This window comes from Synergistaceae bacterium (assembly GCA_017540085.1).
Lineage (GTDB): Bacteria > Synergistota > Synergistia > Synergistales > Aminobacteriaceae > JAFUXM01.
In genome coordinates this window covers 1-53,036 of the sequence record JAFYBQ010000022.1, presented here as the reverse complement: position 1 = coordinate 53,036, position 53,036 = coordinate 1, and the positions used below count along the sequence as shown (strand labels likewise).

The 53,036-nt window shown below is 49.3% G+C and carries 53 protein-coding genes, 1 tRNA gene and 1 rRNA gene; 26 read left to right on the top strand and 29 right to left on the bottom strand.

The genetic code is table 11. The features are described 5' to 3' along the window. The first annotated feature begins 281 nt into the window (after positions 1 to 281). Complete coding sequence (locus tag IKQ95_04545) at positions 282 to 521, top strand: hypothetical protein (protein MBR4195962.1); 240 nt, start codon at positions 282 to 284, stop codon at positions 519 to 521. A 7-nt stretch (positions 522 to 528) separates the two neighbouring features. Here the strand turns inward: IKQ95_04545 and IKQ95_04540 are convergent, their stop codons facing one another. After that, on the bottom strand, positions 529 to 675 hold the full coding sequence (locus tag IKQ95_04540; GenBank protein ID MBR4195961.1) for a hypothetical protein: 147 nt from the start codon (positions 673 to 675) through the stop codon (positions 529 to 531). Positions 676 to 801: 126 nt separating this feature from the next. On the opposite strand from IKQ95_04540, the gene IKQ95_04535 reads away from it, so the two are divergent. Continuing rightward, positions 802 to 1,473 carry a hypothetical protein gene (locus IKQ95_04535; GenBank protein ID MBR4195960.1) on the top strand — a complete coding sequence of 224 codons (672 nt, stop codon included), beginning with the start codon at positions 802 to 804 and terminating at the stop codon, positions 1,471 to 1,473. Positions 1,474 to 1,522: 49 nt separating this feature from the next. On the opposite strand, the gene hydF is transcribed toward IKQ95_04535, so the two are convergent. The 10 genes from hydF to IKQ95_04485 form a co-directional block, all read right to left on the bottom strand. Further along, positions 1,523 to 2,842: a [FeFe] hydrogenase H-cluster maturation GTPase HydF gene (hydF, locus tag IKQ95_04530; protein ID MBR4195959.1), complete on the bottom strand. Its 1,320-nt coding sequence runs from the start codon at positions 2,840 to 2,842 to the stop codon at positions 1,523 to 1,525. After that, complete coding sequence (gene hydG, locus IKQ95_04525; GenBank protein MBR4195958.1) at positions 2,814 to 4,256, bottom strand: [FeFe] hydrogenase H-cluster radical SAM maturase HydG; 1,443 nt, start codon at positions 4,254 to 4,256, stop codon at positions 2,814 to 2,816. The genes hydF and hydG overlap by 29 nt, the downstream gene beginning before the upstream one ends. 144 nt (positions 4,257 to 4,400) lie before the next feature. After that, complete coding sequence (locus IKQ95_04520; protein MBR4195957.1) at positions 4,401 to 5,474, bottom strand: class I fructose-bisphosphate aldolase; 1,074 nt, start codon at positions 5,472 to 5,474, stop codon at positions 4,401 to 4,403. 57 nt (positions 5,475 to 5,531) lie between these two features. Next, entirely contained in the window at positions 5,532 to 6,182 is a 651-nt protein-coding gene (locus IKQ95_04515) for a hypothetical protein (GenBank protein MBR4195956.1), read from the bottom strand. Positions 6,183 to 6,370: 188 nt separating this feature from the next. Next, on the bottom strand, positions 6,371 to 6,874 hold the full coding sequence (locus IKQ95_04510) for a DUF308 domain-containing protein (protein MBR4195955.1): 504 nt from the start codon (positions 6,872 to 6,874) through the stop codon (positions 6,371 to 6,373). 2 nt (positions 6,875 to 6,876) lie between these two features. Further along, on the bottom strand, positions 6,877 to 7,485 hold the full coding sequence (locus tag IKQ95_04505; GenBank protein MBR4195954.1) for an HAD family phosphatase: 609 nt from the start codon (positions 7,483 to 7,485) through the stop codon (positions 6,877 to 6,879). Continuing rightward, positions 7,482 to 8,036: an isochorismatase family protein gene (locus IKQ95_04500; GenBank protein MBR4195953.1), complete on the bottom strand. Its 555-nt coding sequence runs from the start codon at positions 8,034 to 8,036 to the stop codon at positions 7,482 to 7,484. The genes IKQ95_04505 and IKQ95_04500 overlap by 4 nt, the downstream gene beginning before the upstream one ends. A gap of 41 nt (positions 8,037 to 8,077) precedes the next feature. Continuing rightward, positions 8,078 to 9,124: a nicotinate-nucleotide--dimethylbenzimidazole phosphoribosyltransferase gene (gene cobT, locus IKQ95_04495; protein ID MBR4195952.1), complete on the bottom strand. Its 1,047-nt coding sequence runs from the start codon at positions 9,122 to 9,124 to the stop codon at positions 8,078 to 8,080. Continuing rightward, on the bottom strand, positions 9,121 to 9,750 hold the full coding sequence (locus IKQ95_04490; GenBank protein ID MBR4195951.1) for a hypothetical protein: 630 nt from the start codon (positions 9,748 to 9,750) through the stop codon (positions 9,121 to 9,123). Before IKQ95_04490 ends, cobT begins: the two co-directional genes overlap by 4 nt. 96 nt (positions 9,751 to 9,846) lie before the next feature. Beyond that, positions 9,847 to 11,775: a hypothetical protein gene (locus IKQ95_04485; GenBank protein ID MBR4195950.1), complete on the bottom strand. Its 1,929-nt coding sequence runs from the start codon at positions 11,773 to 11,775 to the stop codon at positions 9,847 to 9,849. 177 nt (positions 11,776 to 11,952) lie between these two features. Between IKQ95_04485 and rsxC the strand changes: the two genes are divergently transcribed. The 8 genes from rsxC to IKQ95_04445 all read left to right on the top strand — a co-directional run bounded on the left by rsxC (position 11,953) and on the right by IKQ95_04445 (position 18,773). Beyond that, the gene (gene rsxC / locus IKQ95_04480; GenBank protein MBR4195949.1) at positions 11,953 to 13,311 is read left to right on the top strand and encodes an electron transport complex subunit RsxC; all 1,359 of its coding nucleotides are present in this window, start codon (positions 11,953 to 11,955) and stop codon (positions 13,309 to 13,311) included. Positions 13,312 to 13,313: 2 nt separating this feature from the next. After that, positions 13,314 to 14,276 (top strand): RnfABCDGE type electron transport complex subunit D, encoded by a 963-nt coding sequence (locus IKQ95_04475; GenBank protein ID MBR4195948.1) that lies wholly within the window; start codon positions 13,314 to 13,316, stop codon positions 14,274 to 14,276. Further along, a complete protein-coding gene (locus tag IKQ95_04470) occupies positions 14,276 to 14,890 on the top strand; it encodes an RnfABCDGE type electron transport complex subunit G (protein ID MBR4195947.1) in 615 nt (204 codons plus the stop codon). Before IKQ95_04475 ends, IKQ95_04470 begins: the two co-directional genes overlap by 1 nt. A gap of 2 nt (positions 14,891 to 14,892) precedes the next feature. Further along, positions 14,893 to 15,675, top strand: a complete 783-nt coding sequence (locus tag IKQ95_04465) for an electron transport complex subunit E (GenBank protein ID MBR4195946.1) — start codon at positions 14,893 to 14,895, stop codon at positions 15,673 to 15,675. 17 nt (positions 15,676 to 15,692) lie between these two features. Further along, a complete protein-coding gene (locus IKQ95_04460) occupies positions 15,693 to 16,280 on the top strand; it encodes an RnfABCDGE type electron transport complex subunit A (GenBank protein ID MBR4195945.1) in 588 nt (195 codons plus the stop codon). Positions 16,281 to 16,295: 15 nt separating this feature from the next. Beyond that, on the top strand, positions 16,296 to 17,129 hold the full coding sequence (locus tag IKQ95_04455) for an RnfABCDGE type electron transport complex subunit B (GenBank protein MBR4195944.1): 834 nt from the start codon (positions 16,296 to 16,298) through the stop codon (positions 17,127 to 17,129). A 114-nt stretch (positions 17,130 to 17,243) separates the two neighbouring features. Beyond that, complete coding sequence (locus tag IKQ95_04450; GenBank protein ID MBR4195943.1) at positions 17,244 to 17,558, top strand: hypothetical protein; 315 nt, start codon at positions 17,244 to 17,246, stop codon at positions 17,556 to 17,558. 108 nt (positions 17,559 to 17,666) lie between these two features. Continuing rightward, complete coding sequence (locus IKQ95_04445; GenBank protein MBR4195942.1) at positions 17,667 to 18,773, top strand: metallophosphoesterase; 1,107 nt, start codon at positions 17,667 to 17,669, stop codon at positions 18,771 to 18,773. A gap of 45 nt (positions 18,774 to 18,818) precedes the next feature. Here the strand turns inward: IKQ95_04445 and IKQ95_04440 are convergent, their stop codons facing one another. Together IKQ95_04440 and IKQ95_04435 are read right to left on the bottom strand one after the other, a co-directional pair. Beyond that, entirely contained in the window at positions 18,819 to 19,955 is a 1,137-nt protein-coding gene (locus IKQ95_04440; GenBank protein ID MBR4195941.1) for a DegT/DnrJ/EryC1/StrS family aminotransferase, read from the bottom strand. A gap of 40 nt (positions 19,956 to 19,995) precedes the next feature. Beyond that, on the bottom strand, positions 19,996 to 20,523 hold the full coding sequence (locus IKQ95_04435) for a hypothetical protein (protein ID MBR4195940.1): 528 nt from the start codon (positions 20,521 to 20,523) through the stop codon (positions 19,996 to 19,998). A 133-nt stretch (positions 20,524 to 20,656) separates the two neighbouring features. On the opposite strand from IKQ95_04435, the gene miaA reads away from it, so the two are divergent. From miaA to IKQ95_04420, 3 genes are all read left to right on the top strand, one after another. After that, positions 20,657 to 21,601 (top strand): tRNA (adenosine(37)-N6)-dimethylallyltransferase MiaA, encoded by a 945-nt coding sequence (miaA, locus tag IKQ95_04430; protein ID MBR4195939.1) that lies wholly within the window; start codon positions 20,657 to 20,659, stop codon positions 21,599 to 21,601. Beyond that, the gene (gene ispH / locus IKQ95_04425) at positions 21,601 to 22,467 is read left to right on the top strand and encodes a 4-hydroxy-3-methylbut-2-enyl diphosphate reductase (protein MBR4195938.1); all 867 of its coding nucleotides are present in this window, start codon (positions 21,601 to 21,603) and stop codon (positions 22,465 to 22,467) included. The genes miaA and ispH overlap by 1 nt, the downstream gene beginning before the upstream one ends. 151 nt (positions 22,468 to 22,618) lie before the next feature. Next, positions 22,619 to 24,139, top strand: a complete 1,521-nt coding sequence (locus tag IKQ95_04420; protein ID MBR4195937.1) for a S1 RNA-binding domain-containing protein — start codon at positions 22,619 to 22,621, stop codon at positions 24,137 to 24,139. Between the two features lie 66 nt (positions 24,140 to 24,205). Here IKQ95_04420 and IKQ95_04415 read toward each other — a convergent pair whose 3' ends face one another. From IKQ95_04415 to IKQ95_04405, 3 genes are read right to left on the bottom strand one after another with little or no spacing between them, the layout of a single operon-like run. Continuing rightward, entirely contained in the window at positions 24,206 to 25,516 is a 1,311-nt protein-coding gene (locus tag IKQ95_04415; protein MBR4195936.1) for a PAS domain S-box protein, read from the bottom strand. Beyond that, complete coding sequence (locus IKQ95_04410; GenBank protein ID MBR4195935.1) at positions 25,501 to 26,280, bottom strand: TIM barrel protein; 780 nt, start codon at positions 26,278 to 26,280, stop codon at positions 25,501 to 25,503. Before IKQ95_04410 ends, IKQ95_04415 begins: the two co-directional genes overlap by 16 nt. Further along, entirely contained in the window at positions 26,264 to 28,069 is a 1,806-nt protein-coding gene (locus IKQ95_04405; protein ID MBR4195934.1) for an ATP-binding protein, read from the bottom strand. Before IKQ95_04405 ends, IKQ95_04410 begins: the two co-directional genes overlap by 17 nt. A 75-nt stretch (positions 28,070 to 28,144) precedes the next feature. Between IKQ95_04405 and IKQ95_04400 the strand changes: the two genes are divergently transcribed. From IKQ95_04400 to IKQ95_04380, 5 genes are read left to right on the top strand one after another with little or no spacing between them, the layout of a single operon-like run. Next, the gene (locus tag IKQ95_04400) at positions 28,145 to 28,663 is read left to right on the top strand and encodes a nitroreductase family protein (protein MBR4195933.1); all 519 of its coding nucleotides are present in this window, start codon (positions 28,145 to 28,147) and stop codon (positions 28,661 to 28,663) included. A gap of 2 nt (positions 28,664 to 28,665) precedes the next feature. Further along, positions 28,666 to 29,208, top strand: coding sequence for an RNA 2',3'-cyclic phosphodiesterase (gene thpR, locus IKQ95_04395; GenBank protein MBR4195932.1), 543 nt, complete (start codon positions 28,666 to 28,668; stop codon positions 29,206 to 29,208). After that, complete coding sequence (locus IKQ95_04390) at positions 29,208 to 29,531, top strand: hypothetical protein (protein MBR4195931.1); 324 nt, start codon at positions 29,208 to 29,210, stop codon at positions 29,529 to 29,531. The genes thpR and IKQ95_04390 overlap by 1 nt, the downstream gene beginning before the upstream one ends. A gap of 3 nt (positions 29,532 to 29,534) precedes the next feature. Continuing rightward, positions 29,535 to 30,506, top strand: a complete 972-nt coding sequence (locus tag IKQ95_04385) for a pyridoxal phosphate-dependent class II aminotransferase (protein MBR4195930.1) — start codon at positions 29,535 to 29,537, stop codon at positions 30,504 to 30,506. Between the two features lie 3 nt (positions 30,507 to 30,509). Further along, positions 30,510 to 31,379 (top strand): cobyric acid synthase, encoded by an 870-nt coding sequence (locus tag IKQ95_04380; protein ID MBR4195929.1) that lies wholly within the window; start codon positions 30,510 to 30,512, stop codon positions 31,377 to 31,379. Here the strand turns inward: IKQ95_04380 and miaB are convergent. The 5 genes from miaB to IKQ95_04355 all read right to left on the bottom strand — a co-directional run bounded on the left by miaB (position 31,336) and on the right by IKQ95_04355 (position 36,475). Then, complete coding sequence (gene miaB / locus IKQ95_04375; protein MBR4195928.1) at positions 31,336 to 32,667, bottom strand: tRNA (N6-isopentenyl adenosine(37)-C2)-methylthiotransferase MiaB; 1,332 nt, start codon at positions 32,665 to 32,667, stop codon at positions 31,336 to 31,338. The genes IKQ95_04380 and miaB overlap by 44 nt on opposite strands. After that, positions 32,664 to 33,821: a glycosyltransferase gene (locus IKQ95_04370; protein ID MBR4195927.1), complete on the bottom strand. Its 1,158-nt coding sequence runs from the start codon at positions 33,819 to 33,821 to the stop codon at positions 32,664 to 32,666. Before IKQ95_04370 ends, miaB begins: the two co-directional genes overlap by 4 nt. Positions 33,822 to 33,824: 3 nt before the next feature. Next, a complete protein-coding gene (locus IKQ95_04365) occupies positions 33,825 to 35,120 on the bottom strand; it encodes an adenylosuccinate lyase (protein MBR4195926.1) in 1,296 nt (431 codons plus the stop codon). Positions 35,121 to 35,289: 169 nt separating this feature from the next. Further along, entirely contained in the window at positions 35,290 to 35,877 is a 588-nt protein-coding gene (locus IKQ95_04360) for a helix-turn-helix domain-containing protein (GenBank protein MBR4195925.1), read from the bottom strand. Continuing rightward, positions 35,855 to 36,475, bottom strand: coding sequence for an IS607 family transposase (locus IKQ95_04355; GenBank protein MBR4195924.1), 621 nt, complete (start codon positions 36,473 to 36,475; stop codon positions 35,855 to 35,857). Before IKQ95_04355 ends, IKQ95_04360 begins: the two co-directional genes overlap by 23 nt. Before the next feature lie 750 nt (positions 36,476 to 37,225). Between IKQ95_04355 and IKQ95_04350 the strand changes: the two genes are divergently transcribed. The 8 genes from IKQ95_04350 to IKQ95_04315 all read left to right on the top strand — a co-directional run bounded on the left by IKQ95_04350 (position 37,226) and on the right by IKQ95_04315 (position 44,364). Continuing rightward, positions 37,226 to 39,355: a YjbH domain-containing protein gene (locus tag IKQ95_04350; protein ID MBR4195923.1), complete on the top strand. Its 2,130-nt coding sequence runs from the start codon at positions 37,226 to 37,228 to the stop codon at positions 39,353 to 39,355. Positions 39,356 to 39,394: 39 nt separating this feature from the next. Then, entirely contained in the window at positions 39,395 to 41,707 is a 2,313-nt protein-coding gene (locus IKQ95_04345; protein ID MBR4195922.1) for an SLBB domain-containing protein, read from the top strand. Positions 41,708 to 41,722: 15 nt separating this feature from the next. Next, positions 41,723 to 41,992 (top strand): DUF4177 domain-containing protein, encoded by a 270-nt coding sequence (locus IKQ95_04340; GenBank protein MBR4195921.1) that lies wholly within the window; start codon positions 41,723 to 41,725, stop codon positions 41,990 to 41,992. A gap of 29 nt (positions 41,993 to 42,021) precedes the next feature. Then, a tRNA-Pro gene (locus IKQ95_04335) sits at positions 42,022 to 42,100 on the top strand. A gap of 165 nt (positions 42,101 to 42,265) precedes the next feature. Beyond that, positions 42,266 to 42,532 carry a 30S ribosomal protein S6 gene (gene rpsF, locus IKQ95_04330; protein MBR4195920.1) on the top strand — a complete coding sequence of 89 codons (267 nt, stop codon included), beginning with the start codon at positions 42,266 to 42,268 and terminating at the stop codon, positions 42,530 to 42,532. A 15-nt stretch (positions 42,533 to 42,547) separates the two neighbouring features. Further along, positions 42,548 to 43,084, top strand: coding sequence for a single-stranded DNA-binding protein (gene ssb / locus IKQ95_04325; protein ID MBR4195919.1), 537 nt, complete (start codon positions 42,548 to 42,550; stop codon positions 43,082 to 43,084). A 33-nt stretch (positions 43,085 to 43,117) separates the two neighbouring features. Further along, complete coding sequence (locus IKQ95_04320) at positions 43,118 to 43,417, top strand: 30S ribosomal protein S18 (protein ID MBR4195918.1); 300 nt, start codon at positions 43,118 to 43,120, stop codon at positions 43,415 to 43,417. Positions 43,418 to 43,422: 5 nt separating this feature from the next. Then, complete coding sequence (locus IKQ95_04315) at positions 43,423 to 44,364, top strand: DUF2232 domain-containing protein (protein ID MBR4195917.1); 942 nt, start codon at positions 43,423 to 43,425, stop codon at positions 44,362 to 44,364. A 37-nt stretch (positions 44,365 to 44,401) separates the two neighbouring features. Here the strand turns inward: IKQ95_04315 and IKQ95_04310 are convergent, their stop codons facing one another. The 8 genes from IKQ95_04310 to rrf all read right to left on the bottom strand — a co-directional run bounded on the left by IKQ95_04310 (position 44,402) and on the right by rrf (position 52,920). Then, entirely contained in the window at positions 44,402 to 44,746 is a 345-nt protein-coding gene (locus tag IKQ95_04310; protein MBR4195916.1) for a DUF1311 domain-containing protein, read from the bottom strand. Next, positions 44,743 to 45,489, bottom strand: a complete 747-nt coding sequence (gene cobJ, locus IKQ95_04305; GenBank protein MBR4195915.1) for a precorrin-3B C(17)-methyltransferase — start codon at positions 45,487 to 45,489, stop codon at positions 44,743 to 44,745. The genes IKQ95_04310 and cobJ overlap by 4 nt, the downstream gene beginning before the upstream one ends. Continuing rightward, entirely contained in the window at positions 45,480 to 46,781 is a 1,302-nt protein-coding gene (gene trmFO / locus IKQ95_04300; GenBank protein ID MBR4195914.1) for a methylenetetrahydrofolate--tRNA-(uracil(54)-C(5))-methyltransferase (FADH(2)-oxidizing) TrmFO, read from the bottom strand. The genes cobJ and trmFO overlap by 10 nt, the downstream gene beginning before the upstream one ends. After that, positions 46,781 to 47,578, bottom strand: coding sequence for a tyrosine-protein phosphatase (locus IKQ95_04295; protein MBR4195913.1), 798 nt, complete (start codon positions 47,576 to 47,578; stop codon positions 46,781 to 46,783). Before IKQ95_04295 ends, trmFO begins: the two co-directional genes overlap by 1 nt. A gap of 73 nt (positions 47,579 to 47,651) precedes the next feature. Then, positions 47,652 to 50,345: an alpha/beta hydrolase fold domain-containing protein gene (locus IKQ95_04290; protein MBR4195912.1), complete on the bottom strand. Its 2,694-nt coding sequence runs from the start codon at positions 50,343 to 50,345 to the stop codon at positions 47,652 to 47,654. A 23-nt stretch (positions 50,346 to 50,368) separates the two neighbouring features. Then, complete coding sequence (gene citX / locus IKQ95_04285) at positions 50,369 to 50,878, bottom strand: citrate lyase holo-[acyl-carrier protein] synthase (GenBank protein MBR4195911.1); 510 nt, start codon at positions 50,876 to 50,878, stop codon at positions 50,369 to 50,371. Between the two features lie 59 nt (positions 50,879 to 50,937). Next, positions 50,938 to 52,623: a DUF262 domain-containing protein gene (locus tag IKQ95_04280; GenBank protein ID MBR4195910.1), complete on the bottom strand. Its 1,686-nt coding sequence runs from the start codon at positions 52,621 to 52,623 to the stop codon at positions 50,938 to 50,940. A gap of 181 nt (positions 52,624 to 52,804) precedes the next feature. Further along, a 5S ribosomal RNA gene (gene rrf, locus IKQ95_04275) occupies positions 52,805 to 52,920 on the bottom strand. Positions 52,921 to 53,036: the final 116 nt, after the last annotated feature.

Here is a 53,036-nt window from a genome sequence, read left to right as displayed (position 1 = left end):
GTTCAGCAGTCCAGAGGCTTTAACTTCCCCCCTAGCCGGAGGTAGCCATATTTCTATGGATTGGTAATGCCTGTCCAGCACCTGACATTGCGCAGCAGATTAACCCTCCTTTATAATTTTGTCAAGTGTGGTTTTCAGAACTCTTTTTCTCACGGTTTTATACTATTTGCCTATCTAGCTATGCCTCCTGTTTTTGACTGAGATTCTATCATTCCGCTGTTCATGAATCAGCCATAGGGATATATACTTCATGCAGAAATTTTCACACGGAGGGAAAATTCATGAGGAAAATATTTGCGGTGCTGTTTGTTGTTATGCTCATGGCAGGGTCAGTTTTCGCTGAGACTGAGAATTTGACGATTGACAGCTACAGCATAGGGCGCGAATATATATTGACGGCTCAGACTCTCCCGATATATCAGACCGCCGAGAAATTCACCGGGTCTGTGTGCCTCATTCACGGGACGGCTTCACGGGGTTCGAGAATATCGCGGCAAAAATCGCGGCTGACTTCCTCATGAAGTGATACTAGTAGAATCCGCGCTCAAACCATTCTTCAACGGCTTCTGACGTGTGAGCGGGAGTCCTCCTCAGAGCTTCAAGCTCCCACCTAAGCTCGTCCCTTTCCCGCGTAACTTCTTCAAGCCTCATCCGCAGAATTTCTACCTCAGTCATGATTAACGCCTCCTGAAAATGTTACGGGAGATTATAGCCCGCATTCTTTGAAATTTCACAGCAGTATGATAAATTAAAGGATAATGTCAATCAATGTATTCTGAAAAAAGGAGAGTGCTTATATCAGTGAGATACGCAAAATTGTTGTTGTTGCTATTTTTCCTCTCAGTAATTCCCGCAAGGCCGTCATATTCTATTGACCCGTTCAGGGAAAACATGAGCGGTTTCGGCCCAAGAGTCGCGGGAACAAGATTAGGCATGAAAATGTCCCTGCGCGATATAGTCAGGTGGCGCGCAAATCTCCGGGGTGTTCCGTTCACGCTTGATATAAACAGCGAAAGGATACCCGGCAAAAAACCATCAGAGACCGGAAGCATGTCAATATTATTCACGGGCAAAGACAAAGAGATTACCGAGTTCAGGATTGTGAGTGCGGCAAGAGGATTTTACCGCCTAAAAAATGAGAACATGAAACTGTTAGACCTTCTTGCGGAAATCGAGAAAGCAGGAGTCGAGACGGTAAACTTCAGGGGAACGAATACCCGCATTACGGAAGACTGCATATCATTCACGGATGACATGAGAGTCGCGTCAATACGTATCAGGCAGAGCGACTTGGACGCAAAGAATATGACGCATGAAAATTTTGTGAACATGATAACAGAAATGTACAGCCTCCCGGAAATGAGGCGGCGCGGAAATTTCTGGAACTATACCAATGATTCCGAAGGCTGGCAGATAACATATCAGGGGCTGGGCGACGGAATACTTGAGTTAAGCCCGGAAATCACAGAATAGAATCAATCCCCTTCCCGCAGATTCAGGACGGGGATTTTTTTTGCGCCTGCTACAGTCCGAACGGCTCAAGACTCCGGCGTAATATCCCGTGCATTTCGGCTATTGCGACACCGTAATTGACGATTGGGACTCCGGCCATGCTTGCGCGGGTGAGTCGTGATTTCATTTCCTGCTCATTAAGCATACAGCCTCCGCAGTGAACGACAAGCGCATATTCCCTCAGCGTGTCGATGTCGGGAAATTCTCCGCCGGAAGTGAACGAGAAATCCGGCCTTGCCCCTGAATATTTCCGTATCCATTCGGGAATCTTCTCCGTTCCGATGTCCCCGCACTGCCTGTGATGTGTGCAGCCTTCCGAGATTAATACCCTGTCGCCGTCATGAAGCTGTGAGAGTTTCTTTGCACCGTCAACAAGAGTCCGCAAATCTCCTTTGTACCGTGCGAAAAGTATCGAGAATGATGTCAGCGGAATATCTTTCGGCGTAACAGCGTCAACCCGTGAAAAAACCTGCGAGTCCGTGATGACTATTGCGGGCTTTGCGTTCAGGGAGTCGAACATGGCCGGAAGCTGTAAGTCCTGGCACACTAAGCACGAGCAATGCGAGTCGAGAATGTCGCGTATAGTCTGCTGCTGAGGGAGAATGAGACGGCCTTTCGGGGCTGCTTTGTCGACAGGGACAACGAGAATCACAATATCGCTGGGCTTGAGGAGGTCAGCAACGAGTCTCTTTTCGGGCGCGTCTTTCTTTGCGAGGAGTGCAATACGTTCCTTCAGGGCTGTGATATTTTCGCCTGTTGTCGCGCTGACGTAGAGAACATTACCCCTCTTCTGCTCGCACTCCCTCCCCTCTTGGGAAGCATGACCCCTCTCGGCAAGCCGTGTCCCCCCTAAATTAGGGGGGATTAAGGGGGGTAATACTTCAGTAGGGGGAATTAAGGGGGGGGCGGCAATCAAATCGGCTTTGTTGTACGCAACTATATGCGGTAAATTACGCTCGTCAAAAAGTTTCAGCAGGTCAGACTCAGCCGGGGAAAATTCCTGCGTCGAATCATGAACCAGCACAGCCACATCACAATTCGCAAGCACATTCATGGCGCGTTTGACTCTCATCCCGCCTAATTCGCCCTCATCATCGAGTCCGGGCGTGTCAATAATCACGACAGGGCCGAGAGGCAATAACTCCATAGCCTTGCGGACGGGGTCTGTTGTTGTGCCTTTGACATCTGAGACTATCGCGAGATTCTGACCTGTTACGGCGTTGACGAGGGACGATTTTCCGGCGTTCCTGAGTCCGAAAAAGGCAATGTGTACCCGTTCGCCTGACGGTGTTTCGTTAAGGCTAGAACCTGAAGTCCCTTGCGTTACCATTTCTCATGGCCTCGATATTCTGTCGTGCGATTTCCCGGACATTCTCGCGGGGGATTCTCTCAAGCTCTCGCGCTATCATCTCATAGCCGATTCGCTTTGTCTCCGGCGAGGCGTAATCCTCTAAGTATTCCGTGAGGGTCATTAAGGCGTTCGGGTGGCAGCAGTTGAGGATTTGCCCGGACTTACAGAGCGACATAAACCTGTCTCCCGTTCTCCCAGCCCTGTAACACGCCGTGCAGAATGACGGAATATGATTCTGTTCCATCAGCCACCGCACAACCTCGTCAAGCGTCCGCTGATCCGACACGTCAAACTGTTCTGTGTCATGCGGCCTTTCCTCTGTCGTATATCCTCCGACTGATGTCCGCGAGCCTCCGCTAATCTGCGAGATCCCTACCTGTAACATTTTCGCCCGGACTCTTTCGTTCTCGCGTGTCGAAATTATCATCCCAGTGTAGGGAACGGCGACACGGATACACGCCGCAATTTTCGTGAATATCTCATCGGGTATAGAGTTGTTGAACTCCTCCGGGTCAATGTCATCTGCCGGCTTCACTCTTGGTACGCTTATCGTGTGAGGCCCGACTCCGAAAACGGCCTCTAAGTGTTCCGCGTGCATGAGCAATCCCGCAAATTCGTACTTGTACCCCTCAAGCCCGAACAAGACTCCGAGTCCTACGTCATCAATTCCGCCCTGCATGGCTCTGTCGTGTGCTTCCGTGTGATATGCGTAGTCATGTTTGGGTCCGGTCGGGTGCAATTCCTCGTAGCGTTTTCGGTTGTACGTCTCCTGGAATAATATGTACGTCCCTATTCCGGCCTCTTTCAGTTTGCGGAAATTCTCTACAGTCGTTGCGGCAATGTTGACGTTCACGCGGCGTATGTCTCCGTTCTTGTGGTGAACGCTGTAGATCGTCGCAATGCTTTCGAGTATGTACTCTATCGGATTATTCACGGGGTCTTCTCCCGCCTCAATCGCAAGACGCTTGTGTCCCATGTCCTGAAGTGCTATGACCTCTGCGCGGATTTCGTCCTGCGTTAATTTCTTGCGGGGGATTGTCTTGTTCTTTGTGTGGTACGGGCAGTAAAGGCAGCCGTTGATACAGTAATTCGACAGGTACAGGGGCGCGAACAGTACGATTCTGTTGCCGTAGAAAGCCTGCTTGATTTCCTCTGCGACGCTGTAAATTTTTGCGATGATTTCGGGGTCTTCACACGCCAGTAACACGGAGGCTTCGCGGTGAGTCAGCCCTGAGCATGTGCAGCCGTTAGCGTTGAATTTCGGCCTTGCTTTTTCGAGGAGCGAGTCGATTAGTGCCTTGTCGTTTTTGTGCGACTCGGCGTAAATGAGCGTGTCTAGTATTTCCTCGTGATTAATGAAGTCGTCAGCATGTGGCGATGATGGATTGTACATTATAGTTTTGCCCTCCTTCTTCAGGGTCAGAGAGTGAAAAAATCTCTTAGCCGTCAGAAATTTTTGACATGATTATATCAGCATTGAGCCGACAAAAAAGCCTCCCCCGATATTTTCAGAGGAGGCCGGAAATTTTATCGTCTTTTACGCTACTGTGATTTCCTTGCAGAGATATACATCCTGTACTGCGTTGATGATCTGCACACCTTCAGACATTGGACGCTGGAAAGCCTTTCTGCCGAGAATGAGTCCCATTCCGCCGGCTCTCTTGTTGATTACGGCTGTGCGTACTGCCTGCGCGAGGTCATTTTCGCCGGAAGCCCCGCCCGAATTGATGAGACCAGCCCTGCCCATGTAGCAGTTTGCGACCTGATAGCGCGCCAAATCTATTGGGTGATCTGTCGTGAGCTTGTCGTACATTTCCTTTGACGTTTTGCCGTAGCCTTTGCCCATTGCGGGATAGCCGCCGTTGTTTTCGGGTAATTTCTGCTTGATGATGTCGGCCTCAATCGTAACACCGAGATGATTGGCCTGCCCGGTTAAGTCTGCTGAGGCGTGGTAGTCCGTAACCTTGTCGCCGTTCTTGACTTTGAACGCGGAATTTCTCAGGTAGCACCATAAAATTGTCGCCATTCCCATTTGGTGAGCCTGATGGAATGCCTTTGAGATCTCCTGTATCTGCCTCGTTGACTCAGGGCTGCCGAAATAGATTGTCGCGCCTACTGCCACAGCTCCGAGATTGTACGCCTGCTCGACTGACGCGAATAATACCTGGTCGAACTGGTTCGGGTAAGTGAGAAGCTCATTGTGATTCAGCTTGAGGACGAACGGAATCTTGTGGGCGTATTTGCGTGAAGTTGCGCCGAGAACGCCGAGAGTTGTTGCCACAGCGTTGCAGCCTGCCTCAATAGCGAGCTTTATGATGTTCTCAGGGTCGAAATATATCGGGTTCGGGCCGAATGACGCGCCTGCTGAATGCTCTATGCCCTGATCGACAGGAAGAATCGAAATATACCCGGTGTTTGCGAGACGGCCATGTGAGAAAAGAGTCTGCATTGCGCGCATGACAGGTACAGGGCGGTCGGACATGCTGATTACGCGGTCAACAAAATCCGGGCCGGGAAGTGAGAGCATATCTTTGCTGATGGTTTTGCATTCGTGAGTCAGGAGCGACTCGGCCTCTGAGCCTAAGAGAGCTTCAATTTTTCCGTACTGCATGAAAAATGCCTCCTTAAGATTTGCATTACACGCACATTATAGCGCAACGAAAAATCTTTAAGCCTCGTGAAGCTCCCATAGCATATTGTAAAATTCTCCCGGATAATCATCAAACCACATTTGAAGAAAGGACATCGTTGTATCATCTTCCCTTAACGTATCATAGTCCATGAATGTACGTTCGTCAGAAAATAATCCTTTTCGCGCGTGAATGCCGTCATCGCAGAAATACACAAAGTACCACGTTGCTACACCGTACTGCCATTCCGTATATACTTCTTGATGATCGTAAGTCTCGTTATCCTTCTCTGTTGCGCCATATTTCCCGGTGATATATCTGATGTCCCATTCCGTTAAGGATGGTCTTGGAGCTTTTATCTCTACATTCTCATTAGCAAATACGTTTTTGCCGTACGTGCTCATTGTATGTTTGTTGACAGCTTTTTTCGCCGGAATGATTACATGTTTGTGAAAGAAATGGCCGATGATCTTTTTGACGATCCAGAGAAGAAATAATGCGGGTGTTCCGATTCCGAGCCAGCCTAAAATTTTTCCTGCCGTATTTCCGAACGTGCTGATCGACCAGCTGAAGAATGAAGAAATAATGCCTGCTGTTTTGCTGAAGAAGCCTTCTTGATTCTGTTCTGCAGAAACTTCTGACGGTGCTTCACTCGCGTGTGAGAGGCTTAATACCCCCCCCCCCCCCACCGGGATAAGTAAAACACGCAGAAATCACACAATGAGGAGGAGAAGAACTTTGACGGAAAATTTCATGTTACGCGCCTGCCTTTTACGTAAAAATTTTTGGACGCTCCAATTATAACAAACGCAAAAAAAAAACCGCCCCCCGAATTTCACAGAGGGACGGCAAAATTTCACGCTCAAATTCTGAACGCCTAACGCGGAGTCACAAAGCCCTCAATCACCGCAAGCACCCCTGACGCAATCAGCACCCCCGAAAGAATCATCATCACCGAAAATGTACTGCTCAGAGGCGCAACGCACATCATCACCGCGAACGCCGTCATAGCAAGCCCGCTGATTAGCACCATCCACCAGCCGGGAATCTCTGCCCCGCCCAGCCAGAACGCCGCGCATGTCCGGCTTATTCCCTCAGAGAAAAGCCACAGGCCAATCACGAACGGAATCAGGAACGCGCTAATACCCGGCTGAATCACCAGCGCAAGCCCCGCGATGATGTCAAGAAATCCCGCCACAAGAAAGCGAGTCTGCCTGAAGAAATACCACGCCGATATGTGATTGATTCCCGTCGCGATTATTCCGATGCCGAGAATCATTCCCGCCGTCATTATCGCCTCGACTGGATAACGCATCATCAACACGCCCATGACGATTAATATTCCGCCTGTTACCCACAAATTTACGCGCAAACTTTTCACTGTTACTTCTCCTCCTCTAACAGCCTGTTCAAATCTTCCTGAGCCTGCCTCAGTGTTACGAACTGAATCGCGTGATACCCGAAATCCCTTCCGGCCTTCACATTACGTTCAAGATCATCAATGAAGACACACTCAGACGGCACAAGATTATACTTCACCGCTAAAGCCTCGTAGATTTCCCGGTCAGGCTTTATCATACGCACATCACACGAAAATATACCCCCGTCCATCAATGGCAGGAAGTCGAGAACATCAGGGTTACAGCTCATGACGTAGCGCGAGTAGTTCGACAGGTAAAGCACACGATAGCCCCGCGATTTTACGTCCTTCAGCCAAACGGGGGTCGCAGGTCTCTTCTTGAGGGTGTCGCCGACGTTGGCGAAAACTTTTCGGAGTTCTGACTCATGGCCGGGAGCATGGGCGATTATGTCCGTGAAAACTTCCTCCGGGTCGTCGCCCGCGTCAAGCCTGTCCCACCGCCTATTACCCCAGACAGCCTCGTCAAGCTCCGCGATTAATTCCCTGCGTCCCGGGAACATTCGGTGAATGAAGCCCTCCCAGTCGAAATCAACAAGGACTCCGCCTATGTCAAATATCACAGTGTTAATCATTCAATCACCGCGCCCATTTTCGCAAGCTCGTCAAGAGTCTTCTTGTGATTTTCCGCGTCAACCCATCCGAGCATGTCAGCCTTAACCGTAACTTTCCGCCCGGAATTTATGAGGGCAATAACGCTCTCCTTCACGCAAAATTCTGTAGCGATTCCCGTAACGGTAACTTCACGCCCAAGAATGTCGCATAACTTTTCCCCGGCGATATTTTTGGCCTCGTATGCTGAATATTCCTCGACTGAATCATCTTCGCCCTTGTAGTATGTCGTGTACTCGTTCGGACGCTGTGAAGGGTTATTGATGTCGCGAGTAAATGACTCGTGAAGCTCCGCGCCGTGAGTCTTTGCCTGGCAATGTATCGGCCATGTTCCGCCGTTGGGAATGTAGCTGCAATGTTTCGCGCTGTGATTGTCGGCTGAGTAGAAGATTTTTGCGTCTGGGTTCTTGTTGATAAATGTGATGATGTTCTTCACAGCTTCCTCCGAATGCCCGCAGGCTAATGAGCCGTCAATAAAATCATATTGGCAGTCCACTACTAATATTTCTTTCATAACAATATTTCTCCTCTCAATAATTTTCTCCCTCCCATAATTTAGGGGAGGCCGGGAGGGGTAAGCTCCTGAAGTTTTGCCATGCTGTTAATTATAGCGATTGCGTCATCAATTATCTGCATCATTATTGCCGCCCCGGTTCCCTCGCCTAATCTCATTCCCAGCTTCAGGGGGGCTGAAAGATTCATAGCCTTCAGCGCGTGAAAATATGCAGGCTCCTGCGACTCGTGGGACGTGAACATATATTCCCGTGTCAGCGGCTCAATCATATACGCCATCAATGCCCCGGCAATCGATATTACCCCGTCAGCAACAACAGGAACGTGATACACAGCACCGCCGAGAAATATTCCCGTAATCGCGACAATGTCGAGACCTCCGATGCATGAGAGAATGTTTACGGGGTCAGAGAGATTCGGAGCGTGGAGCTTCAGCGCGTCAAGTATGACTCTCTTCTTGCGGGAAAATGATTCGTCATCGAGTCCCGCCCCGCGTCCGACAAGTGAGGCATCATGCGTCCCAGTCCCGGCCATGATACACGCGCAGGCAGGGGACGTGTTTCCCATTCCGGCCTCGCCTGTGCCGATTAGCCCGAATCCCTCAGAGCGCAAATCACGTACGACATCAATCCCGAATGAGATAACAGCCCTCACTGTTTCAGGAGACATTGCACGACCATGAAGGAAATTAGCTGTCCCGTCCGGCAGAAATTTTCGGGTGATTATATTTTGACGGGGGGCAAGATTTTTGACTCCGAGATCATAGAGCCGTAACTCTGCATTTGCCTGGCGTGAAAGAATATTTATCGCGGCATTCTGACTCCCTGCGTAAAGCTCCATCAATTTCCGGGTAAACTCCTGCGGAGAAGAGCAGACTCCCTCATCGTAGATTCCGTGATCTGAGGCGAATAGGCAAATAATTTTCCGGGGGATTGGGTTTTTTGCGTGTCCTGTGATTCCTGCGAGTTTGACTGTGATTTGTTCGAGTTCTCCGAGACTGCCGGAAGGTTTTGCGAGTGAGGCTTGAATTTCGTGGGCGGCTTTCATGGCCTGGGAGTCGGGCGGAGTAATTGAGGCTATTCGGTTCATATCTGTCGGAGAAATTTTGCGGCGAGTTTTGCGGCTACAGTAAAAATATTTTCGCGTATTCTTATGGCTAACGGAACTGTGAAAAGTCTGATTACTCCGTCTGCGTTCAGTGTTGATACTTGTATCATTAAATGTATTTCGTCCCTGCTGAAATTATTTGCCTCGTGAAAAGTTACTATATCGGGAGCTAATCCCCATAATTCTATCCACTGCCACAGAAAACGCCAGTCCGGGACGCTGAAAGGCACAGGAGGAGTCGCAAGCAGCTTCATGTTCCAGTAAAGTATGTTCAGCAAATCATCATCGGGCTGTTCGTGAGGCATGAATTTAGCGAGGAGGGCGGCCCATTTCTGAGCGGTCAATATAGTCTCGCGGCTTCGTCTCAGGCGGAACATGTCATCCTTCACGTCAATGTCATCAACGAGATATTTTGCGCTCCTTGCCATTTTCCTGAAGGAGTATACTGCCCATATAAACGGCTCTGAGTCTCCCCTGAAATTTTTTGACGTGAGACTGACGACTCCCTCGCCCTGAAGAAAGAGACGCACCCATAATTTATTTTCACCGGAGATTTCGCGCTGGAGGGTTACGCCTTTTGCGGTGAGGAAATTTTCACCGTTGAACATGATGATTGCCTCCTGTGTTTGTGATTGTGTGTTGAAAAATTATAGCATGAAGGAAAAATAGCTTGGCCTTATAAATTGCAGGGCGTATTCTCTGAGTCACAATTTTTTGTTCCTTGCTTTTTCACACCGTTCTTTATGCTTTGTAATATCTCTGCTGAAAAAATTGAAGAACAGTCCTGCTATACCGATAAGACCGATAACAATAGACAGCCATGTTCCGAAATCGGCATTGAAAATCTTGCATGTGTACCATGTCAACCAAACCGCGCCAATTATCAAAAGTATCTTCCATGCGAATGAGCAGGCCAGAATCATGCGGCTGACAATAACCTTTTTTCTGTAAACTTTCTCGGCTTCCCTGCTCTCCAGTGCCTTGATTCTTTCGGTTAAATCATCTATTTGCTGATTTTTCTGCTGATTGTCCTCATTTGCCTGCGATAACTTCTCTTCCAGATCTCTGACGCTTCCTGAGAGTACCTTTATGGCATCATCTTTATCCTTTAGATGTTGTTCATTGAGAGATATTGTTTCCGCGAATCTCTTGAAGTATTCCTCGCTGAAATCTAAATTATCCTCGACATTATCAGAATCAAGCTCCTCTGGCAGGGCTGATTTCCCCTTCAAAGTAACTATGTAAGCCGCGGCTTGTTCTTGGCTTAATTCACCTTTTTTATATTTCTCTTTTATCTCCTCATATGTTATTTTGACACCTTGGGAAATATACCCGGACAAAATAATCCTAGCTTTTATTACAGCGTCAAGATTTTGCGGAAAATCTGCCGAGCCGAAGCCCCGGTTCATTTTGTACCAAAGAAGATTTGTGATTCTGCTGAGACTTACTGCATAACCACAGTATATTTCTCCGGTGGCTGTATTGCGTCTCTGTTCAGCAATTGCTCTTGAGATTTCAAGGACTCTTCTTGTCTCAGTAACAAACAGAAATTTTGAAGAGAAAAAATCAGTTGTTTCTTCTCCTTTTCTGAGAACATTAATATGGCTGCAGAACCGAAATCCTTCCGAATTAGCAGGGTCTGTATAAGGGAAACCCTGTATAGTTTCCGCTTCAAGATTATACGGATGATCACAAGCTCCATAGTAATTTTTCTTGTCATCTTCCCTGATGCCGCAGTCTGTTTGAATTTTTCTGTATAAGTCTGTTTTTTTGTCCGCTATGTCAGAAATATCTTTGCAGCCTTTGATAATCTCCCTCATAGCGTGATTGAGCGGCACTTCGCCTTTTCCTTCAAGAACTTTTTCGGCCTGCCGATAATAACTGTCAATATCTACAGCCGCGTCCGAGAAATATCGCAACGTTATTAACTTTCCTCCGCGGTTTGCAGAATCAACAAGTTTCAGGAAATCATCAGCTAAAATTCTGTACAGCTCACCATTCAGCCCGGCAATGTCAAATAAAATTTCTGTGTCGAGAAATAATGTCAGATGAGTTTTCAAGCTGCCCAGCTCAGAAATATTATATGTCAGGCCAGTGTACAATATGCTTCCTTCCTGAATTGTAGACAAAGCATCTGTTATTCCGGGATTATCCTTGTTGCTTAGAATAAACTCGCCTATGACTTTCTGATATTGCTCGCTCCCGTCCTCATTAAGCACAAAAGCTATAAGTTCCTGTTCAAGCCTGCCTTCATCAAGAACTACATCTTTCAGCTTTATAAACTTGGTAAGAGCATCCATTAAGCTCACTCTATGATCCTCTGATTTTTGCTGTGCCGCCAAGAAATATGCGTTGCTGTCAACATCATTTTGTTTGAGCGTATACTCCTGATGCTCAAGCCCTACTTCATCTATGTTTCGGAGCGCGGTTCTGATTACAGCTACAGGAAGATGAAAACCAAATTCCTCCGTCAGCAAATCCTGAATTTTGGTAGACGTAAAAGAAGGCAGATGTCTTGAAGCAATAACATATCTGATAAACTCCGAAAGAATCTGATAAGGGCTTTTGTACTTTTTTGACTTGTACAATTCTTTGAAGGTCGCGTAAGATGCCAATACTGATTTTGTATTCAATCTCAAATCATCCCGCTTTTGCATAATATTTTGCCCGAATTTTATAACACAACAAGCAAAATTTCTTCTGTCAAAAATTTTGGAGCTTTGATATTCTTCACGACGGCAAAAATTTTCCCGCTGTTACGCTATAATACGTTCATTCCATAAATTATTGAGGGGAGTGTTTGTTACACGATGAACCTGCCTACATTCTTAGGGGGAGTGCATCCCCCTGAAGGCAAAGCACTCACGGAGAACAAAGCCATAGAAATTTTGAGGCCGACTGATTCGCGTGAGTTCGTTTATCCGCTGTCCCAGCATATCGGTGCGCCGTGTTCGTCTCTCGTGAAGAAGGGCGATCACGTTCTTGCAGGACAAAAAATCGCCGACTCTGAAGCGTTCGTATCAGCCCCGATTTTCTCAGGGGTATCGGGAACGGTGAAGGAAGTCGCCCCGCGAATGACGATAGCCGGAAGCGTTGACCCGTGCATAGTCATCGAGAGCGACGGAAAATACGAGAAAGCACCGTCCCTGCTTGAGGAGTTCGGACACAAGCCGCAGCCGTCCGAGTATGTGAAGCTGATTCGCTCGGCGGGCATTGTCGGCATGGGCGGAGCATGTTTCCCGACTCACGTCAAACTTTCACCGCCGAAAGACCGCGTAATCAAATGGATAATCGTAAACGCCGCGGAGTGTGAGCCGTATTTGTCCTGCGACAACAGGCTAATGATTGAGAGTCCTGACGAGATTATACGGGGGCTGGGCTATGTGCTTGAGATTTTCCCGGAGGCCGCCGGAGTCATTGCCATTGAGAACAACAAGCCCGAAGCAATCGCGACAATGACAGCCCGCAACAAGAACCCGCGTATTTCCGTCATGCCTCACACCGTCAAATATCCGCAGGGCGCGGAAAAAATGCTCATATGGTCAGTAACAGGCCAGGAAATTCCGTTAGTGCCTGCTCTGCCCGCTGATGTCGGCTGTATCATCCTCAACACCCGCACAACGTGGCACATCTGCAAGGCCATTGAGGACGGAGAGCCGGTAACAGAGCGCGTAATCTCCGTAACCGGCGATGCTGTATGTGAGCCGAAAAATGTGCAGGTTCCGTTAGGGATTTCAGTCCGTGAGCTTGTGAACTTCTGCGGGGGATTCAGTGATGAGCCTGTGAAGATTCTTGCGGGCGGGCCGATGATGGGACTCGCTATGCGCTCGGTTGATGTCCCTGTCGTCAAAGGCACATCGGGAATTTTAGCCCTCACAAAGAAACTCGCCTATATCGCCGAGGAGTCAGCCTGTATTCGCTGCGGGAAATGTATCGAGGCTTGTCCCATGCACCTTAACCCGACATATTTAGACCAGCTTGTGAGGAAACGCGACTATGAGTCATTCGAGGCGTATAACGGTATGAATTGCATTGAGTGCGGGTGCTGCTCGTATTCCTGCCCTGCGTCAAGACATCTGACTCAGACGTGCAAAGAGGGTAAAGCGGCGGTAAATCTCGCACGGAGAAAAGCGGCGGCTCAGGCAAAAGCGAAACAGGAGGCGAAATAGTCATGTCAACAAAACTCACAGTATCATCATCACCGCATGTTCACTCCGATTTCAGCACACAGAAAATTATGGGCATGGTCATATATTCGCTCGTGCCCGCCGGGATTATGGGAGTGTACCTTCTTGGCTTCCGTTCGCTTCTCGTGATTATCGCGTGTATTGCGGCGTGCGTCCTTTGCGAATGGTGCTGGCAGAAATTTATCATGCACAGGAAGGACACTACCGGGGATCTTTCAGCAGTTGTTACGGGATTATTGTTAGCGTATAACCTTCCCCCTACGATTCCAATTTGGATGGCGGTTTGCGGCTCAGTGTTCGCGATAATTATCGTGAAACAGTTTTACGGCGGAATAGGCTGCAACATCGTCAACCCTGCGTTAGCCGCGCGTGCAATGATGCTAATCTCATGGCCAACAGCTATGACTACATGGACAGTGCAGGGAATCTCAGGGGCGACTCCTCTTGCGGCAATGAAGGCCGGAACAATGCCCGCTAATCTCTCATGGTGGAGCCTAATTTCCGGCGACATGGGCGGCTGTATCGGCGAGACTAGCGCAATACTTCTCATACTCGGCGGGGCTTATCTCGTCTGGGAGGGCGTAATCTCTGCGCGTATCCCCCTGACCTACATACTGACTACAGCTATATTGTCGGCACTCTTCAATCACGGCGGGGGAATGTTCCCCGTTCACGAAATTCTGACGGGCGGACTCCTTCTCGGTGCTATCTTCATGGCAACTGACTACACTACATCACCGATGACGGAGAAAGGGCAGTACATTTACGCGTTCGGCTGCGGGCTTCTTACAGCGTTAATCAGGACATGGGGCGGCTACCCTGAAGGCGTATCGTTCTCGATTCTCATCATGAACATTGCAGTACCGTTAATCGACAAGTATACAGAGCCTCGGACACTGGGCGCGCCGAAAAGTAATTTCTTCAAGAGGATGGGGGGCAAATCATAATGTCAGAAGCAGTAAAAGAAGCGGCAAATGATTCCGTATCGTTTCATGACGCATTAAGGAAAGCCCTTCACTTAGGGGGGACTCTTTTCGCGGTAACAGCAGTAACAGGAATAATACTCGGACTTGTCGAGAACGTTACCAGCAAGGCAATACTTCAGGCCGAAATAGCCGCGAGGAATGAAGCCTACAAAATAATAATGCCCGCCGGAAAAACTTTCGAGGACTCAGAAGTCAAGCCGGACGATTTTGTTACAGGAGTCGTTAAGGCAAGCGATGAGTCAGGCGTTGTAGGCTGGTGCGTCTCGGTAAGCTCAAAGGGTTACGGAGGGCAGATCGGATTCGTTGTCGGAATCACGAAAGACGGAACTGTGAAGGCCATCAACATTTTGAATCACTCTGAGACTCCCGGACTCGGCGCAAAGTCAACAGAGCCGGAATTTTACGGGCAGTTTGCGGAAAAATCATCGTTCCCGCTCAAAGTCGTTAAGGGCGGAGCGTCAAATCCTGACGAAATATCAGCAATATCAGGAGCGACAATAACATCAAACGCGGTAATCAGCGGCGTGAATGGTGCTGTCGATTACTGGAGCAAGAATCTGAAGGGGGCTGAATAGAGTTGAGCCAGGGAAAATTCAGAATCATCACAAACGGAATACTGTCGGAAAATCCCACGTTCGTGCAGTGCATTGGGCTTTGTCCGACTCTCGCGGTAACAACAAGCGTCGCCAACGGTCTCGGAATGGGAATCGCCGCTACATTCGTTCTTGTTGCGTCAAATATAGTCATCTCACTTCTGCGGAAGATAGTCCCGGATGAGGTCAGGATACCGATATTTATTGTCGTCATTGCGGGGTTTGTTACGGTGATTGAGTTCATGATGAAGGGATTTGCGCCGGAGCTGAATAAATCGCTGGGCATATTCATTCCGCTGATTGTCGTCAACTGTATCATTCTCGCACGCGCTGAGGCTTTCGCGTCAAAAAACGGAGTCTTTGCTTCTGCGCTTGACGGAATCGGAATGGGACTCGGCTTCACGATCGCGCTAATGTTTCTCGGTGCAATCCGTGAAGTTTTCGGAGCCGGGACTCTGCTCGGAAATCCTGTAGTGAGCTTTGAGCCTGCGTTACTGATTGTGCTTGCGCCGGGGGGATTTATCGTTCTTGGCTGCTGCATGGGTGCGTTCAGGGCGATTCAGGCAAGAGCCGCGAAAATAAGGGGACTCGGTGCGACTCCTGCTGAGGCTAGGCCGATGGGCTGCGGGGCTTGCGTGATGGCGAAATTCTGCAACAAGGAAAACCCTCTGTCTGATGGTCAGACATCTCCCCTTTGCAGGAGAGAGGAAATGCCGTCCCTGTCAAGGGAAGGTGGCTCGCTTGAGCCGGAAGGGTTAAAGGGCTAAGGGAGGCGAAACAGTAAATGACACTCACAGAATTATTCCTGCTCTTTGTCAGCTCGATATTTGTGCATAATATTTTGCTGTCGCGATTCTTGGGCTGCTGTCCGTTCATGGGAGTAAGCTCAAAGCTCAAAACCGCTCAGGGAATGGGCGCGGCTGTCGTATTCGTCATAATGCTTGCGTCCCTCATGACGTGGATAACGTACAACTATTTATTAGTGCCGTTACATCTTGAGTACCTCTACACGCTGTCATTCATTCTCGTAATTGCGGCGTTAGTTCAGTTCGTGGAGCTTGCATTGAAGAAGCTGAATCCCGCGCTGTATAAGTCGCTGGGAATCTTCCTGCCGTTAATCACAACAAACTGCGCTGTTCTCGGCGTGGCAGTCCTGAATATGAATGAGGGCTACGGACTGGCGGCGGCTCTCGTTAATGCGCTCGGTTCGTCATTGGGCTTCCTGCTGGCAATTTCTCTCATGGCCGGAATACGTGAAAGGATTGAAGACAATGACGGAATCCCGGACAGCTTGCAGGGACTTCCGATGGCGTTAATCACAGCGGGGTTAATGTCGATTGCCTTCATGGGCTTCACGGGAATAATAAAGTAAGGAGGAGGGGTAAATATGGACATAATGCACACAATGATAACTCCCCTTGCTTTGATGGGGATAATGGGCGGTATTTTCGGCGTACTGCTGGCGATTGCGTCAATAGTATTCCGCGTACATCAGGACGAAAGAATCGGCCTCATCCGTGCGGCTCTTCCGGGTGCTAACTGCGGTGGCTGCGGCTATCCCGGGTGCGACGGCTACGCGGCGGGAGTCGTGAATGACGGCGCGCCTGTCAACAAATGCAGCGTAGGAGGCTCAAAGGTTGCTGAGATTATCGCGCAGGTTATGGGAGTCGAGGCGGGAGCATCGGTGCCTATGCGGGCATTCGTCAAGTGCAAGGGAACGTGTGAGGCTTCACCGCGTCAATTAATTTATGAGGGAATAAAGGACTGCAAGAGCGCGGCTGTAATTCCGGGCGGGTCTCCGAATGCGTGTCCGTTCGGGTGCATTGGGCTGGGAACGTGCGTTAGCGTGTGCCAGTTCGGTGCGCTGTCGATGGGGGCTGACGGTCTGCCGAAAGTTGACGTGTCGAAATGTGTCGGGTGCGGTGCGTGTGTTGAGCATTGCCCGAAAGGAGTCATTACGCTTGTTCCTGCGACTGCTGATGTGATTGTGGCGTGTAATTCACACTGGAAAGGCCCGGCGGTGAAGAGCGTCTGCAGTGCTGGGTGTATCGGCTGTACGTTATGCGCTAAGAAATGCCCGAAGGAAGCTATCGACATCGTGAATGATTTGGCGGTCATCAATCAGGACAAGTGCGTGAAGTGTGGACTCTGCGCGAAAGTCTGCCCGGCAAAATGTATCAATGTCGGCGAAAAAGTTACAGTGATGGAGAAATCAGCGTAACAAAGTCAGCGTAAGACAAAGCAAAAGTACCCTAATGTGTCGTTCTGTCTGTGTAATATTCCGGGCAGAACGATATTTTTTTGGCCGTCAGAAGCCATAAAGGGGGAAAAATATATGAAGCGCGGATTATTTTTCAGGCTCGTAACTGTATTTATTCTTGCTGTAAGTGTGGCAATGACTCCAATTGCTGACCTTCTCCATTTTTCTGAACCTTCCTTTGCCGCCGCCGGAAAGAAAGCGAAAAGAAAGGCACGGAAGAAGTCATCCTCAAAGAAGAGAAAAGCGGGAAGCGGGAAGAATGTCATAGTTTACAGGTGCGCGAGGTGCGGGGAATTCTGGTTCAAGGGCGCGGATCCGAGACTTGATTTTGTGTACTCGTTCTCACAGTGCAGGTACGGCGGTATGCACTCATGGAGAAAAATGAAATAGGAAGCTGTGTTTTCCCTGCCTGTGAAAAAAACTCCGGGCGGGGATTTCTTTGCTTGAAGCCGGATTTACCCTGTATAATTCCCGCAAAAATTACAGGAGCAAAAATTTATGTTCAGTCCATTTATGTTAGTCCCCTGCCTGATATGCCTTTATGACATCCTCAGCATGATATTCCCCCTGCGCTTTTCGTGGCTCGTGAAAATATTTCTCATACTGCTTATACTTTCCGGCCCTGCTAAAATGCTCATCATGAGAATGACTCCTTCAGGCTTCACGATTCCCGAACTCACTAGAAATATCGCCCTCCTCCTTTCGGCCATGTTCAGCTTCATGATTACGGCGGCGATAATGCTTATCGTGAAAGACATAGCCCAAGTACTTTGGCGGGTGTTCCTTCACGCTAAATTCCCAGCGCATTATGCCTCACTGACAGTATTAATCCTCGCGGCAGTGTCTACAGTTTACGGCGTGTATCAGGGAACGAGAGTCCCGGACGTGATTCGCCATGATGTGAAAATTCCCGGCCTCGCGAAAAGTTTTGACGGACTCAGAGTCGCAATGATCGTTGATATTCATGCAGGGTCAGTAAACAGACGGCCATTTGTTGAAAGCGTTGTTGACCGCGTAAACGCCCTAAGCCCGGACGTTATATTGATTCCGGGAGATTTTGTTGACGGCCATGTGAAAGACCGAAAATATGACCTCGAACCGCTCGCCAATCTCCGCGCAAAATTCGGAGTGTACGCCGTTACGGGCAATCACGAATATTATTATGACCTGCGGGGATGGCTTGAGACTCTCACGGGATTCGGCATAAAGTTTCTCGACAATGAACACGTAACAATCACTTCCGGGGACTCTCAGCTCGTCATAGCCGGAGTCAATGACCCTACGAGCGGAAATCACGACACACCCCGCGCTCTGAAAGACTCCCCCGCGAATGTCCCGGTGATATTGATGGATCATCAGCCCAGATTCGCACACGACAACGCAAAATTAGGAGTCTCGCTTCAGGTCTCAGGACACACACACGGCGGGCAAATTCCCGTAGTCTTTCAGCTAGTGCGGAGGGTAAACGGCGGATTTGTCCGGGGATGGTACGACATTGACGGCATGAAGTTATACGTCAGCTCGGGTACATCACAGTGGGACGGCTTCCCGATGAGATTATTTGACCCGTCAGAAATTTCACTCTTCACACTTCACGCAGAATAACGCGCAAAAAAATCCTCCCCCGGAATTTCTGAGGGAGGACTCGTTTTACTTCCTGAAAAATTTTCTCATGGCCGCGACTAATGACTCTTGTTCGTCCGCCTTCAGTCCCGGAAAAATCGGCAAGGCTAGAACCTCACGCGACAATTGCTCGCTCACAGGGAAATCCCCGGCCTTGTAGCCCAAGTACGAGAAGCACGGCTGAAGGTGCAGCGGTAAAGGATAATACACCCTCACGGCGAATCCCTCAGCGTTAAGATACTGCATAAGCTCATCGCGCTTTTCACTCACACGCACAACATACTGATGATAGATGTGATAATTCCCGTCAAGCTCGGCGGGGGCTGTGATAAATTCGTTCAGGTCGTTGGACTTGAACAGAAGCCGATAATAGTCAGCGGCCTTCCTGCGCTCCTCGTTCCACGCCTCAAGATGTTTCAGCTTTACGTCGAGGATAGCCGCCTGTATCGCGTCAAGCCGGGAATTTATGCCGATTTCGTCATGATAGTACGTTGCCCCGGAGCCGTGAACACGAAGCCGCCTGAGACGCTCTGCCCTATCCTTGTCGCGTGTTACAACCATTCCGCCGTCGCCGCACCCGCCGAGATTCTTTGTCGGGAAGAACGAGAAGCACCCGACATCACCGACAGTCCCCGCCCGCAGAATTTTCCCGTCAGCAGAACGAGTCGCCCCGAATGCCTGCGCGGTGTCCTCTACCGTGAGTATATTGCGTTCGTGAAGATCCGAGATTACGCCCTCAATCGGTGCCATCTGCCCGAAAAGGTGAACGGGGAGAAATATTTTCGTCCGCTCCGTGATTTTCGTCATGGCCTGCTCGATATTGATATTGTAGGTCTGCGGGTCAACGTCAGCGAAAACGGGAACAGCTCCGAGCCTGGCAACCGTCCCGGAAGTCGCAAAGAACGTGAAAGGAGTCGTGATTACCTCGTCCCCCGGCTTAATGTCGCACGACATCAGCGCAAGCAAAAGAGCGTCAGTCCCGGAGGCACACCCTACGCAGGAATTTTCCGGGACATCAAGATATGAGTCGCAGTGAGACTCAAACGTTTTCACTTCCTGCCCAAGTATGAAGCTCTGAGCGTCAAATATTCTTTCCATCGCCGCGAATACATCAGGCTTTATTTCACCGAATGACCGCGACAAGTCTAATATTGGTACTGTCAATTATTTCATCTCCTGCAATTATTATCACACCTGAAGGCAATTATTTTCCCCTGAACGCCTCAGAGTCCACATCATTAAGAAATCCCGTCTCATGATCTTCAGGCAGTAATATATTGTCCGGGTCTTTCACCCATTCGACCGTGCTGCCCCTGTAGTTTTTGACTCTTGCTGACGAAAAATTGAACCGCGTTACCAGCTGATCCGCCATTCTCCCGGACAATACGCCCGTGTTGCAGTAAAGTATCACCGTCTTGTCCTTAGTGATTCCTTCTTTGGCCAACAACGCCGCGACAATCTGAGTCCTTCCGCTTAGGTGTTCTATCGGGAAATTGATGGCTCCGGGAATGTGGCCTCCGGGGACTCCGGGGCGGGGCGACTTTCCCATGTATGACTCTTCAGGGCGTGCGTCAACGAGAATATAGCCGGGCTTCCCGGAAAACTCCTTCACGTATTCCGCGTCAACATCATCAACATGAGGCTCAAAGCGCGAATATATCAGCGTAACAACAAACACAAGCGCAAACATCACAGGCGCGACGACTTCAAGCGGGGGATATTTTCTCTTCATGTCAATATAACCTTCCTGAATTTTTTTCGGGATGAATTTTGATTATTATACCCTTGCAATTTTTCATATTGTGTTATAATTCACTTCACTTTGTTTTTCATCACGTTTCATTAAATGAGGTCTTGCGATTTTCATGAACAGGCAGCCCGCGGTTGCTTTTATCGGAGCTACAGCCGTAGGAAAAACGGCACTTAGCTTATCCGCCGCAGAGAAATTAAACGCTGAAATAATTTCTGTAGATTCACGCCAAGTGTATCGCTATATGGACGCGGGTACGGATAAAGTATCAGCCTCGTTGCGCCGTGAAATTCCTCATCACATGATCGACATCGCAGACCCGGACGAAAAATTTACCGTCTCAGATTTCGCAGACAAAGCATCACAGGCCGCCCGGAGAATATTATCCCGCAATAGAATCCCGCTTTTTGTCGGAGGGACTCCGTTCTACTACAACGCGCTTTTTCACGCCTCACTGAATACTGACCTGCCGTCTGATTCTGACGTTCGCGGAAAGTATGAGGCCCTCGCAAACTCGCAGGGGGCGGAATTACTGCACATGAGGCTTGCTGAAGTTGACCCCGACACGGCACAGCGTCTCCACAAGAACGACATTCAGAGGGTTACGCGGGCACTTGAGATTTTCGAGCTTACCGGGAAGGCTCCATCACAGATTTACAGCGGAGGGGAAAAACGCGATTACGGATTCGATATTCTGTACATAGGGCTGTCGCGTCCTAGGGAGGAATTATTCAGGCGGATTGAGATTCGTTTGGAGCAGGAATACTCATCAGATTTTCCGGCGGAAGTCGAATGGCTCATGAAGCACGGATTTGATGACAGATACAACCCGCTGAAGGGACTCGGCTACAAGGAGCTAATAGACTATCACAGGGGAAAAATCACGCTCGATAACGCCCTAGAAATATCAATATCACGGACAAAAGCATTCTGCCGCCGCCAGCAGACATGGTTCAAAAAATTTTCGCCGGCTGTGTGGTTCGACATGTCCGAATCTAATCACGAGGAAGAAATCATAGACACGATAAACAGACACATACACAAAGAGGCATCATCATAATGATAATCAAGGCCGAACATGCCGGATTCTGTTTCGGCGTGAAAAGGGCGGTTGACGCTATTTCGGAAGCCCTCAGACATGAGCCGGAAGTATGGACGATAGGACTCCCGATACATAACCCGCAGGAAGTCTCAAGACTCGAATCGCTCGGACTCAGAGTCGCGGACAATGACTCGCAGATTCCTGACGGCGCAAAGGTCTTAATCCGCGCTCACGGTGAGCCGCTTGAAGTTACAGAGAGGCTTAAAGCAAGGGGCGTTAATGTCGAGGATATGACTTGCCCATTTGTCAGAAAAGCCCAGGAGAAAGCAGCACAGTTATCACGCGAAGGGTATCATGTTGTCTTATTGGGCGACAGAAATCACCCCGAAATACGCGGCATAATCGGCCATGTAGCAGACAACAAAACTGCGGAAGTTGTAGCAAATGAGGACGAAGCATCGCGGATTCAGTTTCACGCAAAAACAGCACTCATTTCACAGACAACACAGCGCGAGGAAAGACTCGAACGTGTCGCCGGGATTCTTGTCGGGAAATCGTCAGAGCTTAGAGTCTGCAACACTATCTGCAAGGCTACGGCACAGCGTCAGGAGGCCGCCCGGAATCTTGTGCGGAATAACAATCTTGACGGCGTTGTGCTTATTGGCGGAAAATCTAGCGCGAACACAGGAAAGTTGCGCGACATACTCGAATCCGAGGGCGTTAATGTCCTGTGGGCTGAGGATGAGAACGACATAGAAGCAAATTCGGAATGGTTCAACGGCAAAAATATGGTTGGTATTGCTGCGGGTGCAAGCACACCCGAATGGCTTATCGATAAAATCACAAAAATTATTGCGGCAAAGCAGGATTTACAGGGGGATTGATTCACTTATGGAGAATCAGCAGGAAGTTATGCAGGAAGCAACAACAGAAGCAACAGAAGCACCCGTAACAGAAACACCGTCAGCAGAAGCGGCACAGACAGCACCGGAAACAGTCCCGGCAACAGAAGCGCAGTCCCACGAGCCTGAAACAATGCAGGAAGCGTTAGACCAGTACGGCGACAATGTTCACCTCCGCAAGGGCGAAATCCGTAAAGGCACCGTCATAAACAGGAACGATGCCGGATTCCTCGTTGATGTCGGATTCAAGTGCGAGGGGTTATTGCCCATGAGGGAATACACTAACCACGCACTAATCGAGGAGGAAGGCTCAGAGCCTAAGCCCGGCGATGTCATTGAGGTTGAAGTTGTCAGTGTCCGGGACGGGGATGACGCGCAGTTACTGCTTTCACGCTGGCGGCACGAGTTCGACAGGAGATGGGAAGCACTTGACGCGGCATTGAGGGCGAATCCCGTTATTGATGTGAAGGGAGTCAGCCGTGTGAAAGGCGGCCTCATGGTGAATGCTATGGGTCTTGAGGGATTCATACCTGTATCACAGCTCACATTAGCCGGAAGGGGCGCGAACCCGCAGAATTTTGTCGGGCAGACTCTTACGGTGAAAGTTCTTGACCACGACAAGAGAAAGCACAGGCTTGTGTTCTCGCGCAGGGTACTTCTTGAGGAAGCCGAGAATGAGCGCAAAGCAAAATTCTACGAGAGAGTCCACGAGGGCGACACGCTAGAGGGTGAAGTCTCAAGCCTGACAGATTTCGGCGTTTTCGTGAATCTCGGCGAGATGGACGGCCTTGTTCACCTCACGGAAATCACGTGGAAGCGTTCGTTCAAGCTCAAAGAGATGTTCAAGAAGGGCGACAAAGTTACGGTGAAGGTTATCGGGATTGACCGCGCCACAGACAGAATTTCACTGAGCATAAAGCAGGTAGCCGGCGATCCTTGGGACACAGTAGACCAGAGAGTCCACAAGGGCGACGTGATGAAGGGGACTGTAACGAACCTGACAGATTTCGGCGCGTTCGTTGAGATTGAGCCGGGCATTGAGGGACTCGTTCACGTGGGCGATATTTCATGGGCAAGAATCAAGAAGCCCCGCGATGTTCTCAAACGGGGGCAGGAGCTTGAAGTTCTCGTGCTTGATGTCGACATGGAGAAAAAGCGCATCAGCCTCGGCTGCAAACAGCTCAATGACCCGTGGAACGAGATCGACAAGAAATATCTTCCCGGGCAGGACATCACGGTCAAAGTTGTGCGCCTTGCTGATTTCGGCGCGTTCGTTGAGGTTGAAGAGGGAGTCGAGGCACTCATTCACATTTCGCAGTTAAGCCGGAAGAGAGTCGAGAAGCCCGCGGACGTTCTGCAGGAAGGGCAAGAGGTTACAGCGCGTGTGCTTGAGGTCAGCCCCGAACAGCGGAGAATGAGACTCTCACTCAGCGCACTTGAGCCAGTCCCCGAACCCGAACCCGAACCCGTACGTGAGGAGCGCGAACCCGGAAAGCCTGAGGCCAAAGGAGAACGCCCCGACCGCAGGGAGCGCAGGAAGGGAGGACGCTCACGCGGCTTCAAGGAGTCCAGCGGCTACGAGGATGACGGAGAAGCGTTAGAGTACAACCCATTCGCGGAAGCCTTCAAGGGATCCGAATGGGCGAAAGAATAGCGGCGTAACACGGAAAAATTTTCGGCGGTCTCTCTCTTCAGGGGGAGGCCGTTTTTTTGCTGTCATTCACAGGGATTTTACCCATTCACCGAAACAGTCAGGCTTTGACGTGAAGCAAACTGTAACCTGTTCGCCGTCTTTGCTGAGAATTTTTGCGTAAAGACTCCCGCCGATATCAATCAGCAAATTCTGCATGGCCTCAATTTTTGCGTCAGTCTCAATCACTGCGTAGCGTTCATCATCTGAAATTTTCACGACATGGCCGGAATATTTTTCCCCGTCAACAATTTTTCCCGCAATCACTGAGAATTTTACTTCACACTTGCGCGCAACATCTTTCATCACATAATCCCTGTGTAAAATGTGAATGTCCCCGATCCCGTCAACCGCAAAAATTTTCATGGGACTCGCTGCTCCTTTAGGCATGAAACTTTGTTCGTCTGACGTGAAAAGATTCTCCGTGATTTTTTCCTTTGTACGCTCCGAGATGTATATCTGTCCTCCGACCGTGAAAGTCTCAACCCTTCCCGCAAGATTCACTGTCTCACCTATGCAGCCGTACTTCATTTTCTGGGCTGAACCTATATTCCCGACAACAGCAGGCCCGGAATTAATCCCGATTCCCATCTCAAGCAGGGGATAATTATTTTCCGCGTTCCATTCGTTTACGGACTTCATAGCGTCCTGCATTTCGACAGCACAAGATACAGCGTGATCCGCGTGATTCTCGTCATCATTGGGCGCGCCGAACACAACAAATATTCCATCGCCGAGAAACTCAATCATAGTTCCTTTCCAGCGTTCAATCACCGCAATCATTTTCTCAAAATAGTGATTGAGTATCGTTATCAGGGTATCGGCTGAAAGTTTTGTGCTTAATGCCGTGAAGCCCCGCAAGTCGCTCATGAGAATAGTAACGTCCTTCAATTTTCCGCCCTGCTTCTCGCCTTCAGGTGTGCGGAGTACGTATTTTGCTATTTCCGGTGATGTGTAACGCTCAAACGCCGAATTTATCCGCAAAAACTCGGTCAAATCCGTCGCGATAATAACGAATATTCCGCCCTCGCCTTTCATGTATGACATGCTGATGTGAAGCCTGAAAATTTTCCCGGCGTTGTTCTCGTAGTCAGCAAAAGAATGTATATCCCTCTGCATTTTCACAGCGTCAATGAAAAGCTGTATCAGTTTGTCGTTCCTCTCGGTGAAGGGGATAACTTCCCAGATTTTGCAGCCTGCTGAAGATTCGCCGAACCCGAAAAGTTTTTCCGCGCTCTTGCTGGTGTAATGTATTTCTCCGTTCTTGGCGGTTATGCACATGGCATCGGCCATGTTCGAGAAAATATACGCCAGGAGTTTTTCCGTCATATCGTACGGCATAATGTCTCTATGTCTTCCGTCAGCGGCTGACCGTGATATTCCGGCCTTATGTACTCGATTATGAGTCTCGCGTCAGGAGTCTCGCTGCGGATATAAGGCATAAGCTCCGCAAAGTTTATCGTTCCGTCATTGAGCCGGTTGTGAAGATCGTGAACTCCGTCATTGTTGTGGAGATGGTACGCGCGAATCTGAGTCCGCAAATCGTGAATGAGCCTGCGAATGTCCCATGAATTTGCGTTTGCGTGTCCGACATCTATTAACACGTCAAAATTTTTCTCCCTGCACAAAGCTGTAAATTCTTCCTGATCTAACAGCCTGTCGCCCTTTACTTCAGTTCCGACATTTTCGATGACAATCTGAACGCCGGAAAATATTTCGCGTATCTCCTCTAAATTTTCGAGGGAAGTTTTCAGCATTGAGCCTTTTGTTTCGGGGGTAACTTTGCAGTTATTAAGGTGATAGACAATGTGGACGGGGTGAAGTATGTCGGCAAATTTTTTCGTCAGCATAATGTGCCGCATTGTCTCTTCATATTTGGGGCTTCCTTTGGGTGCTGAATGCTCAACGCAGAACACAGGCTCATGAAAACTCACAGACCCTTCACGCAGGAAATCAATATTTGCCTCAAGATTTGACTCGAAATTCGGCAGGTCAAACATCGGCAGAATTTCAAAGCAGACTTTATCCCCGAATGCCTCGCGGTAAATTTTCGCCGTCTCCAATCTACAACGCGGCAATACGCATGTGTTAATGTAAATTTTCACAATTAAATCCTCCTTTAGACGTATCAATATATATCATTATGTTATTGCTGCTGAAAGCATTGAAGTATCTTACATCATCAGCGAGTCCCATCACAATTTTTATTCCTGATATTTTTCCGGCTGACTCGTCTTTGTGCGCCTCGTAGAATGCTGAAGGGTCAAAATGTCTGCAGCAGTCGCGCAATGTCATGCAGATTTTCCCATCGCTGTATGAGAGCCGGTAATCTGCCCTGAGTCTGTGAAAGCGTTTCGGTTTCCCGTGAGCAATAATATTCCCGGCTGTCTCTTCAACGAACAGCGCCATCAATTTTGCGTCCTTCGCGCTGACTCCGTGAGCCTGGCAAAATATTTCAGCCCTCTTGCATTCTCTCATGACATCGCACTGTGAAGTTATCGAAGAGTAAATGTTATCCGCGTTTGTTCCGCCGAAATTTTTAGGAAGGAACATGAAATTTCTGAGTGAGCCTGTACGCACTAAAATTGTAACCGCAATAAAAATGATGAGAATAATTTTTCCGGCAGCAATTGAAGCCATTATGCCTTTTGAGCCGAAATAAATTCCCATAACGTAAGCAGCTGCCACAGGGATAAAAAATCTGTCAGCAAAACTCAGGAAATTTACAAGCCCGCGCTCATTGATTCCCTGCAGGTAACGCTGATACACAACCGACAAGGTATCAGGCACAAGCCCCAATGCCATGCACTTTATGCTGAATGCCGCAAAATTTATGACTTCAGGATCAGACGTGAAACACTCAGCAATCCATTCAGCAAAGAAATACGAAATCACACCTGCAGTACCGGCAATGATGACAGACATTTTCACAGTGCATGAGAAAAGGCGGTTCATTCCCCGGCGGTCATTGGCTCCGAAAAACATTCCTGCCATTATGATAACGGCATTCCCGATTCCGATTCCTATGCAGAAAAGCACGGTGTTCAAATCGTTCTGTATACCCCTCGCCGCAATCGCCGCCGCTGAAAGTGCAACGCTGAGATTGATTCTGTTGACGGCCAAATCCCTTAACGCCGTAGCAAGTTTAAGCACTAACATAGGTGAAGCGGCCTTCATCATTTCCGTGAGCTGTGAAGACTCGAAGCCTTTCAGCGAAATCCTGAAGTAAGAGGTGTTCTTCATGAAGTGAGTCATAAGCATCAAGAACTGAAGAAAGTATGAAGCTGACGTAGCGAGTCCCATTCCGAAAGTGCCGCCGTGAAAGACATACGCATTCAGCAAATCCCCGGCAATATCCGCGCCCGCAAAAAAGAATGACGACGATGTGAATAACGCCTTGCCGCTGTCAATAACTATTACAGGGCCGAGAATCTGTATCATCATATGGAAAAGTATTCCGGGCATGTAGCCTTTAAGGTAACCGGCCATGTGCGAATAGATTTCGGGGTGTGAAGTTTCTGTTATTCCGCAGATTCTGAAAAGCTCAGACGGCCATAACACGCACGCAATGACAAGAAGCAGCGCAGAAACAATCACCGCAATAACACCGACAGTGAAAGCGGAATGAGCTTTGTCCTTTTCGCCGCGCCCTACAGCCTGAGAGCATACGACATTTACGCCCGCTGAAATTCCCATGCTTACGAGGAGTATTACGCCGTTGAAGGGAACGAGAAGAGATATTGCCGAGTATGCCAGATACCCTAAAGCCCTGCTTGTGATTATTCCGTCAATAAGAACTGCAACATACCCGGCAAGCTGTGTGAAGATCATAGCTACAGCCGTTGAAACAAACATTGAGGGTATTAAGTCGGATTGTGAATCACTTTTCAGCATGTGTAAATTTTCCCTCTGATATAAATTAACTGTGTGATAGACTTGCATTATATCATCAAAGGAGAACGAAAAATTATGACGTATTCAGAGTTAGTGAAGGCGCGTTATTCATGCCGCAAATTTTCCGACAAGCCCGTTGAAGAAGAAAAGCTCCGCGCGATTCTTGACGCTGGGATCTCTGCACCTACCGCCAAAAACGCACAGCCCGTGAAAATCTGGGTCATAAAAAGCGAGTCAGCACTCGAAAAAATAAAGTCCTGCGCTCCGTTCGTGTGGATGAAAAATGCTCCCGTTGTCATCGCTGTTGGAGGCACGGAAGAAGGCGCGTTCGTCAGGCCATCAGACAATCGCAACTTTGAGGACGTTGACGCGGTAATAGTTGCGACTCATATCATGCTCGCGATTCACAATGAGGGACTCGGCTCAACGTGGGTAGGATATTTTGACGCTCCGAAAGTCAAGGAGTTATTCCCCGAAATGAAAGCGTATGACCTTGTTGCGCTGTTCCCTGTGGGTTACCCGGCTGATGACGCGATGCCCGCTGACCGTCATTATGTCCGCAAGAATTTTGACGACATCGTGAGCGTGTTATAGGAATGCCGGAGCTTATACGCTCGTTCGTGGCGGTGAAACTTCCGGGGAATGCCGCTGACGTTCTCGAAAATTTCCTGTCCGAGATTCGCCCGCTGGCTAAAATCCGATGGGTTCGCCGCTCACAGTTTCACATTACGCTGAAATTCTTGGGTGAAAATTCACGCGCCGTTACGGAGGATGTTATTGACGCATTGAGTCCGCTGAAACATTTTGAGCCTTTCACGGTCGAATTGTCGTACATAGGAGCGTTCCCGAACCTGAGCGCGCCCCGTGTGCTGTGGCTCTCAGGGGACAAAGGAGCGCGGGAACTCGGCACTCTGTCGAAAAAGGTCAATGATACGTTATACGACATGGCCGGGATTGAACGTGAGCCGAAAAAGTTTCAGGCACATCTGACGCTGGCAAGGCTGAAGGACTCATATCTCCCTGAAAATTTGCTGAGAAAACTCGGTGAAGTCCCGAAAATTTCGTGGGTCTGTGATGAATTGTTCCTCATGAAAAGCGACCTCAAGCCCTCCGGCCCGGTCTACTCGCAGTTAATGTGATGGAATACTGCAAGGCCGAAATATTTATCCCGGAGTCGCACTTGGGACTCTTGCAGGAAACTTTGCGGGAATGCGGAGCGGGTCATATCGGGAATTATGACTCGTGCATGTCGTATTCTCGCGTGAAAGCTACGTGGCGGCCTCTTGCTGGGACTCACCCCTACAGCGGGACTCAGGGCGAAATCAGCACAGAGGACGAAATCAAAGCGGAAGTAACATGCCGTGTTGCTGACATTGACCGCATAATCATGGCCGTGAAAGCTATTCACCCGTATGAAGAGCCTGTGATTAACGTCATTCCGCTGATACGCACGGGGCTGTGATACATGGATATTTTGCACGGAGCTAACCCCGAAAATCTGTACAGAGCCTTCAATATTCCCATTCCCGCAAAAATTCTCGACTTCAGCACTAATACTAACATTATTGCATGGCCGGAAATGAGTCTTGAGGCTGAGTCCCTCGCGTCAAATTACCCTGACCCCGAATGCGTAAAGCTCCGGGAAATCATTTCAGAGCGCGAAAATATTTCCCCGTCAAGAATACTATTCACGAACGGAATCAATCAGGCAATATTTCTCCTGTCAGAATTATTCCCGGACAGCACCGCGATATTACAGCCGTGTTACACCGAATACAGGCGGGCATTCAGGAAGGCGGGCGACATTTTCACGCTTGACGACGCGGGGAATTTCGGCCATGTCATTATCACTAATCCCAATAACCCGACGGGAAAATTTATCCCTGACCTTTCGCGCATAATCATGAAATATCCTGATACCCTGTTCATTATTGACGAGGCATATATAGATTTCCTGATGACGGGAAAACCTGAGAGGCTCATAGATTTTCCGAACGTGATAATACTGCGGTCGCTCACGAAAATATTTCACCTTTCGGGGGCGCGGATAGGATATGTTATCGCTGACGGGGATATTATTTCGGCCATGAAAGAGCGTCTTCCCTCGTGGAGCGTCAATGCATTCGCGCAGGAGTTAGCGGTGAGATTTCTTGCTGACGGGGAATTTTTGCGGCGAACGAGAGAATTTTACCGGGTCAATACTCCGCTGTTTGCTGACGGACTCAGGGACGCGGGATTTTCCGTGATGGACTCGGACGTACATTATTTCCTCGTGAAAGTGAATGATGATATTGAGATGATACGGCGTTTGCTGACGAGGGGAATAGCAGTGAGGCACACGCGGAATTTTGCGGGGCTTGACGGGAAATATATACGAGTCGCCACAAGACACCCGGAGGAGAATAATATTCTTGTCTCGGCCATGAAGGGAGAATAGACTATGAACGGAATAATGATACAGGGAACATCAAGCGGGGCGGGAAAAACTTTCATTGTAACGGGGCTATGCCGCCTCCTGTCGGACAAAGGGCTTCACGTCTGCCCGTTCAAGTCGCAGAACATGAGCAACAATTCCGCGCTCACTCATGACGGACTCGAAATAGCCGCCGCGCAATACATTCAGGCAAAAGCCGCACGGCTTACCCCGGAAGCGTTCATGAATCCCATTCTCCTCAAGCCGCAGAATGACCGCTCATCACAAATCATCCTCAACGGGAAAATTTACGCCGACTCCAATCCTGATTACCGCAAATTCACGCAGACCGCCGGAATCATGGCCGTGCGTCAGGCTCTCGCGCATATCGCCGGAAATTTCGAGGCCGTAATCATCGAGGGTGCCGGGAGTCCCGCAGAAGTCAACCTGAATCACTCCGAGATCGTCAACATGAGAATAGCCCGTGAAGCAAATGTGCCTGTGATTCTTGTGGCTGATGTTGACCGGGGCGGAGCTTTGGCGGCTGTGGCGGGGACTCTCGCGTTATTGGGTGATGACCGTGAGCGCGTGAAGGGGATAATCTTCAACATGTTCCGGGGGGATATTTCTTTGTTTGCTGACGCTGTGAGATGGACGGAGAATTATACGGGCGTTAGGGTGCTGGGAGTTGTCCCGTTCGTGAAGGGCGTTAATCTTCCTGAAGAGGACAGCCTCATACGCAGAGGGGCGGAAAATCAAAGCGGGCATGAAGCCATCACACCCGCAGGACTTGATTCAGCCTTTGACGAAATAGCCCGCGTTCTGTCGGACTCTCTCGATGTCGGTTACATTCTCAGGCTAATTCACCGTGAAGGCACCACGCCTCAGCAGATGTAATTCTCACTTTGACGAACTGGCCGAGAATTGACTCGTCTCCCTCAAAGATTACTACCTTGTCTGAAGGTGTCCGCCCCTGCAAGAGTCCTTCACCTTTCGGCGCAAAGTCATCCGCTAAAATCTCAAACGTCTGTCCCGTCAATGCCTCGTTAATCTCAAGCGTTATTGCGTCCTGAAGGGCGTTGAGTCGGTTAAGCCTCTCTAATCTCACGTCAACAGGCAAAGCACCTTCCATTTTCGCCGCCGGAGTGCCGTCTCTTTCCGAATATGCCGCGCTGTGTACAAGGTCAAATCTTATCTCACTAAGCAGGCTCATAGACTCGTCAAAATCTTCTTCAGTCTCACCGGGAAATCCCACAATCAAATCTGTTGTCAGACCGAGACCGGGAATTTTCTCCCGTATCATTCTCACTTTCTCTATGTATTCCTCGCGGGTATATTTCCTATTCATGAGGCGCAAAATTTTCGTGCTTCCCGACTGAACCGGAAGATTCAGAGACGGGCATACGGTCTCATTTCCGGCCATGACCGACACAATATCAGGCGTGAAATCCTGCGGCAATGACGTTACGAAACGGACGCGCCGAATCCCGTCAAGTTTTGCGACAGTCTCAAGAAGCCCCGCGAAAGTGAGTCCGATGTCCTTACCGTAGCTGTTGACGTTCTGCCCTAAAAGCGTTATTTCCTTCACACCGTCAGCAATTAACATCCGGCACTCGTCAATGACATCATCAGGATTTCGCGACACAAAACGCCCCCGCACATACGGCACAATGCAGTACGTGCAGAAATTATCACAGCCGTGTGCGATTGTTACGTAGGCTTTGTGCTTGTTCCCGCGCTTGATGGTGATATTGCCCGGGTCGAAATTGAGGCCGTAAAATTCCCGCGGGTCATCATCAAGAAGGTTAATGCGTGATTTCGGGTGCGTGAAAATCTGCTCGATTGCGTCAGGAAGGAAGCCGATATGACGAGGCCCGGCAACGAGTCTCACATAGGAAAATCGGTTAAGGGCATTGAGGCCGATTCTCTGCGCTATGCACCCGGTGAGGGCGACAAGGGGACGCTGAGTCTTTTTCCACTGGGAGTCATAGAGTCCCAGCTCGCTCCAAACTTTTTGTTCGGCCTTTGCGCGGACACTGCACCCCGTAATCATAATCACGTCCGCTTCCGACTCGCTGACTTCCTCCCAGCCCCGCGAACATAGCACCGTTCGAACCCTGTCAGCGTCATAAACATTCATCTGACAGCCGTAGACTTTGACGCAGAATTTTCCGGCTTTTATCATATTCCTTTTTCCCTGAGATATTCGCGCAGTATATTTTCCATTGCGGGAAGCGAATATTTTTCCTCGTATATTTTCCTCATGGCCGGATTGTATCTCTGTGAGCCTGTTTCTATCATGCTATTAATCCTCGCTATGAAATCCTCCGCCGTGTCGCACCTGCATTTTTCGAGGCCGTCATAGCCGTTAAGCGCGTGGCCTGTGGCAAGTATATTTTTGCCGTACATTAACGCTTCGGCTACTTTCGTCATCATTCCCGCCCCTGAGAAAATCGGAACGATAACAACATCCGCTGAATTATAATACGGGTCAAGACTTTCCACTCTTCCTTTGACGGTAATTCTCGGATTGTCTTTGATTTCCGGCGCGTCTTTGAGATTTTTGTCCATATTTGTGCCGACTACTGAAAGTTTTGCTTCCGGCCTGATAGCGGGCATGACTTCCCTAGCAAACCATCTTATACCCTCAATGTTAGGGTCGTGTCCGCCGAGTCCTACAAAAAACATGTTGAACTCCCCAGATATTTTCTCAGCCGGCTCAATATTTGCCGTGTCTGCAAAACATGCCGGAAACATAAGCTGATTTCTCTGTCCGTAAATTTTGGTGAAAGTCGCGCTGTCTCTCTCATTCAGAAGGACATTCACATCGGCATGGAGTGCTGAAAGTTTCTGCTGCCTGATAAAGTTTGCATACTTCAGAAGACCCAGCACACCGCGGATTTTTCGCCTATTCTGCCGCAAAACCTCACGCAGGCTGCCTGGCATGACAATATGATAGAACACGAAAACGGGAATTTCCGGGCGAAACTGCTTTATCTTTCGGATCGTTGAGCCGTATATACAGTCGTCAAACCAGATGAAATCATATGAGCCTTCACGGACAATCCTCAGAATGTCATTCTCAGCCTCCGCGCAGTAATGAGCCATATAGGTTCTTTTTCCCGTTACAGCACCTACCGCGGAGCTTAGGCGAGATCTCCATGCCCGTACTGATATTTTTCCCGGCTCCGGTCTCTCCTCCTTATCTTTTCCGAGCAGTGATATTACTGTTCCTTCAGCGGCAATACTACACAAGATTTTATAGTGCGAGCGGGCAATCTGAGTCCCTCCGGCAGGATGGGCATCATAACGGTTGGCAATATACAGAAAGTTTTTCACGGCCTACTCCGCAAAGAAACGCGCAAAAATCTCATCAACATAGCGCAGGTAAAAATCATTCTCGAAAAGTGCCTTCAGCCTGTCAGGGTCAACAGACTTCATACGCTCATCGCTCAATAGCAGGTCGAGGAACGCCACCCCGCTTGAAGCTGTCTTCATTGCGTTCTCCTGGACGATGGCGTAAGCATCCTCACGCGACAATTTCAGCTCGTCAAGCAAAAATGTCAATACCCTCTGTGAGTACACGAGTCCGTTTGTCTGGTTCACGTTGTGGCGGACTCTGGACTCATCGACAACAAGCCCCCGTAAAATTTTCGTCATGCTCCGAGTCATGAACACCGCAATGTTGAAAGCGTCCGGCCATATTACGCGCTCTGTGCTTGAGTGTGATATGTCCCGTTCGTGCCACAGTGCTATATTCTCCATACCCGTCAAAGCATATCCCCTCAGAAGCCGCGACATTCCGCAGATACGCTCGCACTTCACCGGGTTCCGCTTGTGAGGCATGGCCGAGGATCCCTTCTGACCGACACCGAAAGGCTCAAAGGCTTCACGCACTTCCGTCCGCTGAAGGTTGCGAATCTCAAGTGCTATGCGCTCAAGCGTTGACCCGAAAACCGCAAGGGCATTGAGGACTCCTGCGTGGCGGTCGCGCTGAAGTATCTGATTTGAGACTTTAGCGGGTTCAAGTCCGAGAAGCTCACACACACGGGCTTCAAGTTTGGGATTGCACATCGCGTATGTTCCGACAGCCCCGGAGATTTTCCCGGCTGATACGTCTTTGCGGGCATATTCGAGTCTTCCGATGTCGCGCAGAATTTCCGAGTGCCAATTGAGGAATTTTAGTCCCAGTGATGTCGGCTCGGCGTGGATTCCGTGAGTCCTGCCTATCGTGGGAAGGTGCTTGTACTTTTTCGCGAGGCTGATAATTTCCGCGTCAAGCTCTTTCACTGCGTTAATGATTATGTCAAGCGAGTCCCGTAACATTATAGAGCTTGCTGTGTCAAGAATGTCGCTTGAGGTCATGCCGAGATGCAGATACCTTCCGTTTTCCCCGACATTTTCGGCCACCGCGCTGACGAACGCAACTACGTCATGCTGTGTCTTCTTCTCGATCTCCTGCACCCGCTCAACCGTGAAACTTGCGTGGGCTGTGATGTCCTCTAAGGCTTCCTCCGGGATTCTTCCCTGCTCGCACCACGCCTGACACACGGCAATTTCAACATCAAGCATGACTTTGAGCCTGTTATATTCGTCCCACAAGGCTGAAATATCACGCTCGGAATATCTTTCTATCATGGGCAATTTTCTCCAGTGCTGTGAATTTGTGATGATGATGATTTTAATTGCGCGTCAAATCCCCGTCAAGATTGGGAGATTCTATGCGGTTTAGTGTGAACTACCCCCCCTTGCGGTTATGGAGGCTTCCTAATTCTACGAGGTTGCGCCGCGATGTTCTGCCAGTGTCTTATTTCCTCTCCAAAGGCGTAACTTCCCTACATCCGCTTAATTCCGGCTTAGGTTCTTCTTTGACTTCATATCCAATCGACAAGTACCAATATTTGCCGTCATATGAAATTCTAGGATTGGAATATTTCTGCCCTTTACGGAGTTTAGGCAATGGCTGTGATGTTTTGACAAAACCAAGTTTCTCACCGTGAAATCCGCCCTGTATACATTTCAAGCTCTCGTAATTCACGTAAAAGCTGATTTTGCTTCTGCGCCTTGACTTGAAACACGGTTTGCCGGACAGTCCTTTGAAATATCGCCGATACGCTTCTTCCGCATCCCTGACACCCTGCTTCATGACATTGCTCCCGACTTCAGATAGCCATTTGTGCGTTGTCTTCTTCAGTACGTTGTTAATATACTTCCTAATTTCGCACCCTGAAATATCTTTCTTGCCGTTCATGCCGTTATCCAGGTATTCATGATAGACGCGCTCTTTTTCCGAAAGATAAAAGTTATATGCCCACCTTGCTGTCCCCGCGCTTTTCCAGAACAATATCTCCTGTTCCGGCGTGGGATTTAGCTTAATCCTGATTGCCCTTAGCATTTTGCTTTATCTCGTCAATCAGTCTCTTAGTTTTCTTTGAACGCTGTCCGTAAAGACGATTGGCAAATACTGTAATTATCTGGATTAGGTCATCTGTTAATTCCTGCTCTTTGCTGTATTCGGTGTTGTCGATTATCTCAATCTTCACGCCGTTAATTTCGCAAAGGTAATTCAGAAGGTCAAATCCAAATCGTATTAGCCTGTCCTTGTATAGTACAACTACTGTTGAGACTTCATGATTATTGATTTTTTTGATTAGCTCCAGCAGTCCTTTTTTCTTGTAATTTATGCCTGAGCCTATGTCCGTAATAATCTCGAACTTGTAACCTTTGGCATACATATAAGATTTCACATTCTGGACTTGTGTTTCAAGGTCATCTTTCCGTGCTGGAGTTGATACCCTGCAATAGCCAATCACAATTTTCTCGGAAATGCGTGGGCCGGATGAAAACTCTTTGAGCTGCTCCATTGAATAGTAGCGTGTCCCACTTTTCGTTATGTGGTAAGGAATAAAATCACCGCGAAGGTGCATACGTCTTAACGTAGTAGGGGTAACGCCGACCATTTTAGCAAATTTCCCTATGCTTATTAGTTCCATAAACAGCCCTCCTTTACAGTTTTGTATAATTATAAAGGAGTTATATAACTTTGTAAAGTTTGTATATATTTATCTTGTTCACCATAGAACGCAACTTCTATAGCAGTCTTACTCTCACAAGCAGACCTCTGACACTTTCATGCCAGCGCAGACTATATCTTCACCCGTTATTCACGGGGCAACATTTTTCTTCCGCCATTGGCTTGCGGTTTTACTCTCCCTCAAGGAGATAGTCGTTGGGGGTCTCCCATGCCCTTAAAGGGTTTAGGGCGTTCCCTGCTAAAAACCCATTGTTAAAAGCGTTTAGGGCAGACGTTTTTGATGTGCCACGTATGATTTACCATTCATCAACACTAATCTGTTTTATTTCACCTTGCGCCATCCATGCTGTTTTTTCTGCTTTCGCGCCGTTCAGCTTGCCGTTTCCGACTACTGTTTAGGTAGCATGGCTATTAGGGATTAAAAGCATTAAACGTTGAGTTTGCACCGATTACTCGATACAAAGGGTTTTCTGTTCTAAATCTATACTTTTGAATAACTTTGTTAATCTTTGTTTAGATTTTTCGTAACAGTTTCGTTACCCATAGGTACCAATTTCATTTTTACATATCGTTGTCGGAATTTCTTTTATTCCTGTTATTCAACGCAATGAATTATAGCAAACTTAAACTTTATAAGAAGTGGGAGTCTTCTTGCGATTTAGTATTTAGTGTAAAATAAGCAAAAAATTTCCATGAGGAGCGATTTATTTTGCGGAGGGTAATTCTGTTCTGTCTCGTCATTATCCTGACAGTTAATTTTTACGGCGGGGCTTTTGCATCAACAGGAGGCAACACGGGGCTGACGGGGCTATGGGAATATCCTACTGCTGAAATGCCCGAAGACGGCGCGGGGAGATTCGGCTACACTCGGTCTTCTCCATACGCATATTATTTTCTTGACATCGCGTGGCTTCCGTGGCTTGAGATTAACGCCCGCTTTACTACTTTCAGTTCAGTCTACATTGCAACACGTCGCTACATGGACAAGGCTGTAGACTTGAAGCTAATGCTATGGCACACAAAGAACCCTAAACTGTGGTATGTTCCTTCCCTCGCTGTGGGTATCACGGATATAATGGGTACGGAGCTTATGAAGGCGTACTACGGTGCGGCGACATGGAGATGGGGCAATTTTGCCGCGACAGTGGGCTACGGCTCAGACAGGCTGAACGGTGTTTATGCCGGGCTTGAATGGGACATTGCCGACTGGCTTACGGTTAAGGCTGAATATTCCCCTCTTGATTATGCACAGGACAAAGCCTCTGGGCGCAGGATTCTCAGGGAGCTTCCCTCAAGCAAATACAACGCCGGACTCGTGCTTAAAGCTCCGTGGGGAATGCAGGGGGCAGTGAGCTATCAGCGCGGTGATGAATGGTCATTCAGTATCTCACAGAAAATACATTTGGGCGGGCCTATTCTCGGAAACGGGCGCAGAAAATTCGATGTCTCCGGCGGCTTCAGAAATGCAAACTGGGACGACATAGAATCGCAGGACCTCATAGCAAAGATAAAGACCGGGCTTGAGAAATACACAAGGGTGCGCGACGTTGAAATAAAACTTGAGGACACAGAAGAGGAACATAAGCGGCTTTCATTGTCGTACGAGAATTACGGCTACGCTTCACACGCCGAGGCAATGTCAACGGTTCTTATTGTGCTTGCCAGTGTAATGCCCGAAACAGATTCGCTGCTCCTTATCGCCAAGAATGCCAGTATTCCTATCGTGAAAGCAGAGTTTCCCGGCACGATTCTTTTTGACATAAGGGCGCGCACTCTCAGGGATGATGACGAGATGAACGCGGCTGTATTCTCATGGGCAAGCGCGGACATTGAAGACCCTGACGCGAGAGTCCTTGCCTCAAAAGCTGAGAACGAGTTTAAGGCGATGTGTGTCTACGAGCCGAGAATAGATCAGACACTCAACGAGGTATACATGGACAGGCTCAACATTGACGCGATTTACACGGGGCGTTACTCTCACGGCTGGGGGGCTTTGGCTGATGTTCGTTTCCCTATATATGAGCATGTCGACACGTCAGACTACACCGGGCTGTGGTGGGAAAAAGACCTCAACAACAATATACGCCTTCAGCAGGCGGCCATGACCTACGCGAATCAGGTAGGGCAGAGCGGTAGATTCTGGTTCTTCGGCGAGGGCGGCTATCTCGATGAGGAATGGTTCGGCGGAAATGTATGGGCAAGATATTACGGCGATTCGGGTTTATGGTGGATAGGTGCGAGAGCGTCAATATATCATGACCGCGACCCGTATTCATTCGCCGGGCTGACTGATCACAGGATGAAATACATCGGCGGCAGGGCTATCGATATGGACGACGGCGGAAAAGACTGGCTCAACGCGCAGTGGCTTCAGGCAGGCATAAACATTCCCGGGCTTGACCTTGATATTCAGGCTGATTACGGCTGGTTTGTCGATGATGATAGGGGCTGGAAGATTTCCGCCACAAGGCACTGGGATGACACCGCCCTGGGCTTCTGGTACATCGCGACAGATATAAACGCTCCCGGAAAAGATTTCACAAAGGCAGGCGTTCACATGGAGATTCCCGCGGATAAATGGTTCGGCTCATGGTTCGGGAACGCAAGCCCGCACATTTGGGAGCAGAACACTATGCTGATTTCAACGTGGAGGATGCATTCAGGGCGCGACGGCGGAATAGTGCGCTCTCCTGAAAGATTCATGAGCCAGTTACGCCCCGTCCCGCTGAAGAAAAATGTCGTGAGAATGCTGCGAGAGTACTGCTCATATGCAGACGATGAGGATAATACGGAAGGTGATAAAACCGTAACAAGCATACTTGAATACATATTCCGTTAATTTAATATAAAATACAATAAATTTTTCGGGGTGATAATATTGAGAACAGCAAAATTTCTGACAGCAACACTAATAATACTTTCATTCGCTTCATGCGCGTTCGGGGCTGACGCAGGGCCTGCGGTGCTTGCGGCTCCCGGTGTGCCTATCGCAATGCCGGGAACATCAGACATACCATCAATCCCGTCGACACCTACGGGGCCTTCCTCGCCTGTAGTCCCGAACATACCCGGCACAGGAGGAGTAGACCTCTCCGGGCTAGACTCCACGACTCCTTCAGGCAGAACCCGCGTAGAGAACATCGACACAACCGGAAATGACTCTCAGACAAGGACGCAGAATGACGAAAATCAGCAGAACGCCGAGGATTTTACCGCTGACGAGGAACGCATAACAGAAGACGAGGTAAACGCATATTTTGATGAGATACTTTCCTCAGCGACAACCGGCAACCCAATGGGAAACCTATTCAGGAGGCTTCCCCGCTACGGAATGTCATTCTTCCGCAGGCCGCCTTCAACCTATGCCCCGCGAGACTCAGTGCCGGTGACGCAGGGCTACAGAATCGGAGTCGGCGACGAAATGACCCTCACGGTATGGGGAATCCCTGAAGAAGGAAATTACCGCTTCAGCGTAAACCGCGACGGAATGGCGGCAATCCCTCATATCGGAATGGTTCGGCTTGCAGGCTACACGATGGCGGAGGCCGAAAGAGTCATAAGCGCACGCCTCAGCCAGTATTACACCGGCTTCCAGATGAATCTTGCAATGGGCAGCCTAAGCTCAATCATGATTTATGTTACAGGAAATGCCCGCAGGCCGGGAGCATATACGGTCTCTTCATTCTCGACTCTGGTCAACGCCCTTATAGCATCCGGGGGGCCGTCAGCAAACGGAACACTCCGCAATATCGAGCTTAAACGCGACGGCAGGATAGTGGCGGTTTTCGACATGTACGCAATGCTTCTTCACGGCGACAAGGCTCAGGACGTAAGGCTTCAGGCCGGGGACGTTATACACATCCCGACAGTAGGGCCGCTCGTGGGTCTTGCGGGAGAAGTTCACCGACCCGGCATATATGAGCTTAACGGCGCGACAAGGCTTCAGGATCTTCTTTACGTTGCCGGAGGATTAAACGCAAGGACATTCAAAGGCCGCGTACAGTACTACAGAATCTTCAATAATTCCTACGCACGGGCCGCAGAGGGGACACTTGACGAAGTAGCCGACAGGGAGCTTCAGGACGGCGACATAATAAGGCTGTTCCCTATCTACAACCTATCATCAACCGTATTAATTACAGGCCCGCTGGTGAGGCCGGGAAGATTCGCGATAATTCCCGGGCAGACAAGGCTGTCTGAAATCATAAAACGCGCAGGAGGCACTACCCTTACAGCCTCGGACACAGCCGAAATCACACGCACAACCCCTTCTCTAAACGGCCCCGTAAACGAACGCTTTACCGTAAACATATTCCGCGCTCTTGAAGGAGACCCCGTTAATGATATAGTGCTTGAGAACATGGATCAAATTACAGTCATGATAATACCTGACTGGAAGCAGCAAATCCGCGTTACAATCGCCGGAGAAGTCCACCGCCCCGGAAGCTACTCAATGTTCCCCGGCGAAAAGCTGTCAGACCTCATAGAGCGCGCCGGAGGATTCACGTCCAAGGCATTCCTGCGGGGAGCTGTCTTCACGCGCAGAAGCATCGCGGCGGATCAGCGGAGATCCATGAATCAGATGGCCGACAGAATGGAGCGGGAGCTTCTCGAATCGTCGCAGAACACATCAAGATCAGCTACAACCACAGGCGCAACGCAGGGAATGAATCAGGAATACCAGCGGAGAAGGCAACTCATCGACAACTTGAGGCACATGGACATAATTGGGCGCGTTGTAACGAAAATCGACACTCCCGCCAATATTCGCGGCACCGTATGGGATTATGAGCTTGAGAACGGCGACTATCTCGGAGTCCCGACAACACCGCTTACAGTTAATGTACTCGGCGCGGTCTACTCGTCAACGACTCAGGTTTTCCGGCCTGACATGGGCATAAACGCCTATATCAGCGCGGCGGGCGGTGCATTGAGGAGCGCACATAAACGAATGGTATACGTCATAAAGTCTGACGGAACAACGCTGAGACTCACACGTAACACGGGTATGCTTTCGTCTAAACAGTGGACTCCTCCACGCGGATATTCGGCGGCCATTGAGCCGGGAGACACAATAGTAGTGCCGGTGAAGTACGTTGACCGACAGGGCATTGACGCATTCAAAGACGCTGTTGACATAATATACCGTGTCGCGGTGGCTACGGGTGTTGTCATCCGCGCTGTAGATTAGGGGAGATTTCCGGCCATGAAGAAATTTCTTGCTGTGATTGCGATGATGTTCGCGCTTGTCCTGTCTGCTGAAGGAGCCGTGAAATTTGAGTACAAAATTGTCCCGCTCGGCTCTCTAACGTCATTGCAGAAAAGCAAAGGTGCTTCACAGAAAACGGCGGAAGTTGAAGGTCTCCTGAATGAGAAAGGCTCTGACGGCTGGGAGATCGCCGAAATTTTCGCGGTGAGGACGACTTTTGACCCGAATGTATTTTTCGCGGTGATGAAGCGCAAACTTGACGAATAGGGAATTTGCGCTAAAATAATTCCCCGTTACGGGACGTAGCGCAGTCTGGCTTAGCGCATCTGCATGGGGTGCAGGGGGTCGGAGGTTCGAATCCTCTCGTCCCGACCATAATTCAGAGAATAACGGATGAGGTTCTTGCGGAAAACGTGAGAGCCTCATTTTTTGCGTGTGTATGCTATAATCATTCCCGCCCTGCCTTTCGGGTGAAGACGCACAAAACGGAAGGCCGAATAGACCATAGGGAGGAGGTGCGGAAGAGTGCGTAAATATGAAATGCTTGCCATTCTTGACGCTGGCACGGAGAACCAGAGCGAGGAGATCGCAAAGATCGAGGACGTAATCAAGAATCTGGGCGGAACTGTGTCAAAGTCAGACGCTTGGGGGAAAAAGACCCTTGCATATCCCATCAGGAAAAAGACAGAAGGATTTTATGTGCTGTTCAGCTTTGAGCTTGAGCCTTCGCAGACGTTTGAGCTTAGGCGTATACTCGGCCTGAGAGCGAATGTTTACCGTCAGCTGATGACAGTTGTTGATGAGTAGGGGAGGCGTTAAGCGATGAGAGGATTCAACCGCGCTATTATTGCCGGAAATCTGACAAAAGACCCTGAAGTGAAAGTTACCGTCAGCAAGAGGACATTTGCCCGGATGGGTGTTGCAGTGAATTACCGCTATAAGAATGCTAACGGCGAATATCAAGAAGGCACAGACTATATCAACGTTGTAGCTTGGGGATCATTGGCCGAAACCTGCGGGAAATATCTCAAAAAGGGAAGCCCTGCGCTGTTTGAAGGACGTATACGCACAGGAAGTTATGACGCTAAAGACGGCTCCGGCAAAAGGTATACGACAGAAATATGGGCTGACAACATGATAATGCTAGGTTCACGCGAGGGCGGCGGAGCTTCTTACGGGCAACAGTCAGCGGGCGTTGTCGGTACGGACTACGGCACAGGGGGATACACTCCCAGCGATGAGGATTTCGGCAGGAGCATAGGCGAGAGCGGATTCGGCGGAGGGGAATTTTCCGGCGGATTCCAGGACAACAGCAACAGCGACAATAACGGGACACCCGACAGCGGGATACCGTTCTAGCAACATCACACAAAAAGGAGAAATTATCACAGAATGAACGAGCGCGAAAATACAGAGCGTGAGAGCAGAGCAGGTGCGCCCGCAAGAAACACAGCTCCGGGCGGACCCCGCCGGGGAGCGTCAAGACGCAGGCCGAAATTCTGCTATTACTGCGTAGAGAAGCAGGAGCATGTAGACTACAAAGACGTGGAGAAACTCCGCAAGTACATCAGCGAGAGAGGCAAAATCATCCCCCGCCGCGTAACAGGAAACTGCGCCAAGCATCAGAGGCTTCTCACAGAGGCAATCAAGCGCGCCAGATACATGGCCTTGTTGCCGTACTCACTCGACTAACTGACATGAAGCGGGTAATTCCCTGTGTATTAATCACCCTTGCTTTGATTCTCGCAGGGAGTTTCCTGCCCCTTTTCGGCGTTCTTGGGATAATGCTATGTCCCGTTCCTTTGAGCGTACTGGGCTGTGCTGAGGGACGCAAAAGCATGAGCGCGGCCGAACTTCTCATTGAGGCAACATTATTCCTTGTCATTTCACCTACATTAGCGGCATATTATCTTCTTGGGTGCGCTCCGCTGTCGGCGACTCTCTTCATGCTGTCTCAAGAATCTTTCAGGGACTCGAAAAAACTCACAGCCGGAGAAAGCTATCTCATATGCGCCGGAGCAAGTATTCTCTTCAAAGCGTTATTGCTGTGGGCATTCTGGTTCTTCACGGGCAGAAATATACTATTCCCGGATCAGTCGCAATTGAACGAGATTATGACTCAGCTTTACGGGGACAATCCCGAACTTATGACGGCGTTGCGGCAGATTATCGCGATATTTCCGCGCCTTATGCCCTCGCTGCTTGTGATATTCGCTGGAATTGAGTCGTACCTGAATTACTCCCTCTGCTATTCCGTAACACGAAAATTTTTCCCCGCCTCAAAAACTTACCCGCCGGAGCTGCCTCCGTTCACGCTGTGGCGTTTTCCCGTGTCAATATTCTTTGTGTCATTGGGAGCGTTCGCGCTGGGATGGCTGATTGATGCTGAGGCTGATTTGACGGTGATGATGTTCATTCTGAATCTTCAGATTGTCGCCAACGTCATTATGTTTGCTGAAGGGCTGTCGCTTTCGTTCTGGCTAATGGAGGGCTTCAGGCTGAGGAAGGGAATCAAAATGGCACTGGGCGCGGTTATGTTCTTGCCGTTTTTCTGGCCGTGGCTCATCGTCATTGGAATGTGCGACATGACGCTAAATATGCGTGAAAGGATACAATTCAGCAGGAAAGGGAAAGAATAAAGGACAGGAGAAAGATTTATCCCCTGCCCCCTTGCCGCTAACGCATATTCATGATTTCGCGGGCGCGTTCCGGGAGATATTCGGCGCGGTCGTCTGTGGCAAGCGCGTAGGCTTTTGCCTGTGAATATCCCATGCCTATATAGCGTTCGGCTTCCTCGTCGCGGCCTTCTGCTATCCAGTCTCTTTGCTCGTTCTGCAATGTCTTGAAGGGTATGCCGGGCATTTTTCCGGCGATTTTCTTCCAGACCTGAGTCAGTTTCCTGTCAGCCCGCGCAAGATCCGCGCTTGATTTCTTCAGGCTCTTGTAGTCCGATTCGCTGATGGCATACGCATTCCCCGCAAGAATTAGCGTCAGTGCCGCCGATATTATGATTCTCTTCACGTAATTTTCACCTCCGGGATATTATACCCCCTCGCCGTAATCATTCTGCCGTCAAGTATATATGTCTGAGAGTTGCCGATGATGACTGTACACAGCATATCAATATCAGCCTCGCGAATCTCGCGGAGAGTCATAACGGCGTGAGTCATTTCCCCTCGTCCCATGTTCCGCACATATCCGGCGGGCGTTGAAGGTCTGTAACGTCTCATGATTACGTCGCAGGCTCTCCTGAAATTGTCGGGGCGTTGCTTGCTTGCAGGGTTGTAGACGCATATCACGAAATCGCCGGAGCTGGCCGCAATGAGTCTCCGCTCAATAATATGCCAGTCCGTCAATCTGTCGCTGAGTGAGACTGTAACATAGTCATTCATGAGGGGTGCGCCGAGAACTGACGCGCAGGAATTTGCCGCCGTTACTCCTGGAATCACGATGACTTCAACGCCTGACCCTTTCGCGATTTCGAGCATCAATCCCGCCATGCCGTAAACGCCTGAGTCCCCGCTTGAGACGAGAGCGACATTTTTCCCGTAATCACGCGCAAACATCAAAGCCCATTCGCAGCGGCTGACCTCCTGAGTCATTTTTGTGGTGAAAAGAATTTTTCCCGGCGTAAAGTCCCGGAGCATGTCAACATATTTCTCATATCCCGCTATGACATCACACGACCGTAAAATATTCATGGCCTGCGGGGTAATAGTCTCAGCTCCCCCCGGCCCGATTCCCACAGCGTAAATCACAGCCATGATATAAACTCCCGAATCGCCGCTAATGCCCTGCCCCGGTGAAATTCTGCGCGCTCCTTCTTGCCGCGAATCCCTGTAACAGCCGGGAATATTCCGAGATTCATATTCATGGGCTGAAAGTGCGCCGGGTCTGTCGTCATGAGATAGTGAATCAATGAGCCTATCGCCGACTCACGCGGCCATGACGGAAGATTTTTCCCCGCAAGCAAACATGAAGCGTTAATCCCGGCGGCGAGTCCCATTGCTGTGCTTTCTACGTAGCCTTCAACGCCCGTAATCTGTCCCGCAAGGAAAATATTATCCCGTGTCTTGAGCCTCAAATACTCATCGAGGACGGCGGGAGCATTTACGGATGTATTCCGGTGCATTACGCCTAGCCGGGCAAATTCGGCATGTTCGAGTCCGGGAATCATGGAGAATACTCGCTTTTGTTCCGGCCATTTTAGTCCCGTCTGGAATCCCACGAGGTTATAGAGCGTTCCTTCTGCGTTATCCTGCCTGAGCTGAACTGCTGCGAACGGCTCGCGGCCTGTGCGCGGGTCAACAAGTCCGCGGGGCTTCATAGGGCCGAATCTCAGTGTGTCGTACCCCCTCTCAGCAAGTGCTTCAACAGGCATACAACCCTCGAAATATTTTCCCTTCTCGAAATCATGAGGGATATTGCGTTCTGCGTGAATTAATGCGTCATAGAAGGCGGAATATTCCCCGCGGGACATCGGGCAGTTGATATAGTCATCGCCCCTGCCGTAACGCCCAGTAACAAAAACTTTTGACATGTCTACAGACTCGCGCATAATCACCGGGGCTACAGCGTCATAGAAATATATCCCCTCGCCTGTAATTTCGCGCAGGTTTTCCGCAAGAGCGTCTGACGTGAGGGGGCCTGATGATATTATTGCGGTCATGGCCGGAATGTCGGTGTATTCGCCGCGTATGAGATTGATATTTTTCTCGGCACTGAGTCTTTCAGCGACAAGCCCGGAGAATTTCTCCCTGTCAACAGCCAAAGCACCCCCCGCAGGGACTCGCGATAATTCCGCGCAAGACAGTATCAGCGAGTCAAGCATGTGCAATTCTTCTTTGAGGATTCCTGCAGCTGTAATTCGTCCGTCTTTGTTCTCGGAGCCTAACGAGTTACTACAGACGATTTCAGCGGGAAGCCCGGTTTTGTGGGCGGGTGTCATAACTCCCGGGCGCATTTCGTGAAGGTCAACACTGAATCCCCGCCGTGAAAGCTGATATGCCGCCTCGCAACCCGCAAGCCCCGCGCCTATAATGATGATGTCCGGCATTATTCGCCCCTCAATTTTTCCCGCAGTGTGTCAATATCCTGCTGACTGACTCCGATTCCGCGCAGATATTTTTCTGCATACACTGAGAGATTTACGGCCATAAGATTCGCCGCCCCGAAATTTTCCGACAAGATTCTATAGATTTCATTCCTCACGACAAAATCATACTCCTTTGTTCCCGGCAAAATCCCGAAATAGTTGCGGAATGAGATCATATAATCCCGCTCGACTTCCTCCCATGATGCTCCCGCGAGGCTCTCGACAACGGCGCAGACGAACCCGGCCCGGTCTTTTCCGAGACTGCAATGAATGAGATACGGCGGCTCATTTCCGGCCATGAAGTGAATACCACGCGCAAGACTCCTGCGGAAATCCCTGCTCTTGAACTTCATGCCGAGTTTCAGCCCGATAATTTTCCGTGTGCTGTAATAACTTCCCGCCCAGCCTTTGTGCTTTGTCATGCCGTTGTCAGAGTCAGCAAGGTTGATGAATGTGCTGACTCCTGCCTCGCGTGAAAGCCTGTCGGCGATTGCGTTACGCTCTCCCCATGTGCTTATAGGGGATGACGAGCGGAATAATTTTCCCGGCGCAATCCCTGAAGTTTTCACCATGCGGAAATTCGCGAAATCTGAGTCGCTCAAATTGGGATAATCGGCGCGGTGTTTTCCGAGCCTTGCGGACAATGATTTGTAGAAAGTTTTTCTGAATGAGTCAGCCGAATAACACGGAGCTGACATTGAGATGATGATGATGATGACTGCGGACAGTAACAGAAAGATTCTTGAACGTCTCAACATGAATCACTCCTCACAAAAAAATTACACCCCCTGCATGATAACAGAGGGTGCAACAGCAATTCAGACAGCGGGATTATTTGCAGATTGAGTCGATCCAGTCAAAAAGCGAGTCAGTATCATAATATCCGCCGTGGCCCTGATCCCACACAGCAGAGAAATCGACCTCACAGCCGGCATTTTCGAGAGTGAGCGCAAGAACCGCCGAGACATTCACGGGGATGTCCCTGTCATTAATGCCGTGTCGTATTCTCCAGAACCTGCACACCTCAGAATACACCGTGCTGTCCATAGGATTCATGGCTGAGATTACAGCCTCATCCGCCATTGCCCCGCCCGCTGTGCTTCTCTGGGCTGAATATTCGGTGAAATGCTTGTAGCCGAACTCGCTGTTTTCGGGTGAACTCAGGTCGAATTTGTCGAACGCCGGAACACTCTTCTGCCTCGCGGTGAAACTGTCGGCGTATTTCTCAAGATCCGCGCTGACTACTTCTGTCCCGCTGACTTTCAGCCATGACGCACTGACCGCAGTCCCGGAAGAAAGAGCATTCTGCGCCGCCTGAATGAATATCCCCTCAATGTAGCGCGTGAAGGTGTCATTATCTCCGCTGGCGGTGAGGGCTGTGCTTTCCTTCTTGAGTCTTAGAGAATCAATGTATGACTCGTAATTCCCAATGAGATTCACGGAGTCAGAGCCGTATTTTGACCCGCCGAACATCCATTCATATGCCCCGTCAGCGTTCTCAAGGTCAGTAACAGGACAGTAGCAGGCCGCCGCGTAAATTTTGTCCTCAGAGGCCGCCGCCCCCGCCGCGTTAAGCCATTCGCTGTAGGCTTCAGAGTTTCCCGCAGTCCCAAGCAAAGCCGCCAGCGCACCGCCCGAACTCACCCCGCAGGCTATAATCCTGTCAGTGTTTCCGGCCGGGAGTCGTGATTTGTTGGAGCGTATGTATCTCACCGCCGCTTTGTAGTCGACTATTGCCGCGGGAGCTGTGCCGTTTGTTACGTTGCGCCCCCTGAGAGCCGGAGACACGACAACAAGCCCCCGTGAAAGCGCAAGCCCAACGGGGTTTTCTGCTGAAGGTGTCATAATTTCTGCGGCCATGTAACCGCCGGAATTGTTCGGTATGAATATCGGAGCGGTTGAGGCCGTGTAGCCGTTGAGGGGTCTGCTGCTGAAATACGGCTCAGGAATATATATGCTCAATTTCTGATAGTCTTGGTTGACCGGGGATGATACATACGCGATATTGTTATACGCTCGGTATGATACGCCGTTTACTGTTCCCGTTGTGTATATCGCCGGGCTGAATAAGAGCTTCTGCGCTGTGCTTCCCGCGCTTTTGTCAGATGATGTTATCGGCAGACTTGTGTCGCTGTCTGTATTGGTGCTGTTGTGTCCGGCTGTGTCAGATTGATCTGAGCTTGTGCCGTTTGAGGCTGAATTTCTGTCTGACGCGAAATCTACCGCGCTTCCGCTGCTCTCAGTCCCCGCAGTGTAAGCCGTTTCACCTACATAAAGCGTGTGGCCGTTAAGATTAATGCTCCCGGCTTCGCAGGCAAGGCTTGAAACATGCGAGTCCCCTGTGAGAATCCATCTTGAGTTCGAGAGGCTGACGAATATTCTTGCGCTTGTTCCTGTCGGATTCACCGCGCCCGTGAAGAGTGAGCCTTCTGTGAGGTACATATTCATGTCAGACGCGCTGTCAAGAATTATATTCCCGTCAATGTTCTGACCTAATGCCGAAAGAGTTATTTTGCCGCCGTTTATGCCGCTTGTACCCCATGATGACGCGCCCGCCCGGAGAAATGCACCGTCAGAGTCATGATTTGTTATGTCGGCGTTCATGAGGGATATTGTCGCGTTGACGTTTGTGGCGTAGAACACATCACCCTTCATGCAGTCTAATTTTCCGTTGTTCATTGTGAAATAGCTTGTTTCAGACAGCGGATTTCCTGAGTCAGCCCTGTAAATCATAACAGCCTGATACGGTGATATATTGTCTGTCGGTATTGCCTCGTGATTCGCTGTAATATCGCAGCTCTGAAGGGTTACAGCGGCTTCCCCCTCAGATTTTACGGCCTGAGATGACCCGGCCTCAATCTTTGCCATTGATATTCCGGCCTCGCCCCTTGCCAGAATTGCGGGTGAATTTGTCCCTTCCGTGTAATAATGTCCCCGTTCAGCCATTACGGAGCCGCCTCCCTCGCTGACATTCACGGCGGGCGACCCTGTTCCGTAAGTCCCTGCTGTAACATGAATCGCGCTGATTTTCCCTCCGTCAGAAGTCATGAGGCCGCTAGAGTCATTGCTCATAGTGAGAATAACGCAGTCCGACACAATAATATTTGTTCCTTCGCCTAGCGAGAAAAGCCCGTGCGCGTGAGATCCGTAGGAGAGAACAAGAGAGTCCCTCAGCGTGAACTGAGCCGAATCCTTAGCCAGTATAGCCGCGTTTTTGCCGAGAGTGTCAGCTTCTGTATCCTCGCCGTCAGTGCCTCCCCTTTTGCTGAACCTGTAGTACATAAATTCCTGAGTCTCGTTCGTAACGGTCAGCACGTTGTCATTGTTCTTGTCGGTCAGAAGATTCGCCCTCACATCAATGTCCGATGACTTGAGATACAGAATTGCGCTGAGTCTGGTATAGTCTGTGTCAGTGCTTGAGCTTCCTCCGCCGCCGTCGTCCTTGCTCCTGTGATCCATACTGCACCCTGCCCCGATAATGAGCATGAATGCCGCCGCGAGTCCGATGAGATATTTTGCCTTCACGATAAAATCCCCTTCCTGTAAAGTTAATGCAGATTTTCAGACAGAAGGCGCGATACAGCCTCCTGCAAATCGCTGACTGAATGAGTCCTAGCTCTCGCGCACTCCTGAGCCTGTTTCCCGCAGATAATGCACTTCCTGAACTCAGGACGCGACAATTTCCGGCCGTGTACGTCAATAATATCAATGTCGAAAAGCCGTCCGAGAGGCAAGAAAGTCTCAATACTTATGGCCATGTCCTTTAGTGTTTCGGGCTGAATATTGCTTACGGCTAACAGTAATTCGTCTCCCGTGTCTTCATGAATTTCTGACGCTCCGAGAATTTGTGCGCCTGAGCTGGCGAGTCCCTCAAGCAATAATATCTGCCCGATGTCAAATGCCCGGCGTATAGAGTCGTTTGTCTTGACTGGGCCGGGTATGTTCATGGTAAATGATACCAGCGGTGAATGATATTGAGTGAGAAATTTTTGCTGGCTGTCCGCTCTCATTTCGCGGCGTGAGAGCATCTGCTGTAGTGTTATTTCATTGCCGTCCATAAAGAAGAAGGCCCCCTTGTCTTTACGTAAAATTATATCAGGGAGCCGGGTAAAATTGCTTACCTTGCGAGTCTGTTTTCTGTGATGAAATTTATGAAAGCTGTGATGATTTTTTCCGTGCGCTGTGAAATGTCCTGCGCTGTGAAGTCGCTCATTGTCCTTGCGAGTGCTTGAAGCTCATGAATATTTGTCGCGGGCTTTTTGGGAACGAGTCCGAGGTAATATTTTGCTTTGTCCTGAAATTTGTAGTCAGCGGCTCGGATATTGATTTTCTTCTCAAGTAGCGACTTGTTTCCGATTGCCTCGATATTTTCCGGGATTGGGAATCTGTTGCGGGCGTAAATGTGTTCAGTCTCAAGCGGGAAAACAATCTGCTCCGGGTCAGTGAAGGCGAACCATGCAAGCATAGATCTTGTAATCGGCCTGTTGTTTGTGAACGAGTAAATACTCAGCGCGTTTTTCAGCTCTGTAATGTTGAATGCGAACCCGTCAAACGTAACTTTTCTGCCGTTTACGATGTTGAGCATTTCGGCGAAAATCGGAGTCCGCAGAATATTAACGCCTGGCCTAAGAATCGTGAAAGCCCAGATGAACGCAGTAATCTTTGTGAGGAACTCATAGAAATCATCATTATCAAGCAATCCTGCCGCATTTCTGTTTTGGAGGAAATACACTGAAGTGATGAACGTCCACATGCTGTTAGGGGCGTAATTGAGAACGAACAGCCGCCGCAATACCCGGTCAGAAAATCTTGTGCCGTCCTGATTAGCAACGTCATTCCAGAAATTTGCGAGTGCTTTTATGTTGTCGAAAGTCTGATGATGATATTTTTTGAGAAGCTCATAATTATTAGCCTCGTAGAATTTCCGCAGCCCTTCAAGCGTAGAGACTCTTACGCCGCGTTCAGCCCGCTCGAAATACATATAGCGGGTGAAAATTTCGTCCATCGGGTTATCGCTTGTGAGCTGAAAAATTTTCCCGCAAAGATTTTCGAGATTTTTCCAGTCAGCAATAAATTCATTCTTCAGTCCGTCATCAGAAAACGCCTTGTACAGTTGAGCTTTGAATATGTCAGAATCAGATAGCGGCATACCTCTGTCATTAAGCGTTGAGAAAATCCGCAGTGCTGTATCTTGTGACTCTGCTTCGATTGGAAGGAGTATGCAATTTCCCAAAATCCTAATGGGAAGGAATGAGAAATAATCCGGCATTTTATTTTTGAAGCCGCTGATTTTTTCCTGAAAGAACCTGTAATTGATTGCGTACTTGCTTTTGAGTTCAGCGGGCGCACTGCCTGTACGAAGTATGCTGATGAATTCTTCTTTGTCATTGTCTGTAGCAGTTTCGGAGTCAATTTTTAGGACTGACATATCCGGCTCTTGAAAAGCGTTTGTTTTCCAGAGGCATTGCTCTATATTGCGCTTTACGGTGAGAGAGCGCGAATCCTGCATATCATTTCCGTAAGCATGGTAGAAGGCTCGCAACAGAAGCATTAAAGTAGTGAGTCTCTGCTGGCCGTCAATAACTTCAAGTTTTCTGTCAGAATTTGTGAATAACACGATCGGCCCAAGAAAATAAACATCGTCATTATTGAATTTATCGCAATTATTATCGGGGAACGCGAACGACAGAACATCATTCCATAGGGTAGAGCATTCGTTTTCCTCCCAAGTAAGGCCGCTGATAGTAAGGCCGCTGATAATCGGGGATGAGAAAATAGGAGTTTTTGCCTGATAACAGCTCAAAAACTGTTCTCTGATTTATGTCTAGTCTCATAGGCATAAAAAAATAATCTCCAATGCAATAAATTTTAGGATAACGGGATTATATCATGTTGAGCATGAAAAGAGAAATGACAGCACAAGCGCACAAACACAAAAAGAGAGGAAGCCCAATAAGTGAACTTCCTCTCTTGTATGTAATCTAAACTGGCAACGGTTTGCTCTCCCGTGCGTACCCCGCACAGTACCATCAACGCTCGCAGGCTTGACTTCCGGGTTCGGCATGTTTCCGGGTATAACCCTGCCGCATTTGTCACCAATAATTTTTCCCTGAACACATCTTCAATCAATACATTCACAGCCATGAAAGAAAGAACAAGTGTAAAGATTTTTAGTACCAGTCAGCTCAATGCCTCACAGCACTTACACTTCTGGCC

Coding starts and splice junctions, on each gene's coding strand:
- IKQ95_04490 (MBR4195951.1), bottom strand. CDS start 9,750: ATGTTCAACGGTGAAAATTTCCTCACCGCAAAAGGCGTAACCCTCCAG.
- IKQ95_04545 (MBR4195962.1), top strand. CDS start 282: ATGAGGAAAATATTTGCGGTGCTGTTTGTTGTTATGCTCATGGCAGGG.
- IKQ95_04520 (MBR4195957.1), bottom strand. CDS start 5,474: ATGCAGTACGGAAAAATTGAAGCTCTCTTAGGCTCAGAGGCCGAGTCG.
- IKQ95_04475 (MBR4195948.1), top strand. CDS start 13,314: ATGTCAACAAAACTCACAGTATCATCATCACCGCATGTTCACTCCGAT.
- IKQ95_04455 (MBR4195944.1), top strand. CDS start 16,296: ATGGACATAATGCACACAATGATAACTCCCCTTGCTTTGATGGGGATA.
- cobJ (MBR4195915.1), bottom strand. CDS start 45,489: ATGGCTGTGATTTACGCTGTGGGAATCGGGCCGGGGGGAGCTGAGACT.
- IKQ95_04420 (MBR4195937.1), top strand. CDS start 22,619: ATGCAGGAAGCGTTAGACCAGTACGGCGACAATGTTCACCTCCGCAAG.
- IKQ95_04540 (MBR4195961.1), bottom strand. CDS start 675: ATGACTGAGGTAGAAATTCTGCGGATGAGGCTTGAAGAAGTTACGCGG.
- IKQ95_04315 (MBR4195917.1), top strand. CDS start 43,423: ATGAAGCGGGTAATTCCCTGTGTATTAATCACCCTTGCTTTGATTCTC.
- IKQ95_04320 (MBR4195918.1), top strand. CDS start 43,118: ATGAACGAGCGCGAAAATACAGAGCGTGAGAGCAGAGCAGGTGCGCCC.
- cobT (MBR4195952.1), bottom strand. CDS start 9,124: ATGAACCGAATAGCCTCAATTACTCCGCCCGACTCCCAGGCCATGAAA.
- ispH (MBR4195938.1), top strand. CDS start 21,601: ATGATAATCAAGGCCGAACATGCCGGATTCTGTTTCGGCGTGAAAAGG.
- IKQ95_04340 (MBR4195921.1), top strand. CDS start 41,723: ATGAAGAAATTTCTTGCTGTGATTGCGATGATGTTCGCGCTTGTCCTG.
- IKQ95_04365 (MBR4195926.1), bottom strand. CDS start 35,120: ATGATAGAAAGATATTCCGAGCGTGATATTTCAGCCTTGTGGGACGAA.
- rsxC (MBR4195949.1), top strand. CDS start 11,953: ATGAACCTGCCTACATTCTTAGGGGGAGTGCATCCCCCTGAAGGCAAA.
- IKQ95_04450 (MBR4195943.1), top strand. CDS start 17,244: ATGAAGCGCGGATTATTTTTCAGGCTCGTAACTGTATTTATTCTTGCT.
- citX (MBR4195911.1), bottom strand. CDS start 50,878: ATGGACGGCAATGAAATAACACTACAGCAGATGCTCTCACGCCGCGAA.
- IKQ95_04415 (MBR4195936.1), bottom strand. CDS start 25,516: ATGCCGTACGATATGACGGAAAAACTCCTGGCGTATATTTTCTCGAAC.
- IKQ95_04435 (MBR4195940.1), bottom strand. CDS start 20,523: ATGAAGAGAAAATATCCCCCGCTTGAAGTCGTCGCGCCTGTGATGTTT.
- IKQ95_04360 (MBR4195925.1), bottom strand. CDS start 35,877: ATGCTAAGGGCAATCAGGATTAAGCTAAATCCCACGCCGGAACAGGAG.
- IKQ95_04470 (MBR4195947.1), top strand. CDS start 14,276: ATGTCAGAAGCAGTAAAAGAAGCGGCAAATGATTCCGTATCGTTTCAT.
- miaA (MBR4195939.1), top strand. CDS start 20,657: ATGAACAGGCAGCCCGCGGTTGCTTTTATCGGAGCTACAGCCGTAGGA.
- IKQ95_04505 (MBR4195954.1), bottom strand. CDS start 7,485: ATGATTAACACTGTGATATTTGACATAGGCGGAGTCCTTGTTGATTTC.
- trmFO (MBR4195914.1), bottom strand. CDS start 46,781: ATGCCGGACATCATCATTATAGGCGCGGGGCTTGCGGGTTGCGAGGCG.
- IKQ95_04295 (MBR4195913.1), bottom strand. CDS start 47,578: ATGTTGAGACGTTCAAGAATCTTTCTGTTACTGTCCGCAGTCATCATC.
- rpsF (MBR4195920.1), top strand. CDS start 42,266: ATGCTTGCCATTCTTGACGCTGGCACGGAGAACCAGAGCGAGGAGATC.
- IKQ95_04405 (MBR4195934.1), bottom strand. CDS start 28,069: ATGCTGAAAAGTGATTCACAATCCGACTTAATACCCTCAATGTTTGTT.
- IKQ95_04500 (MBR4195953.1), bottom strand. CDS start 8,036: ATGAAAGAAATATTAGTAGTGGACTGCCAATATGATTTTATTGACGGC.
- IKQ95_04400 (MBR4195933.1), top strand. CDS start 28,145: ATGACGTATTCAGAGTTAGTGAAGGCGCGTTATTCATGCCGCAAATTT.
- hydG (MBR4195958.1), bottom strand. CDS start 4,256: ATGTACAATCCATCATCGCCACATGCTGACGACTTCATTAATCACGAG.
- miaB (MBR4195928.1), bottom strand. CDS start 32,667: ATGATAAAAGCCGGAAAATTCTGCGTCAAAGTCTACGGCTGTCAGATG.
- IKQ95_04460 (MBR4195945.1), top strand. CDS start 15,693: ATGACACTCACAGAATTATTCCTGCTCTTTGTCAGCTCGATATTTGTG.
- IKQ95_04445 (MBR4195942.1), top strand. CDS start 17,667: ATGTTCAGTCCATTTATGTTAGTCCCCTGCCTGATATGCCTTTATGAC.
- IKQ95_04385 (MBR4195930.1), top strand. CDS start 29,535: ATGGATATTTTGCACGGAGCTAACCCCGAAAATCTGTACAGAGCCTTC.
- IKQ95_04390 (MBR4195931.1), top strand. CDS start 29,208: ATGGAATACTGCAAGGCCGAAATATTTATCCCGGAGTCGCACTTGGGA.
- IKQ95_04380 (MBR4195929.1), top strand. CDS start 30,510: ATGAACGGAATAATGATACAGGGAACATCAAGCGGGGCGGGAAAAACT.
- IKQ95_04355 (MBR4195924.1), bottom strand. CDS start 36,475: ATGGAACTAATAAGCATAGGGAAATTTGCTAAAATGGTCGGCGTTACC.
- hydF (MBR4195959.1), bottom strand. CDS start 2,842: ATGGTAACGCAAGGGACTTCAGGTTCTAGCCTTAACGAAACACCGTCA.
- thpR (MBR4195932.1), top strand. CDS start 28,666: ATGCCGGAGCTTATACGCTCGTTCGTGGCGGTGAAACTTCCGGGGAAT.
- ssb (MBR4195919.1), top strand. CDS start 42,548: ATGAGAGGATTCAACCGCGCTATTATTGCCGGAAATCTGACAAAAGAC.